General features: G+C 66.0%; 40 protein-coding genes and 1 tRNA gene. 30 read left to right on the plus strand and 11 right to left on the minus strand.

Annotation, left to right across the window (positions count from 1 at the left end; genetic code table 11):
- Positions 1-17 precede the first annotated feature (17 nt).
- From ABWP09_RS03255 to folP, 4 genes are all read left to right on the plus strand, one after another.
- Positions 18-1,211 (plus strand): bifunctional hydroxymethylpyrimidine kinase/phosphomethylpyrimidine kinase, encoded by a 1,194-nt coding sequence (locus ABWP09_RS03255; protein ID WP_502959749.1) that lies wholly within the window; start codon positions 18-20, stop codon positions 1,209-1,211.
- Entirely contained in the window at positions 1,204-1,839 is a 636-nt protein-coding gene (gene rnhB / locus ABWP09_RS03260; protein ID WP_353203732.1) for a ribonuclease HII, read from the plus strand. The genes ABWP09_RS03255 and rnhB overlap by 8 nt, the downstream gene beginning before the upstream one ends.
- Positions 1,840-2,007: 168 nt before the next feature.
- On the plus strand, positions 2,008-3,150 hold the full coding sequence (locus ABWP09_RS03265) for a site-specific DNA-methyltransferase (protein WP_353203733.1): 1,143 nt from the start codon (positions 2,008-2,010) through the stop codon (positions 3,148-3,150).
- Between the two features lie 145 nt (positions 3,151-3,295).
- Positions 3,296-4,354 carry a dihydropteroate synthase gene (gene folP, locus ABWP09_RS03270; protein ID WP_353203734.1) on the plus strand — a complete coding sequence of 353 codons (1,059 nt, stop codon included), beginning with the start codon at positions 3,296-3,298 and terminating at the stop codon, positions 4,352-4,354.
- A gap of 4 nt (positions 4,355-4,358) precedes the next feature.
- On the opposite strand, the gene ABWP09_RS03275 is transcribed toward folP, so the two are convergent.
- Positions 4,359-4,913: a hypothetical protein gene (locus ABWP09_RS03275; protein ID WP_353203735.1), complete on the minus strand. Its 555-nt coding sequence runs from the start codon at positions 4,911-4,913 to the stop codon at positions 4,359-4,361.
- 59 nt (positions 4,914-4,972) lie between these two features.
- Positions 4,973-6,397 (minus strand): sigma-54-dependent transcriptional regulator, encoded by a 1,425-nt coding sequence (locus ABWP09_RS03280; RefSeq protein ID WP_353203736.1) that lies wholly within the window; start codon positions 6,395-6,397, stop codon positions 4,973-4,975.
- 200 nt (positions 6,398-6,597) lie between these two features.
- Between ABWP09_RS03280 and ABWP09_RS03285 the strand changes: the two genes are divergently transcribed.
- The 11 genes from ABWP09_RS03285 to ABWP09_RS03335 all read left to right on the plus strand — a co-directional run bounded on the left by ABWP09_RS03285 (position 6,598) and on the right by ABWP09_RS03335 (position 14,846).
- On the plus strand, positions 6,598-6,726 hold the full coding sequence (locus ABWP09_RS03285) for an aa3-type cytochrome c oxidase subunit IV (RefSeq protein WP_353203737.1): 129 nt from the start codon (positions 6,598-6,600) through the stop codon (positions 6,724-6,726).
- Between the two features lies 1 nt (position 6,727).
- A complete protein-coding gene (locus ABWP09_RS03290; protein WP_353203738.1) occupies positions 6,728-7,849 on the plus strand; it encodes an NAD(P) transhydrogenase subunit alpha in 1,122 nt (373 codons plus the stop codon).
- A 3-nt stretch (positions 7,850-7,852) separates the two neighbouring features.
- The gene (locus ABWP09_RS03295) at positions 7,853-8,101 is read left to right on the plus strand and encodes a type II toxin-antitoxin system HicA family toxin (protein ID WP_353203739.1); all 249 of its coding nucleotides are present in this window, start codon (positions 7,853-7,855) and stop codon (positions 8,099-8,101) included.
- Positions 8,098-8,313 (plus strand): type II toxin-antitoxin system HicB family antitoxin, encoded by a 216-nt coding sequence (locus ABWP09_RS03300; protein ID WP_353203740.1) that lies wholly within the window; start codon positions 8,098-8,100, stop codon positions 8,311-8,313. Before ABWP09_RS03295 ends, ABWP09_RS03300 begins: the two co-directional genes overlap by 4 nt.
- Before the next feature lie 11 nt (positions 8,314-8,324).
- On the plus strand, positions 8,325-8,633 hold the full coding sequence (locus tag ABWP09_RS03305) for a proton-translocating transhydrogenase family protein (RefSeq protein ID WP_188448678.1): 309 nt from the start codon (positions 8,325-8,327) through the stop codon (positions 8,631-8,633).
- Positions 8,634-8,735: 102 nt separating this feature from the next.
- Positions 8,736-10,196, plus strand: coding sequence for an NAD(P)(+) transhydrogenase (Re/Si-specific) subunit beta (locus ABWP09_RS03310; protein WP_353203741.1), 1,461 nt, complete (start codon positions 8,736-8,738; stop codon positions 10,194-10,196).
- Between the two features lie 190 nt (positions 10,197-10,386).
- On the plus strand, positions 10,387-11,361 hold the full coding sequence (locus ABWP09_RS03315; RefSeq protein WP_353203742.1) for a hypothetical protein: 975 nt from the start codon (positions 10,387-10,389) through the stop codon (positions 11,359-11,361).
- Positions 11,362-11,440: 79 nt separating this feature from the next.
- Positions 11,441-11,516: transfer RNA gene (locus tag ABWP09_RS03320), tRNA-Val, on the plus strand.
- A 311-nt stretch (positions 11,517-11,827) separates the two neighbouring features.
- Positions 11,828-12,949 (plus strand): 8-amino-7-oxononanoate synthase, encoded by a 1,122-nt coding sequence (locus ABWP09_RS03325; RefSeq protein WP_353203743.1) that lies wholly within the window; start codon positions 11,828-11,830, stop codon positions 12,947-12,949.
- Positions 12,949-13,575, plus strand: a complete 627-nt coding sequence (gene bioD / locus ABWP09_RS03330; protein WP_353203744.1) for a dethiobiotin synthase — start codon at positions 12,949-12,951, stop codon at positions 13,573-13,575. Before ABWP09_RS03325 ends, bioD begins: the two co-directional genes overlap by 1 nt.
- Positions 13,575-14,846 (plus strand): adenosylmethionine--8-amino-7-oxononanoate transaminase, encoded by a 1,272-nt coding sequence (locus ABWP09_RS03335; protein WP_353203745.1) that lies wholly within the window; start codon positions 13,575-13,577, stop codon positions 14,844-14,846. Before bioD ends, ABWP09_RS03335 begins: the two co-directional genes overlap by 1 nt.
- A gap of 96 nt (positions 14,847-14,942) precedes the next feature.
- Here the strand turns inward: ABWP09_RS03335 and rsgA are convergent, their stop codons facing one another.
- On the minus strand, positions 14,943-15,938 hold the full coding sequence (gene rsgA, locus ABWP09_RS03340; RefSeq protein WP_353203746.1) for a ribosome small subunit-dependent GTPase A: 996 nt from the start codon (positions 15,936-15,938) through the stop codon (positions 14,943-14,945).
- A 157-nt stretch (positions 15,939-16,095) separates the two neighbouring features.
- On the opposite strand from rsgA, the gene dinB reads away from it, so the two are divergent.
- Positions 16,096-17,187: a DNA polymerase IV gene (gene dinB / locus ABWP09_RS03345; RefSeq protein WP_353203747.1), complete on the plus strand. Its 1,092-nt coding sequence runs from the start codon at positions 16,096-16,098 to the stop codon at positions 17,185-17,187.
- A gap of 181 nt (positions 17,188-17,368) precedes the next feature.
- Here the strand turns inward: dinB and ABWP09_RS03350 are convergent, their stop codons facing one another.
- Positions 17,369-17,629, minus strand: a complete 261-nt coding sequence (locus tag ABWP09_RS03350; protein ID WP_353203748.1) for a hypothetical protein — start codon at positions 17,627-17,629, stop codon at positions 17,369-17,371.
- 3 nt (positions 17,630-17,632) lie between these two features.
- Positions 17,633-18,298: an arylesterase gene (locus tag ABWP09_RS03355; RefSeq protein WP_353203749.1), complete on the minus strand. Its 666-nt coding sequence runs from the start codon at positions 18,296-18,298 to the stop codon at positions 17,633-17,635.
- Between ABWP09_RS03355 and ABWP09_RS03360 the strand changes: the two genes are divergently transcribed.
- From ABWP09_RS03360 to mobA, 5 genes are all read left to right on the plus strand, one after another.
- The gene (locus tag ABWP09_RS03360; protein WP_353203750.1) at positions 18,286-18,990 is read left to right on the plus strand and encodes an ABC transporter ATP-binding protein; all 705 of its coding nucleotides are present in this window, start codon (positions 18,286-18,288) and stop codon (positions 18,988-18,990) included. The two genes, ABWP09_RS03355 and ABWP09_RS03360, sit on opposite strands and share 13 nt — an antisense overlap.
- A complete protein-coding gene (locus tag ABWP09_RS03365) occupies positions 18,987-21,476 on the plus strand; it encodes an ABC transporter permease (protein WP_353203751.1) in 2,490 nt (829 codons plus the stop codon). Before ABWP09_RS03360 ends, ABWP09_RS03365 begins: the two co-directional genes overlap by 4 nt.
- Positions 21,477-21,546: 70 nt before the next feature.
- Entirely contained in the window at positions 21,547-23,838 is a 2,292-nt protein-coding gene (locus ABWP09_RS03370; RefSeq protein WP_353203752.1) for an FdhF/YdeP family oxidoreductase, read from the plus strand.
- A gap of 8 nt (positions 23,839-23,846) precedes the next feature.
- Positions 23,847-24,626, plus strand: coding sequence for a formate dehydrogenase accessory sulfurtransferase FdhD (gene fdhD, locus ABWP09_RS03375; protein WP_353203753.1), 780 nt, complete (start codon positions 23,847-23,849; stop codon positions 24,624-24,626).
- Positions 24,623-25,165, plus strand: coding sequence for a molybdenum cofactor guanylyltransferase (gene mobA / locus ABWP09_RS03380; protein ID WP_353203754.1), 543 nt, complete (start codon positions 24,623-24,625; stop codon positions 25,163-25,165). The genes fdhD and mobA overlap by 4 nt, the downstream gene beginning before the upstream one ends.
- A 4-nt stretch (positions 25,166-25,169) precedes the next feature.
- Here mobA and ABWP09_RS03385 read toward each other — a convergent pair whose 3' ends face one another.
- The gene (locus ABWP09_RS03385; RefSeq protein ID WP_353203755.1) at positions 25,170-27,077 is read right to left on the minus strand and encodes a CocE/NonD family hydrolase; all 1,908 of its coding nucleotides are present in this window, start codon (positions 27,075-27,077) and stop codon (positions 25,170-25,172) included.
- A 102-nt stretch (positions 27,078-27,179) separates the two neighbouring features.
- Here ABWP09_RS03385 and ABWP09_RS03390 point away from each other — a divergent pair, with 102 nt between their 5' ends.
- Complete coding sequence (locus ABWP09_RS03390; protein WP_353203756.1) at positions 27,180-28,829, plus strand: M20/M25/M40 family metallo-hydrolase; 1,650 nt, start codon at positions 27,180-27,182, stop codon at positions 28,827-28,829.
- 16 nt (positions 28,830-28,845) lie between these two features.
- On the opposite strand, the gene ABWP09_RS03395 is transcribed toward ABWP09_RS03390, so the two are convergent.
- Positions 28,846-29,232 (minus strand): hypothetical protein, encoded by a 387-nt coding sequence (locus ABWP09_RS03395; protein ID WP_353203757.1) that lies wholly within the window; start codon positions 29,230-29,232, stop codon positions 28,846-28,848.
- On the opposite strand from ABWP09_RS03395, the gene ABWP09_RS03400 reads away from it, so the two are divergent.
- From ABWP09_RS03400 to ABWP09_RS03415, 4 genes are all read left to right on the plus strand, one after another.
- Positions 29,215-30,303 (plus strand): serine hydrolase domain-containing protein, encoded by a 1,089-nt coding sequence (locus ABWP09_RS03400; protein ID WP_353203758.1) that lies wholly within the window; start codon positions 29,215-29,217, stop codon positions 30,301-30,303. The two genes, ABWP09_RS03395 and ABWP09_RS03400, sit on opposite strands and share 18 nt — an antisense overlap.
- Before the next feature lie 74 nt (positions 30,304-30,377).
- Positions 30,378-31,181 carry a class I SAM-dependent methyltransferase gene (locus ABWP09_RS03405; RefSeq protein WP_353203759.1) on the plus strand — a complete coding sequence of 268 codons (804 nt, stop codon included), beginning with the start codon at positions 30,378-30,380 and terminating at the stop codon, positions 31,179-31,181.
- A gap of 122 nt (positions 31,182-31,303) precedes the next feature.
- Positions 31,304-33,703, plus strand: coding sequence for a phosphoketolase family protein (locus ABWP09_RS03410; RefSeq protein ID WP_353203760.1), 2,400 nt, complete (start codon positions 31,304-31,306; stop codon positions 33,701-33,703).
- Complete coding sequence (locus tag ABWP09_RS03415; protein WP_353203761.1) at positions 33,703-34,734, plus strand: acetate/propionate family kinase; 1,032 nt, start codon at positions 33,703-33,705, stop codon at positions 34,732-34,734. Before ABWP09_RS03410 ends, ABWP09_RS03415 begins: the two co-directional genes overlap by 1 nt.
- Here the strand turns inward: ABWP09_RS03415 and ABWP09_RS03420 are convergent.
- Positions 34,688-35,239 (minus strand): GNAT family N-acetyltransferase, encoded by a 552-nt coding sequence (locus ABWP09_RS03420; RefSeq protein ID WP_353203762.1) that lies wholly within the window; start codon positions 35,237-35,239, stop codon positions 34,688-34,690. The two genes, ABWP09_RS03415 and ABWP09_RS03420, sit on opposite strands and share 47 nt — an antisense overlap.
- A 126-nt stretch (positions 35,240-35,365) precedes the next feature.
- Between ABWP09_RS03420 and ABWP09_RS03425 the strand changes: the two genes are divergently transcribed.
- Both ABWP09_RS03425 and ABWP09_RS03430 read left to right on the plus strand, forming a co-directional pair.
- Positions 35,366-36,832, plus strand: coding sequence for a helicase HerA domain-containing protein (locus ABWP09_RS03425; RefSeq protein ID WP_353203767.1), 1,467 nt, complete (start codon positions 35,366-35,368; stop codon positions 36,830-36,832).
- A 123-nt stretch (positions 36,833-36,955) separates the two neighbouring features.
- Complete coding sequence (locus tag ABWP09_RS03430; RefSeq protein WP_353203763.1) at positions 36,956-37,690, plus strand: hypothetical protein; 735 nt, start codon at positions 36,956-36,958, stop codon at positions 37,688-37,690.
- Positions 37,691-37,800: 110 nt separating this feature from the next.
- Here the strand turns inward: ABWP09_RS03430 and ABWP09_RS03435 are convergent, their stop codons facing one another.
- Positions 37,801-38,127: a hypothetical protein gene (locus ABWP09_RS03435; RefSeq protein WP_353203764.1), complete on the minus strand. Its 327-nt coding sequence runs from the start codon at positions 38,125-38,127 to the stop codon at positions 37,801-37,803.
- Between the two features lie 221 nt (positions 38,128-38,348).
- Here ABWP09_RS03435 and ABWP09_RS03440 point away from each other — a divergent pair, with 221 nt between their 5' ends.
- Positions 38,349-38,777 carry a type II toxin-antitoxin system RelE/ParE family toxin gene (locus ABWP09_RS03440; protein WP_353203765.1) on the plus strand — a complete coding sequence of 143 codons (429 nt, stop codon included), beginning with the start codon at positions 38,349-38,351 and terminating at the stop codon, positions 38,775-38,777.
- A 21-nt stretch (positions 38,778-38,798) separates the two neighbouring features.
- Entirely contained in the window at positions 38,799-39,086 is a 288-nt protein-coding gene (locus ABWP09_RS03445; protein ID WP_188448190.1) for a helix-turn-helix domain-containing protein, read from the plus strand.
- A 309-nt stretch (positions 39,087-39,395) separates the two neighbouring features.
- Here ABWP09_RS03445 and ABWP09_RS03450 read toward each other — a convergent pair whose 3' ends face one another.
- Both ABWP09_RS03450 and ABWP09_RS03455 read right to left on the minus strand, forming a co-directional pair.
- Complete coding sequence (locus tag ABWP09_RS03450) at positions 39,396-39,824, minus strand: acyl-CoA thioesterase (protein WP_353203766.1); 429 nt, start codon at positions 39,822-39,824, stop codon at positions 39,396-39,398.
- Complete coding sequence (locus tag ABWP09_RS03455) at positions 39,824-40,606, minus strand: sulfite exporter TauE/SafE family protein (RefSeq protein WP_353203768.1); 783 nt, start codon at positions 40,604-40,606, stop codon at positions 39,824-39,826. Before ABWP09_RS03455 ends, ABWP09_RS03450 begins: the two co-directional genes overlap by 1 nt.
- Positions 40,607-40,664: the final 58 nt, after the last annotated feature.

Below are 40,664 nucleotides of genomic sequence, written 5' to 3' on the forward strand. Positions count from 1 at the left end.
TCGGCGTGCAAGCGGTGATGCCCGTGCCGACCGAGATGGTGATCGCGCAGATCGAATCGTGCGTGTCCGATATCGGCGTCGATGCGGTGAAGATCGGGATGCTTGGGTCGGCCGCGACAGCCCATGCGGTGGCAGATTGGCTGGAGGCTCGTCTCTCCACCGCGACCTTCCCCGGCGAAGGCCGGGGCCCAGTCGCGCCGGGCGAGGTAACGAAGCGCAGCGATCAACTTGCCACTGGCTTGCCACACGGCGCCGGCCTTCGCCGGGGAAGCGAAGCGGGGAAGGTCCCGATCGTCTTCGATCCGGTCATGGTTGCGACCAGCGGTGACGTGCTCGCGGACGCCGACACGATCGCGGCATTCGGACGTTTGATGCGGATCGCGACCGTCGTGACGCCGAATCTGCCGGAACTGGCCGCGCTCCTCTCCCCCGTTCGCCCTGAGCCTGTCGAAGGGCAGGATGCCACGAGCGTGGCGTTTGCGGGCGGTGCTTCGACCGGCTCAGCACGAGCGGGGGAGGGGACAGCGCATCTCGCCCAAGCCCTCGGCACGACCGTTCTGGTGAAGGGCGGCCATGGCGACGGCGACACCCTCACCGATCGACTGATCGGCCCCGATGGCGAAATCGCGCACTGGTCGTCGGCGCGGATCGCCACGACCTCTACCCACGGCACCGGCTGTACGCTCGCCTCCGCCATCGCGACCTTCCTCGCCGAGGGCCGATCGCTACAGGAATCTGTCACCCGCGCGCGGCAATTCGTCCGCCTCGCGCTCCATGGTGCCCCCGGCTTCGGCGGCGGGCATGGCCCGATGGGGCATCAATCGGTGCGGCTCGATCTCGGGCCGGGAGTGCGGCTCAATCAGGTGACGGTGGGGTGCGCGGACTATGCGGCATCGCGCGATTTCTACCGCATGCTCGGGCTGAAACAGATCGTCGACAGCCCCGATCATTATGCGCGCTTCGAGGCTCCGGGCGGGGCGACGCTGTCGATCGAGCACGGCGCGGCGGCGACGGTGTTCTTCGAATGTGCTGACCTCGACGCCGAAGTCGCACGGTTGCAGGCGGCGGGGCTGGTGTTCGATCACTTGCCCGTCGCGCAAGAATGGCTGTGGCGCGAGGCGCGGCTTACCGATCCGGCGGGGAACACGATCTGCCTGTATCAGGCGGGCGAGAACCGCCGCTACCCGCCGTGGCGCATACCTGATGCCTAACCTCAAACACGAGAAACGCTGTCTCGCCCCTGTGGCCGGCGTCGATGAAGCCGGGCGCGGTCCGCTCGCCGGGCCGGTGGTGGCGGCCGCCGTGATCCTCCCGCCCAAAGGGATCCCGCGCGGCCTCAACGATTCGAAGAAACTGCCCGCCGCCGAACGCGCGCGGCTGTGCGGCCTGCTCCACCAACGCGCCTGCCTCGGGATCGGCGTGGTCGAGGCCGACGAGATCGATACGCTCAACATTTATTGGGCGACGATGAAGGCGATGACGCTGGCGGTCGAGGCGCTCGAACGCTGCCTCGGTGGGCGCGTCGGGCATGTGCTGGTCGACGGTAACCGCTTGCCCAAATGGAGTTTTGCGGCGACGGCGATCATCGGTGGCGACGCAATCAGCCTGTCGATCGCCGCCGCCTCGATCGTCGCCAAACACACGCGTGACACGATCATGGCCGCGCATGCCGAGGCACATCCGCAGTATGGGTGGCACAGCAATAAGGGGTATGGCTCGCCCGATCATCTTCGTGCGTTGCGGGAACATGGGCCGACCCCGCTCCACCGGCGCAGTTTCCGGCCCGTTGCCGAAGCTTTCGCAGCAACCGAGTCTTTTGCGCCACACACCATCGGTTGAGCCTGTGGATAAGTCCCGACTCAACATCTGGTTTACTTCCCGAAATGTTCCGCTTGGTTAACCACTTGGCAGGGTTTTTCGTTAACCAATGTTTGCTTGACGTAGAGTCCGACATTCGCAGGGATGCGCGCCACGAAGAGATAGCTGACAGGTTTGGGGACGGTGACGATGGGCGTTTTGGAAAAGATCAGGCCGGCGAGGGCCGAAACGGTCGCCCCATCGGTCGTGGTGCCGGTCGTCTTGCCGCTCGATCAGATCCTGCGCGGCGACTGCATCGCGACGATGCGCGCGCTTCCCGCCAAATCGGTCGATCTGATCTTCGCCGATCCGCCCTATAACCTCCAGCTCGGCGGCGATCTCGCGCGCCCCGATGGCAGCCATGTCGATGCCGTCACCGATGAATGGGACAAGTTCGCCAGCCTCGAAATCTATGATCGCTTCACCCGCGAATGGCTGTTCGAGGCCAAGCGCATCTTGAAGGACAATGGCGCGATCTGGGTGATCGGCAGCTATCACAACATCTTCAAGGTCGGCTCGGCGATCCAGGATCTCGGCTATTGGATCCTCAACGACATTGTCTGGCGCAAATCGAACCCTATGCCCAATTTCAAGGGCACGCGCTTCACCAATGCGCATGAAACGCTGATCTGGGCATCGATGGGCGAGAAGGCGAAATACACTTTCAACTATCGCAGCATGAAGACGCTGAACGACGAATTGCAGATGCGCAGCGACTGGGAATTCCCGGTCTGCGGCGGACCCGAGCGGTTGAAGAAGGACGGGGTCAAGGTCCACCCGACGCAAAAGCCCGAAGCGTTGATCTATCGCATCCTGCTCGCCTGCACCAAGCCCGGCGACGTGGTGCTCGATCCGTTCTTCGGCACCGGAACGACCGGCGCGGTGGCCAAGCGGCTCGGGCGGCGCTGGATCGGGATCGAGCGCGAGGCGGATTATATCGCAGCCGCCAAAGAGCGAATCGCCGCCGCCCTGCCGCTCGACGAATCGGCGCTGAAGACGATGCAAAGCCCCAAGGCCGCACCGAAAGTCGCGTTCGGAGTGCTGGTCGAGAACGGCTATCTGACCGCAGGCCGCGTGCTGTGCGATGCCAAGCGCAAGCATCGTGCGCTGGTCCGCGCCGATGGCAGTCTGGAGAGTGTCTGCGGGCAAATAGGGTCGATCCACAAGCTCGGATCGGTCCTCCAGAATGCCCCTGCCTGCAACGGCTGGACCTTTTGGCATCATGAGACCGCCGATGGGCTGAAGCCGATCGATACACTGCGCCAGACCTATTTGCTGGCGACGCAAATCTGAGGCAAATCTCCTCTCCCGACGGGAGAGGAAGGGGCCCGCTCGGCGCAGCCGAGTGGGAAGGTGAGGGCAGCATGCGAAACAAAGACCGCCCTCACCCTTCCGCCGCCCCCGGCGGCTCCCTCCCTCTCCCTCCGGGAGAGGGAAGGTGACCCTCCACCTCCGCCCGATCCAGTTCGTCGATACCCCCGTCGAGCGCGATGGCGCGGTCGCGCGGTTGGCCGGCGGGATGCTGTGGTTTTCGGCCTATGAGGTGATCGAAGACGATCGCCGGCGGACCGTCGCCATCGCCGATCTCGACACACTGCTGACCGACAAACGCGCGGCCAAGCTCCACGCCGCGATCACCGCGCCGCGCGCGCCGCTGGTGCTGGGCGAGCGCACGCTGCGCTTCGATCAGCCGAGCGTCGCGGGGATTTTAAACGTAACGCCCGACAGCTTCTCCGACGGTGGCACGCTGCACGAGGATCCGGCGGCAGCGGCGAGTGCCGGGGTCGCGCTCGCGGCGGCCGGGGCTGCGCTGATCGATGTCGGCGGCGAATCGACCAGGCCGGGTGCCGCGACGGTGTGGGAAGGCGATGAGATCGCCCGCGTCGTGCCGGTGATCGAACGGCTCGCGCGCAGCGGAACGCTCGTCTCGATCGACACGCGCAAGGCGAGCGTGATGGAAGCGGCGCTGGGCGCGGGCGCGGCGATCGTCAACGATGTTTCGGCCTTGCTGTGGGATGATCGCGCGCTCGATGTCGTCGCAAAGGCGGGTTGCCCGGTGGTGCTGATGCACTCGCCCGAACCGAGCAAGGGGCCGCATGGCGGGGCGGGTTATCAGGATGTCGTGGTCGAGGTGTTCGACTGGCTCGCGGACCGGATCGCGGCGGTGGTCGCGGGCGGGGTCGATCGTGCGCGGATCATCGTCGATCCCGGCATCGGCTTTGGCAAATCGCTGTCGGATAATCTCGCGCTCATCAACGGCCTGGCGCTGTTCCACGGGCTCGGCTGCCCGATCCTGCTTGGCGCGAGCCGCAAGCGGATGATCGGCGCGCTGTCGAACGAAGCTCCGGTCGGCGAACGCCTCGGCGGCTCGCTCGCGCTGGCAATGGCGGGCCTTGCAGCGGGGGCGCAACTGCTCCGCGTGCACGATGTCGCGGAAACGGTGCAGGCAGTACGCGTGTGGCGGGGCTTGCGTGACCGCGCGTTGGTCGGGCGCTGACGGCTCAGCCGGGCAGGCGATAATCCTGCGGCACGACATAGCCGAACGACAGCATCACGCGCGCACGCTCGCCCGCGCACGGCTCCGACCAATGCTTGCGCTCGCTCGGGTAGAAAGCGAGCAGCATCCGCTCGCGCACGTCGATCGGCACGCCGTCGATGACCGGGCGCCCGCCCGCTTCGGGCAGTTGCAGGAACAGGTTGCAGCGCAGATGACGCATTCCCGCCGGTGCCGAATCGATGTGCGGATGGACCATGCCGCCCGCCTTGATAATGCTCACCAGCCAGCCATGGTCGGGTTCTGTTGTGCTCTCGTCAGCCAAGCCCATGTGCCGCTGAATCGCCAGACGAACGGCGTGGTAGCGCGCATCGACAGTGGGGATGAACTCGGTCTTCTTGCATAGCCGCGCCGGACCGTTCTGACGCAGATACGGCTCGGTCGATATGGCCCAGTCGAGCAAATGCGATCGGTCGGCTTCGGAAATGAAATCGGGCAGCAGGATACGCTCGTCCGGGCAAACCAGGCGCTGCGCTGCCTTCAACAAAACCGCGCGGTCCATACCGCCTCCTTGCCGACGAACCTTTCCGTCGGCGGCGCGCGCGTGTCAATCAGCCGCGCTCACGCCGCCGCGTTGTCGATCCCCAGCTCGCCGAGCTTGCGATACAGCGTCGAGCGCCCGATCCCGAGCCGCCGCGCGACCTCGGTCATGCGGCCGCGATAATGGCCGATCGCGAGGCGAATGACATCGGCCTCGATTTCCTCCAGCGCGCGCAAATTGCCGTCGGCGTGGAACAGCGTCACCCCGCCGCTGGTCGCCATCGGCATGGGCGTCGGCGTGGTATGGCGCTGCCCGCCAAGCGCTGCGATCTGCGGGAAATCGGCGCGGGTCAGCGCTGCACCATCGCACAGCACGGCGGCGCGGAAGAGCGCGTTCTGCAACTGGCGGACGTTACCTGGCCAATCGTAACGGCCGAGCAAAGCGAGCGCATCGTCGGTAATGCCGAGCGGCCTCAGCCCTGGCTGCTGCGCGATCCGCGCCAGCAGATGCCGCGCAAGCGCGGGGATATCGCCGGTGCGTTCGCGCAAAGGGGGGATCGTCACCTGAACGACGTTGAGCCGGTAATAGAGATCCTCGCGGAAGCGCCCGGCATCGACCTCTTCGATCAGCCGTTTGTTGGTCGCGGCGATCACGCGGACATCGACTTCGCGCGTGTGGCGTGCGCCGATCGGCTGGATTTCGCCCGATTGCAGCACGCGCAGCAATTTGACTTGCGCGTCGAGCGGCATTTCACCGATTTCGTCGAGGAACAACGTCCCGCCATCGGCTTCCTGAAAGCGCCCGATCTTGCGTTCGAACGCGCCGGTGAACGCGCCTTTCTCATGCCCGAACAGTTCGGATTCGACGAGGTTGGGCGGCAGCGCGCCGCAATTGACCGCGACCATCGCCTTCTTGCCGCGCGGCGAGGCGGCGTGGATCGCCTCGGCGACGACTTCTTTGCCGACACCGCTTTCGCCTTCGAGCAGCACGGGTACGCGCGCGCGCGCCGCCTTGGCGGCGATCGCGAGCGCCGAGCGGAAATCGGGTGCCGAGCCGACGATCTCGTCAAACGCGAGCAAGGCCGGGATCTTTTCGGTCAGCGGACGCAATTCGCCCGCCGATTTGCCCGCGACTGCGGCATCGAGCGCGCTGAGCAGCCGCTCGGGCGCGAGCGGCTTGACCAGGAAATCGGTTGCCCCGCTGCGCATTGCGGAGACGGCCTGCGCAACCGAGCCGTTGGCGGTGAGCAGCAACAGCGGCAGCGCCGGGCGACGGCTGCGCAATTCGGCGATCAGCACGGTCGGATCGGCGTCGGGCGCCCATTGGTCGAGCAGGACGGCGTCGAGCTGCATCCCGTCCTGCGTACCGAGCATCGCAATCGCCATTTCGCCATCCGCGGCGAAGATCGCGCGCCAGCCGCGCCGCGCCGCGATCGCCGCGACAAGGCGGCGTTGCGCGGGTTCGTCGTCGATCAGCATCAACAGGCGCTGTCCGTTGCGCGTCATGCGTTACCCCATTTCGTCCCAGGTTCAGCCGCTAACCATAGGCATAAGGTATGAAAACGGCCTTAAACGCCCCGCAAAGAGACAGGTGGGACGTGACTCCGTGATGACTCCCCGATAATCGCTACGCGAACTACGGGGGTTGAGGGGTGCGCGCGTCGCCGCTAAGCAAGCCTCGCGAAACGGATTCGAAGGACGAAACGATGGCTGCCGAAAACGACATGCAGGTCCACCAGGCAACCTATCACAAGGTGATCGGCTGGATGAAATACGGCGCGGTTATCGTGGCGGTTATCGCCGCAGCGGTGATCTTCGTGATCACGCGGAAGTAGGATGAAGATCGCCGTCCTGCGCGAAACCGCCGAGGGCGAGCGCCGCGTCGCCGCTACACCCGAAACGGCAAAGAAGTTCATTACGCTGGGCGCGAGCGTTGCGGTCGAGGCAGGCGCGGGCAACACCGCATCGATCGCCGATGCCGATTATGCCGCTGCTGGCGCGAGCGTGGCGGATCGCGCGGCGACGCTGGCGGGCGCGGACATCGTGCTGGGCGTGCAGGGGCCGGATGCGGCGGCGTTGGCCGGTGTCGCGCCGGGTGCGTGGCTGGTGGCGTCGCTCAATCCGTTTGCCGATCGTGCGCGGATCGACGGCTATGCCGCCGCAGGTCTTGAGGCGCTGGCGATGGAATTCATGCCGCGCATCACGCGCGCGCAGTCGATGGATATCCTGTCGTCGCAGTCGAATTTGTCGGGCTACAAGGCCGTGCTCGATGCCGCGGCGACCTATGGCCGCGCCTTTCCGATGATGATGACGGCGGCGGGCACGGTTTCGGCCGCGCGCGTGTTCGTGATGGGCGTGGGCGTTGCCGGGCTGCAGGCGATCGCCACCGCACGGCGGCTGGGCGCGCAGGTCTCGGCGACCGATGTGCGGAGCGCGACCAAGGAACAGATTCAGTCGCTCGGCGCGAAGCCGATCTTCGTCGAGAACGTGGCTGGCATCGAAGGCGAAGGCTCGGGCGGCTATGCCGGCGAGATGAGCCCCGAATATCAGGCGGCGCAGGCCGAATTGGTCTCGGGCCATATCGCCAAGCAGGACATCGTGATCACGACCGCGCTGATCCCCGGCCGCCCCGCCCCGCGCCTCATTTCGGCGGCGCAAGTCGCCAGTATGCGCCCCGGTTCGGTGATCGTCGATCTCGCGGTCGAGGCGGGCGGCAATGTCGAAGGCGCGGTTGCGGGCGAAATCGTCGTGGTGAATGGCGTGTCGATCGTGGGGCACCGCAACGTGCCGTCGCGGCTCGCGGCGGATGCCTCGGCATTGTTCTCGCGGAACTTGTTCAATTTTCTCAGCGCCTTCTGGGACAAGGAAGCAGGCAAACCGGTGCTCGACGCCGAAATCGGCGATGCGATCCGGCTGACACAGGGTGGCAAGGTCGTGAACGCGCGGTTGCTGGGTTGACGCTTGGCCGCAGCCGACAAGCTGCTCGATCGCATGCGATCGAGCCCGCACGATTGGCGGATCGAGGACGTGATCGCCGTTTGTGCTGGCTGCGGGATCGCTTGCACGCCGCCGCGCAAGGGGTCACATTACAAGGTAAAGCATGTCGATATGGCCGAAATCCTGACCATCCCTGCGCACCGATCGATCAAGCCGGTCTATATTCGCGCGTTGGTCACGTTTATCGATGCCGTCCGAGGGGTGAAGCGATGAGTCCGTTCGATTACGAGGTCGATATTCTCCCGCTCTCGGCTGCCGACGGTGGCGGGTTCACCGCAATTGCACCGGAACTGCCCGGTTGCCGCTCCGATGGCGATACGCCGCAAGAGGCACTCGACAATATCTATGACGCGATCGGTTGCTGGATCGAGGCGGCGCAGGAAATGGGCCGCGCCGTCCCGCAACCGCGCCGCGCCGCGGCGTAAAGGGGAAGACCATGGACTTCATCTCGATCCTTTCCATCTTCGTGATGGCCTGCTTCGTCGGCTACTACGTCGTCTGGTCGGTCACGCCCGCGCTGCACACGCCGTTGATGGCGGTGACCAATGCGATTTCGAGCGTGATCATCGTCGGCGCGCTGATTGCCAGCGCTGCGGTCGCGCTCGGCAGCGGGGGTGCCGTGTCGAAATGGCTCGGGCTGCTCGCGGTGGTGCTGGCGAGTATCAATATCTTCGGCGGCTTTGCGGTGACGGCGCGGATGCTGGCGATGTATAAGAAGAAGGAAAAGCCCGCAGCGGCGAAGTAGCGAGCGTCACCCCGGCCTTGAGCCGGGGTCTCGCTTTTTCGAGCGTGGGCGACAGCGGGACCCCGGATCAAGTCCGGGGTGACGACGATTAGGGGAAGACAAGTGGAACATTTAACGGTCAATCCCTGGGCATCGCTCGCCTATCTCGTTGCGGGGGTGTGTTTCATCCTCGCGTTGCGCGGCCTCTCCAGCCCGGCGACGAGCCAGCGGGGCAACCGCATGGGCATCATCGGCATGACCATCGCGGTGGTGACGACGCTGGTGACGCATGTGCCGACGCTCGATGCGGGCGCGCTCGATACCGTCACGGTCGTCGAAATCCTCGCCGCGATCGGCATCGGTGCGGCGATCGGTATCGTTACCGCGCGGCGTATCGCGATGACCGACATGCCGCAGCTGGTCGCGGCGTTCCACTCGCTCGTCGGCATGGCCGCGGTCCTCGTCGCGGCGGCAGCGTTTCTCAACCCGGAGGCGTTCGGCATTGCGCAGATACTAACGTCCGATACTGGGGCTCCCGTCGCATTGATCTACACCCAGTCCCGCATCGAAATGGGCCTCGGCATCGCGATCGGCGCGATCACCTTCAGCGGATCGGTCATCGCCTTCCTGAAACTCAACGGCAATATGGGCGGCAAGCCGATCATGCTGCCGGGGCGCCACGTCATCAACCTTGGCGTGCTGGCGGGTATCCTCGGGCTGATCGCGTATTTCACGCAGGACCAGAGCCCGTGGATTTTCTGGACGATCACCGTGCTCAGCTTCGCGATCGGCTTCCTGCTGATCATCCCGATCGGCGGAGCCGACATGCCGGTCGTGGTGTCGATGCTCAATTCTTATTCGGGCTGGGCGGCGGCGGCGATGGGCTTCACGCTGCACAACACTGCGATGATCATCACCGGCGCATTGGTAGGGTCGTCGGGCGCGATCCTCAGCTACATCATGTGCAAGGCGATGAACCGCAGCTTCATCTCGGTCATCGCCGGCGGCTTCGGCGGCGACAGCGCAGCGGCGAGCGGCGAGGCCAAGGAACAGCGCCCGTGGAAGCGCGGCAGCGCCGAGGACGCCGCGTTCCTGCTGGGGCAAGCCGAGCAAGTCATCATCGTCCCCGGCTACGGCATGGCGGTTTCGCAAGCCCAACACACGCTGCGCGAAATGGGCGACAAGCTGAAGGAACATGGCGTCCGCGTGAAATACGCGATCCACCCGGTCGCCGGGCGCATGCCGGGGCATATGAACGTGCTGCTCGCCGAAGCGAACGTGCCGTATGACGACGTGTTCGAGCTCGAGGACATTAACAGCGAATTCGCCCAGACCGATATCGCCTTTGTGATCGGCGCGAACGACGTGACCAACCCCGCGGCCAAGACCGACAAGACTTCGCCGATCTACGGCATGCCCGTGCTCGACGTCGAAAAGGCCAAGACCGTGCTGTTCATCAAGCGCTCGATGGGCGGCGTCGGTTATGCCGGCGTCGACAATGACGTGTTCTACATGGACAACACGATGATGCTGCTGGGGGACGCCAAAAAGATGGTCGAGGAGATCGTGAAGTCGCTCGACTGACGCGCCGCGCGCGCATGGTACGAATGATACGCACGGCAATTATCTCCGTTTCGGACGACACTACGAAAAAGTCCGGAACGGGGCGGCAGATTGCCACCGAAGCGGCGGCAGTTTGACTACCCCGATTTGGTGCAATGCGTAATTTCCATGTTCGCGCCGGGCCATTGGCGGGCCGGCCGGAGGGGATGCCATGATGGACAGCGGTATCGGCGAGGCAATGCAAGGCTGGGAAAGCGCACCATCGGACCCGACGCCAGCAACGCTCGTCATCGCCGAAGCCGAAGCGGGGCGTTCCCCGGAGCACGCCGTGACGGCAGCGGGCGGTCATGTACAGGGTCGGGTAAGCTGGCACGAAGCGAGGGAACGCTTGGAACGGCAAGGCCCGGTGGCAGTGGTGCTCGCTGAAGCGCGCGGGGCCAGCGACGCCGCGCTCACGCCAGTGCTGCCGCTGCTCGATGCGATCGGGCGGCGCGGCGGCGCACGGATCGTCGTCACGCTTGATGTCGAACAGATCGATGTGCTTGCTGCGAGCTTGTGCGGGCCTGGAATCGAATTGCTGTGCGCACCGAGCGAGGTCGAACGCGTCGCGGCTTTGTGCATTGCCGGGATGCGCAGCGGCGACCGCGTGCACGATGTCAGCCGCAATGCCGAGGCGGTGCGCTTGCAGCGGCTCAACCAGGAGGTCGCGCGGATCGCCGAGACATTGGCGCGGCTCACGCGCGGCGAGGGCGATGCGCGCCACACCGACCGCCGCAGCGGCGGGGTCGGCGAGCCGACCCCGGGCTATCGCGCGCCGCCGCCCGTCTCGGAGATGCCGGAGGTGACCGCGCGCGACATTCGCGAGACGATCCGCGCGCGGCGGTTGCGCGACCAATATTTCGGGAGCGGCCTGTTCGAGGATCCTGCCTGGGATATGATGCTTGATCTGTTCGCGGCCGAGCTGGAGCGCGCGCAAGTCTCGGTTTCGAGCCTGTGCATCGCCGCTGCGGTCGCGCCGACCACGGCGCTGCGCTGGATCGCACGGATGACCGAGGCCGGGCTGTTCGAACGTCAGCCCGACCCGTTCGATCGCCGCCGCGCGTTCCTCGGCCTGTCCGACCGGGCGAGTCTCGGCATGCGCAATTACGTCGCCGCCGTGGGGCGAAGCGGGCTGGCGATAGCGTAGCCAAAGGGCGGTCGCCGCGGGGTGATGCGCAGGGTTGCCCGATTTGAAAAGCACGCTAAGACGCGGTTTCCCGAAAGTGGGGCGATTAGCTCAGTTGGTAGAGCGTCTCGTTTACACCGAGAATGTCGGCGGTTCGAGCCCGTCATCGCCCACCATTTCCGCTTTCAGGCGGGGCCAACGGGTTTTGCATCCTCGCAAAGTAATGTGTCGCTAACCAGCAATCGCATGCGCGATCACCTGCCGGCTGGTGCCATGGACGTAGCCGGGGTCATCCGCCAAAAGGGTTTGGCGAATGCGCCGACCAGCGAATTTTGCAGCCCATTGTTGCGGAAAACTACCCGCCCGCTGACTGCGCCAACGCATCACTCCACATCGAGCTTCCTCCCTTTCGCGTGGATCAAGCGCCTGCAAAGTGACGACGACATCGCTGGTGTCATTGCCGCCCGGCGTGGTTATACCGCGCCGCATGATGACATTGCGCGCCCAAAGCGAAGATTTGACGGACTTGCGCGCACGTGGGCGATTGCGTGCTCTGCAGCCCCGCATTGGGCGCGATTTCGCTTCCAATGATTATCTCGGTCTCGCCAAGTCGGCGCGACTGCGCACCGCGGTTCAGGAAGCGCTGTCGCGCGGTGTGGCGCTCGGCTCCGGCGGGTCGCGGCTGTTGCGCGGCAACGATCCCGAGCATGACGCGCTGGAAGCCGAGGCGGCGGCGTTTTTCGGTAGCGAGGCGGCGCTGTTTTTCTCGAGCGGATATGCTGCCAATAGCGCGCTGTTTTCGACGCTGCCGCAGCGCGGCGACCTCGTGGTCTACGACGCGTTGATCCATGCCAGCGCGCATGAGGGCATGCGGCTTGGTCGCGCGAGGTGCACCGCCGCCGCCCATAACGACGTTGGCGCCATCGACGCGACGATCGCAGCGTGGCGATCGGGCGGGGCAACGGGTCGCGCATGGATCGCGGTCGAAAGCCTCTATAGCATGGACGGCGATCGCGCGCCGCTCGCCGCTGTGATGGCGGTGGCGCGCCGTCATGACGCGATCGTGCTGGTCGATGAGGCCCATGCGACGGGCGTGTTCGGGGAGCAGGGACGCGGGCTGGCGGCCGACCTTGAAGATCGTGAGAATGTCATCACGCTGCACACATGCGGCAAGGCCCTGGGCTGCGAAGGCGCGTTGCTGTGCGGCCCGCGCGTCGTGCGCGATGTCCTCGTGAACCGGGCGCGCGGTTTCATCTTTTCGACAGCACCCTCGCCGCTGATCGCGAGCGCGGTCCGCGAGAGCCTGCGCATGCTTGCCGACGAACCCGCGCGGCGTTTGCGACTGATGGCGTTGATCGCCTTTGCCGAACAGTCGCTCGCGCCGTGCGGGGTCGTTCCGACCGGGTCGCAGATCCTGCCGCTGCTGATCGGCGACGATGTCGCGACGATGCGGCTGGCCAAAGCGTTGCAGGAGGCCAGTTTCGACGTACGCGGCATCCGTCCGCCCACCGTTCCGGTGGGGACGGCGCGGTTGCGCATCTCGCTCACGCTGAACGTCACCGAGGCGGACATCGCGGCCCTCGCCACGACGATGAGGGCCTTGGTCTGATGCGCGGGCCAACGTTCGTCGTCACCGGGACCGACACCGATGTCGGGAAAACCGTCTTCGCCGCCGCCCTCGCCGGGGCGCTCGGTGCGCAATATTGGAAGCCGGTGCAGGCCGGGCTGGATCCACGCAGCGACGCACAAACCGTGGCGACGCTCTCCGGCCTTTCGCCCGAGAAGATCGTGCCCGAAGCGTATCGCCTGACCACGCCGTGCTCCCCGCACCGTGCCGCCGCAATCGACGGGGTGACGATCGAGCTCGATCGTCTGCTGCTGCCGCACCATGATGGGCCGCTGGTGGTCGAAGGTGCCGGCGGCGTGCTGGTGCCGATAACGCATAATCTGCTGTTCGCCGATCTGTTCGCGCGGTGGGCCGTTCCTGTGGTGCTGGTCGCGCGCACGACGCTGGGCACGATCAACCACAGCCTTTTGTCGATCGAGGCGCTGCGACAGCGCGCGGTGCCCATTCTCGGCGTCGCGTTCGTCGGGGAAGCGCAGGCTGACAGCGAAGCGACGATCGCCCGGATCGGCGGGGTCAGACGCCTCGGTCGGCTGCCGCTGGTCGATCCGCTCGATGCGCCCACGCTTGCTGCGATGTTCGCAGCGCAGTTCGATCTGGACGATTTCTGATGACGCAATCGCCCATCTGGCATCCCTTCACCCAGCACGGCCTCGGCGAACCGATTCCGCTCGTTACCCATGCCGAAGGCGCGGCGCTCTTCACGGGTGACGGCAGGCGCATCGTTGACGGGATCTCGTCCTGGTGGGTCACGACGCATGGCCATTGTCACCCGCGGATTATGGCCGCGATTGCCGCGCAGACCGCCAAGCTCGACCAGATCATCTTCGCAGGATGGACGCACGAGCCGGCCGAAACACTGGCGCGCGGCCTCGTCGCGATCATGCCGTCGGCGCTTTCCCGCGTGTTCTTTTCCGATTCGGGTTCGACCAGCGTCGAGGTCGCGCTCAAGATGGCGCTCGGTTATTGGAGCAATCGCGGGACGCCCCGCCATCGCATCCTGGTGCTGCAGCACAGCTATCATGGCGATACTATCGGCGCGATGTCGGTGGGCGCGCGCGGCGTGTTCAATCAGGCCTATGCGCCGTTGCTGTTCGATGTCGGCACCGTGCCGTTCCCGTCAGCGGGTGACGAACAGCGGACGCTCGATGCCCTGGAGATTGCCTGCCGCGACGCGCCCGCCGCGTTGATCGTCGAGCCCTTGATCCTGGGGGCCGGCGGCATGTTGATCTACCCGCCATGGGTCCTCGCCGAAATGCGCGCGATTTGTGCGCGTCACGGCGTGCTGTTCATTGCGGACGAAGTGATGACCGGCTGGGGCCGCACCGGTACGTTGCTGGCCTGCGCGCAAGCCGGCGTGGTGCCGGACATCCTCTGCCTGTCAAAGGGCCTGACGGGCGGTGCCGTGCCGCTCGCCGTGACGATGGCGACGGAGGAAATTTATGCAGCGCATCTGTCAGATGACCGCGCGCGCATGTTTTATCATTCGTCGAGCTACACCGCTAACCCGATCGCGTGCGCCGCTGCCAACGCCAATCTCGCCATCTGGCGCGAAGAACCCGTGCTCGAGCGGATCGCCGATCTTGCGGCGCGTCAGCGGCAAAAACTGGCCTCGCTCGCCGAACTGCCCTGCATCACGAACGCGCGACAGCTTGGCACGATCGCGGCGGTCGACCTGCCGGATCCATCGCGCAGCGGCTACCTCTCGCAGCTCGCGCCCCGGCTGCTTGCCCACTTTTGCGACCGCGATCTGTTGCTTCGGCCGCTCGGCACGACGATCTACGTCATGCCACCCTATTGCATTCAGGACGCCGACCTCGACCGTTTGTACGACGGCATCGCCGAATGCGGTGCCGTGCTCGGTCGCGACCACCGGCCATAGGCGCAGCGCGCCATCGCGCGGAGGGTCTCTGGTTTGCGCCGGCTTCCGCCGAAAGCGAGCGGTGTCGCCCACGGCGTTGCACCGCGTTCGGTCCGGTTACCGGCGGCGCTTGCCGGGATAGGCGGGGGCGGGGCTGTCCTCTGCCGCCAGTCGCTGCCAGCGATCGAATCGCTCGACCGGCAGAACGCCCGCGTCGATCGCGGCGCGTATCGCGCAGCCGGGTTCGCCGCCATGCGCACAGTCCGAGAACCGGCAGCGTTGCGCGACTTCGACAAAATCATCGAAAACCTCCGCGATCCCGGCGGTTGCATCTGACAGTTGCAGTTCGCGCATGCCCGGCGTGTCGAGCAGCCAGCCGCCGCCGGCGAGCCGATGCATGGCGCGCACCGTGGTGGTGTGGCGCCCGGTATCGTCGCTTTCGCGGATCGCCTGGGTCGGGATGCTGTCTGACCCACGCAGCGTGTTGACCAAAGTCGACTTGCCGACGCCCGAGGAGCCCAGCAGCGCGACGGTCTGGCCCGTGCCGCAATAGGCCGCGAGGCCGGCTGCGCTGGCGGGATCGCGGCCATCGATCAGTTCGACGCGCAAGCCGGGCTCGATCGCGCGCACTGCGGCGGCGAAATCCTGCGGGGTGTCGGTCAAATCGGTCTTGGTCAGGACCACGACAGGGGCCACCCCGACTTCGCGCGCCAGCACCAGATAGCGTTCCAGCCGGGCGACGCTGAAATCCTGATTGCACGAGGCGACGATGAAGAGCGTGTCGATATTCGCCGCGATCATTTGCTCGCGGCGCGGATCGCCCGGAGCCCGCCGCTTGAACAGATTGCGCCGACGCAACACGCGCGTCGGTTGCTGCGTGGCGGCGTCGACCAGCAGCCAGTCGCCGACGGTCGGATGGTCGTCGGTGGGCGTAGCGCCGGGGATGTAAGGCGAAACCGAGAAGGTCGCACCGGCGCTGGCGACGGTGATCTGGCCGCGATGGACGGTCATCACGCGAACCGGGGTGCAGCACTCCGCTTCTTCGCGCGACAGCTGGTCGCTGAAAAAGGCGGTCCAGCCCAATTCCGGCAATGTTTCATCCGTGGATGGCATAGCGCAGCAGCAGCGCCTTTCGTTCGAGCCGACATGCGGCGTTCGCGCGGCACCAATGCCGGACGCGCGGCGCTACCATGATCGACCGCGTGATCCTACCCACGATGCGGCCGCGATCTTTGTTCTTACTATGTTCGAGTTGTGCTAGGACTCCCCCATGCTTGCCGAGTCCGCCGTCAGGAAGGTCCTTCACGTCGACATGGACGCGTTCTTCGCGTCGGTGGAGCAGCGCGACGACCCGTCGTTGCGCGGGAGGCCCGTTGCGGTCGGGCATGGGGCCGCGCGCGGCGTGGTCGCGGCGGCGAGCTATGAGGCGCGCATCTTCGGGGTCAAATCCGCACTCCCGTCGGTCACCGCGCTCAGGCGCTGTCCCGATCTGGTGTTCGTGCCGCCGCGCTTCGAGGTATATCGCGCCGTCTCGCAGCAAATCCACGCGATTTTCGCTGATTATAGCGATCTTATCCAGCCGCTGTCGCTCGACGAGGCCTATCTGGATGTGACCGCGAACCGGCGCGGGATCGCGACGGCTTGGCTGACTGCCAAGGAAATCCGCGCGCGCATTCTGGCGGAAACCGGGCTCACTGCCTCGGCTGGAATATCGTACAACAAATTCCTGGCGAAGCTCGCATCGGACCATCGCAAGCCCAACGGTCAATTCGCGGTGACGCCCGACATGGGCGAAGCGTGGGTCGAGACGTTGCCGGTCTCGCGCTTCCACGGCGTCGGGCCGGTGACCGCGCAGAAGATGAAGCGGCTCGGCATCGAAACGGGGGGCGATCTCCGCGCCAAGCCGCTCGATTTCCTGCAACGCCATTTCGGCAGTTCGGCGGAATGGTATCATGCGATCGCGCGGGGGATCGATCACCGCCCGGTCAACCCCGATCGGGTGCGCAAATCGTCGGGATCGGAGACGACTTTTCGCGAGGATCTGACGGAGAATGCGGCGATCGAGGCGGGCGTGCTGCGGATGGTCGATGACGTGTGGGGCTGGTGCGAGACGCGGCAGGCCTTTGGCCGGACCGCGACGGTGAAGGTGAAATATGCCGATTTCCGCCAAATCACGCGCAGCCGCAGCAGGGCCGTTCCGATCGCAACCTATGCCGAGCTGCGCGATGTCAGCCTTGAGTTGATCCGCTCGGTGCTGCCGACCGAAAAGGCGATCCGGCTGGTTGGGGTGACGGTGTCGAATTTCGACCAAGCCGCAGCGGCGGTGGAAGAGCCGCAATTGTTCGAGGTGATATCTGTCTAGCGCATCGCGCTCTACGTTCGACTCCCCCCAACCCGTTCGGCCCCGGACTTGATCCGGGGCTGTCGAAGCCCTGCCTGCCATAAACGGCGTCGGACGTGTGGCACGCTGCCCTTCGACAAGCTCAGGGCGAACGGGTTCTGGTTTAGTCCTCATTGATAGCGAAATTTAACGCCGGGTGCGCTCAGTCCTCGTCGATCCGCTCGGTCATTTCCATGAAGCGGCGGGCAGCGTCGCGATCTTCTGGCGCGGCGAAGGCGATATCGAGGTCGGGTGCGACGCCGAGCATGTGCATCAGCGTCCATAACGCAAAGCGGCGGTTGCGATCCTTTTCCAGCCCGAACGCGACGCGCATATGCTCGGTCCCTGCCGCCAGCGCGGCCGGGGTCAGCGTGGCGAGGTCGCTCGTGCCGAAATAGCGGCGGAACTGGTCGTCGAGTTCCACGCGCTATCGGCCCTTCAACGCTTGCCGCACGCGCGGCAGCAGCCGCGCGACGATGATATCGACCCCGCGCGCATTGGGATGCAAGCCATCGGCCTGGAGCAAGCGCCGGTTCCCGGCGACGCCATCGAGGAAGAACGGGTAGCGTGGCACTTGGTGCTTTGCGGCGAGCGCCGGATACATGCCGTCAAATGCGCGTACATAGTCGGGTCCGAGATTGGGCGCGGCGCGCATCCCTGCCAGCAGCACCGGGATACGGCGGTTGTGCAATTCGGTCAGGATCGCATCGAGATTGGCCTTGGCCTGGGGTACGGGCAGCCCGCGCAGCATGTCGTTCGCGCCGAGTTCGACGATCACCAGATCGGGCGACGCGCCCAGTCCGCGCAACCCCCAGCGCAGCCGCGCGCGCGCCTGTGCGGCCGTGTCGCCCGAGACCCCGCCATTGCGCACCGTCGCGGCGACACCTGCTTTTCGCAGCGCCACCTGCAACCGCGCGGTGAAGCCGGCAGCGGGCGGCAAGCCATAGCCCGCGCTGAGGCTGTCGCCGAACGCCCAGATCAACGGCGCGCGCGGCGATGCGTCGGCGGTGGGGGCAATTGCGACAAAGAACAGCAGCGCGAGATGGACAATTCGCCGCGACCATCCATATCGCTTGAGACGTGACGATAGCATACCCCCCAGATAGCGCGCTGATCTCCGCGCGCAATGTCTCCCTCGCGCTCGGCCGGGCGCCGGCGCGCGTCGAAATCCTGCGCGGGATCGACTTGAGCGTCGCCGCCGGGGAGAGCGTTGCGCTGCTCGGTCCCTCGGGATCGGGCAAATCGTCGCTGATGGCGGTGCTGTCGGGGCTGGAACAGCCGAGCGGCGGGACGATCGAGGTCGCCGGGCTGGATTTCACCGCGCTCGACGAAGACGCGCTGGCGATTGCGCGGCGCGGGCGGATCGGGATCGTGCTGCAGGCCTTTCATTTGCTGCCCACAATGACCGCGCTCGAAAATGTCGCGGTACCGCTCGAGCTGGCGGGCGAGCGCGACGCCTTTGCGCGGGCCGCGACCGAACTGGCCGCCGTCGGCCTCGGCCACCGCACCGGCCATTATCCCGCGCAATTGTCGGGCGGCGAGCAGCAGCGCGTCGCGATCGCCCGCGCGCTGGTGGCGCAGCCCGCCTTGATCTTTGCCGATGAACCGACCGGCAATCTCGATACTGCAACGGGCGTGGCGATCATGGATTTGCTCTTCGCACGCCACGCGGCAAGCGGCACGACGCTGTTCGTCATCACGCACGACGCCGCGCTGGCGGCACGGTGTGCGCGTGTGATTGATCTGGCGGATGGCCGGATCGTCGCGGATCGGCTTACCGCTTGAGCATTGCCTGGCGGCTTGCGGTGCGGGATTTGCGGCGGGGCGGTCGCGGGTTGCTGCTGCTCGCGGCGTGCCTGTTCCTGGGGACGGCGGCGCTAGCCGGGATCGGGAGTCTTGCCGCGAGCATGATTGCCGCGCTTGATGCCAATGGGCGGCAAATTTTGGGGGGCGACGTCGAATTCAGCGTGTCGCAACGCCGCGCGACGGTCGAGGAGCTTGCGCTGTTCGCGCAAGCCGGGCGCGTCGCGGAGACGGTGTCGATGCGCGGGATGGCGGATGCTGGCGGGCCTGCGACCTTGGTCGATTTGCGCGGGACCGACGCGGCGTGGCCGCTGGTCGGACGCTTCCGGCTCGCGCCGGGCGCGCTGGCGGATCGACCCCACGGCCGCGAGATCGCGGTCGCCCCCGCGCTTGCCGAACGGCTGCGCGTGAAACCCGGCGACACGCTGCGGCTGGGCATGGCGCGGTTGCGCGTGATCGGCATCATCGCCGAGGAACCCGATCGCCTCGGGGCTGGCTTTACCTTGGGGCCGCCAGTGCTGGTCGATTTGGCCGGGCTGGACGCGACCGCTTTGGTGCAGCCCGGTAGCTTGTATGAGAGCCATTATCGCATCGTGCTGCCGCGTGCCGAGCGCGCGCAGGCGGTGCGTGAGCGCTTGCTCGCGCGGCTCGGTGGTGCTGGGTGGACCGCCAAGACGAGTGACCGCGCGGCGGGGGGGCTGCGGACCGGAATCGATCAGTTCGGCCAGTTCCTGTTGCTGGTCGGGCTTGCCGCGCTGGCGATTGCCGGGGTGGGCGTTGGCAGCGGGGTCGCGGCCTACCTTGCAGGCAAGGCGAAGATCATCGCGACGCTGAAAGTGCTGGGCGCAACCGCGCGGACGATCGCCGCGATCTTCCTCGCGCAATTGGGGCTTGTTGCGGCGGGCGGGATCGCTGCCGGGCTCCTGATCGGCGCGGCGGTGCCGTGGATCGTGACCGGGCTCGTCGGGGCGGCGCTGCCGGTGCCGCCACGGCTCGCGCTCTACCCGGTGCCGCTGGCGACCGCCGCGCTGCTCGCCTTGCTCGTCGCCTTGTTGTTCGCGATTCCCGCGCTGGCACGGGCGCGCGATGTGCCTGCTGCGACCTTGCTGCGCGATGCGCTCGCACCACGCCGCTGGCCCGCACCGGGCGTGCTGGCGGTGATGGCGCTGCTGGTCGCGGCGCTCGTCGCGCTTGCGGTGCTGACGGCGTCGAACCAGTTGCTTGCGCTCGGCTTTGTCGGCGCGGTATCGGCGGTGATCGCTGTGTTGTGGCTGATCGGCATCGCCATCCGGCTCGTCGCCGCGCGCTTGCCGCGTGCGCGCACGCCGCTCTTGCGGCTCGCGATCGCCAACCTGCACCGGCCCGGCGCGCAGACCGATCGGCTGGTGGTGGCGCTTGGCCTCGGTTTCTCTCTGTTCGTCGCGTTGTCGGTGATCGATTCGAGTCTTTCGTCGGAATTGCGCAATGCCGCCCCGACCAAGGCCCCGCGTTTCTTCGCGATCGACCTTCAGCCGGGAGATGCGGCGACCTTCGCCAGCGCGGTGCGGGGGGCCGCCCCCGACGCGCGACTCGAATCACTGCCATCGCTGCGCGGTGCGATCGTCGCGCTGCGCGGGCAGCGCGTCGCCGACATGAAGACCTTACCCGAAGGCGCGTGGGTGCTGCGCGGGGACCGGACGATCACCTATTCGGCGCAGCTCCCGCCGCGTAATGTCGTGGCGGCGGGCAAATGGTGGCCGACTGACTATCGCGGACCCCCGCTCGTTTCGCTGGAGGACAAAGCGGCGGCCGTGCTCGGCCTCAAGGTCGGCGACAGCATCACCGTGTCGGTACTCGGGGTCGAGGTACCCGCGCGGATCGCGGCGCTCAGGACGATCGACTGGGGCGGGCTCGGCCTCAACTTCGCGATCGTCTTTTCGCCCGGCTATATCGAGGAAGCGCCGCATGGGCTGCTCGCCAGCGTCTATGCCGCGCCCGAGCGTGACGGTGCAATTGCCCGACAGGTCGCCGAGGCGCTCCCGTCGGTGACGCTGATCCGCGTCGGCGACGTCATCGGGCAAGTCGGCGCGGTACTCGCGCAGGTTGCGCTCGCGATCCGCGCCGCGGCGGCGGTGACGGTGGCGGCGGGGATTGCGGTACTGATCGGTGCGGTGTCGGCATCGGGCCGTGCGCGCCGCTACGATGCCGTGATCCTGAAGTTGCTGGGCGGGAGCAGCCGGCAAGTGCTGGGCGCACAGGGACTCGAATATGCGATCCTGTCGGCGATTCTCGCGGTCGTCGCGCTGACGATCGGCGCGGGGGCAGGGTGGTTCGTCGTGCGCCAGGTGTTCGACATCGCCTGGGCACCGCGCTGGGACGTGGTCGCAGCGACGCTGGCGAGTGCCGCGGTGATGACGCTCGGCGCCGGTGTGGCGGGGAGCTTGCCCGCGTTGCGCGCGCGCCCGGCCGAGGCGCTGCGCGACCTGTGAGCCGCATAAGCACCCTTCCGCAGACCTAGACGTTATGGCTAGGGTGCGAGTGTCCAAGCGAAAGAAGAGCATGACCGATCAGCGTGATTTGCCGCATTCACCCGGACCCGCCGGGGGCTGGGGATCGCTCAAGGGCATCGCCCGGATCTTCGGCGAAAGCTGGGCGTCTCCGGCGTCGCTTGCCACGCTCGGCCAGCTCAACAAGCCCAAGGGTGTGATGTGCGTTTCCTGCGCCTGGCCCAAACCGGCAAATTATGCCGCGTTCGAATTTTGCGAGAATGGCGCGAAGGCGACGTTGTGGGAATTGACCAGCGCGCGCTGCACGCCGGCGTTCTGGGCGGAGAAGGGCCATACCGTCAGCGCGTTGCGCGACTGGACCGATCACGATCTGGAAAAGACCGGACGGCTGACCCATCCGCTGCGTTATGACGCAACGAGCGATCGCTATGTCGAAGTCAGCTGGGACGCGGCCTTTGCCGGGATCGGCGCGGCACTTAAGCCGCTCGAGCCGAACCACGCCGTGTTCTACGCGTCGGGCCATGCCGGGCTCGAGGCGTCATACCTCTATGCGTTGCTGGCGCGCGCGTTTGGCACCAACAATCTGCCGCAAAGCTCGAACATGTGCCACGAGACGACCTCGGTCGGGCTGACCAAGGTGATCGGCTCACCGGTCGGGACGATCGTGTGGGACGATCTCGCCAAGGCCGATGCGTTTTTCTTCTTCGGGCAGAATCCCGGCACCAATAGCCCGCGCTTCCTCCACCCGCTGAAGGACGCCAAGGAGCGCGGCGCGAAGATCGTCACCTTCAACCCGATCATCGAACAGGGTTTGGTGTCGTTCGTTGACCCGCAAAGCCCGGCGGCGATGCTGACCGGCAAGGCGACCAAGATCTCCGACCAATATCACCAGTTGAAGGCGGGCGGCGACATCGCGGTGTTGCTCGGCATGTGCAAATGCGTGGTCGAGGCCGATGATGCGGCGTCCGCCGCAGGCGAGGCGGCGGTGATCGACCACGCCTTTGTCGCTGAGCATACCACCGGGTTCGACGCGTTCATCGCGACGTGCCGCGCTGCCGACTGGGCCGAGATCACGCACGAGAGCGGACTGACCGAAGCGGCGATCCGCGATGCGGCGCAGGTGTACATCAAGGCCGAACGCGTGATCGGCGTGTACGGCATGGGCCTGACGCAGCATGCGCATGGTTCGCTCAACGTGGCGATGCTGGTCAATCTGTTGCTGCTGCGCGGCAATATCGGCAGGCCCGGCGCGGGCTGCTGTCCGGTGCGCGGGCATAGCAATGTGCAGGGTCAGCGTACCGTCGGGATCGCGGAAAAGGCGCATCTCGTGCCACTCGATACGATCGACGCTTTGTTCGACATCACCTCGCCGCGCGACGATGGCATGAACATCGTCGAAGCGACGGAGGCGCTGTTTGCGGGCAAGGTCCGCGCCTTCGTCTGCCTCGGCGGGAATTTGCTGCGTGCGGTGCCTGATCAGCAGCGGCTGGAGCAAGCGTGGGGCGCGCAGGACCTGACCGTCATGGTCTCGACCAAGCTTAATCGCAGCCACCTGTTCCCGGGCAAGCAGGCCTATATTCTGCCCTGCCTTGGCCGCTACGAGATCGACGCGCAGGCGGGCGGCAATCAGGTGGTCACGACCGAAGACAGTTTCTCGATGATCAACGGATCGGTGGGCAAGCGCGCGCCGGTTTCGGATAGCGTGAAAAGCGAATTGGCGATCGTGACCGGCATTGCCAAGGCGGCGGTCGCGCCGAACGACAAGCTGTGCTGGGATGACTGGACCGCCAATTACGGCCTTGTCCGCGACTTGATCGAACGGACCTATCCGGAGGATTTCCGCGACTATAATGCTCGCATGTTCGAACCCGGCGGTTTCTACCGCGGCAATGGCGCGCACCAGCGGATCTGGAAGACCGAAAGCGGCAAGGCGGTGTTCACCACGCCGGGCGCGCTTAATGCGGTCGGTTTTCAGGATGCGCCGGGACGCTATCGCTTGATGACGATCCGCTCGAACGATCAGTTCAACACGACGATCTATGGCTATTCCGATCGCTTCCACGGGATCGAGGGCACGCGTGACGTTGTGCTGATGAACCCCGACGACATCACCGATGCGGGATTGCGCGACGGGCAGATGGTGCGAATGATCACCGATAGCGATGACGGGATCGACCGGCAGCTCGGTGGGTTGAAACTGACGGCGTATCGCCTGCCACGCGGGACGGTCGCGTCTTATTATCCCGAGTGCAATGTGCTGGTTCCGATTGGGCTGCATGACGATCTGTCGAAGACGCCCGCGTCGAAATCGGTGCCGGTGCGGATCGTCGCGGACTCGGTTTGAGCCGGGGCGTGAACGGGGAGGCGAGCGTCGCTTTCGTCCGAACCGCGCGCGACGGGTCGGCCGAGCCGATCGCGCGCAGCGTTCCGCTCGAACGGCCAATCGCGCTGGAGTTCAACGGCATCGGTTATGCCGTGATGATGGCGACGCCGTGCGACTTGCACGATTTCGCGGTCGGTTTCGCGCTGAGCGAACGGCTGGTGTCGCACCGCGACGAGATCGTCGATGTGGAGTGCCACACGACCGAACAGGGGGAGATCGTGCGCGTGACGCTGTCCGCGGACCGCGCGCCCGCTTTGTTTGAGCGCGTGCGGCACCGTACCTCGGATTCGTCGTGCGGGCTGTGCGGGATCGAAAATCTCGAACAGGCGCTGCGGCCGCTACCGCCGGTGCCCGCGCAGCCGCCGATTCCCGCCGAGGCGATCTTCCGCGCGCTGGCCGAACTGCGCGACCATCAGCCGCTCAATCGCAGCACCGGGGCCGTCCACGCCGCCGCGCGCTGTTCGCAGGACGGGCAGATTCTTGCCGTGCGCGAAGATGTCGGGCGGCACAACGCCTTCGACAAAGTGATTGGCGCGATGGCCCGCGCGGGCGCGGCGTGGGACGGCGGCTTCGCCTTGCTGTCGTCGCGCTGCAGCTATGAGCTGGTCGAGAAAGCCGCACTGTCGGGCTGTGCCACACTGGTGACGATCTCGGCGGCGACTGACCTTGCCATCGCCCGCGCGAACGAATGCGGGCTGACGTTGGTGGTGCTGGCGCGGCCCGACGCGATCCTGACGGTTTCTGTGTGAAAATCCTCGGCGCGATCCTGGCTGGCGGGCAATCGCGCCGCTTCGGCAGCGACAAGGCGCTCGCCGATCTGGGCGGGCGACCAATGATTACGCGCGTGGCCGATGCGCTCGCGCCGTTCGTGGAGGGGCTGGTCGTGTGCGGGCACCCGGCACCGCCGCCGGGGATGGAAGCCGTCGCCGATGTGCCGCATCCCGACCTCGGCCCGCTCGGCGGACTCGCGGGGGCGCTGCGATATGCGCAGCGGTACGGTTATGCCGGGGTGCTGTCGGTCGGTTGCGACACGCCGATCCTTGATCCCGATCTGCTATCCCGCTTGGGCAAGTCGGAACGCGCGACGTTCGTGACCGACGCGCCGATCATTGGCTATTGGCCTGCTAACCTGTTCGATGCGCTGATCGCGCATATCGACACTGACCCGCGCCGATCGATGCGCGGCTGGATCGCGGCGATCGATGCCGATCCGATCGCTCTCCTGCGGCCCATTCCGAACGTTAACACACCGGCTGATCTTGAACGCCTTTTGCTGGCACCAAGCTAAGCGCTCACTTCCCCGCTGGCACCAGCGGCAGCCAGACCGCACTCGCGCTCGCGCCGCCGCGTTCGATCGTGACCGTCGCCTTCTGGTAATCCGCCTTCTTTGCCAGGAAAATATTGGGCACGAAGGTCTGCGGGTTGCGATCGTAGAGCGGGAACAGGCTCGACTGGACTTGCACCATCACGCGGTGGCCGGGCTGGAAGACGTGGTTCACCCTCGGCAGGCGGAAGCGATAGCGCTGCGTCTTGCCCGCCGGGATCGCGGCCGGCTTTTCGAAACTGTCGCGGTAACGGCCGCGGAAGATGTCGAGGCTGATCGGGAGCTGATACCCGCCCATCTTGGCATCGCTCGCCACTTCATCGGGGAAGACGTCGATCAGCTTGACCACGAAATCGCCGTCGCTGCCGGTGGTCTTGGCGTAGATGTCGGCGATCGGCGCACCCGACAGCCGCATCGGCGCGCTCAGCACATCGGTGACATAGGTTTCGACGTCGGGGCGGCCATCGGCATGGCGCTGATCGCTGACCAACCAATCACCCCAGCGCCCGTCGCCGAAGTTCACCGGACGCGGCAAATGCGGCACTGGCTTGGCGGGATCGGAGACGTAAGAATCGCCGCCCGGCGCGCCTTTGTCGAAGCCCAGACCGCCATCGGCCTGAAGGAACAGGCGCTTGAGCGGCGCGGCGCAGCCATGTTCGCAGGCGAGCGGCCAAGTGGCGAAGCGGTCCCACTTATTCTCGCCGGTATTGTAGATCGTCGCGGCGGGCAGATTGGCGGGTGGCCCGTCCTTCAAATATTGGTCGAACAGCGGCAGCACCATTTTCTCGCGGAACTGCGCAGCGGTATCGCCATCCCATTGGAACGGCCCGAGCGAGCGCCCTTCGCGATTGACCTGGCTGTGCCGCCACGGCCCCATCACCAGGAAATTGTTGCCGATCTTGCCCTTGGCCTTGAGCGCCTCCCACGCAGTGATCGCGCCGTACATATCCTCCTGATCCCACAGCCCCTGCTCCCACAGCGTCGGCACGTTGGAGGGATTGGCGGCGAGCAATGTGTCGAGCGCCTGGCCTTGCCAGAACCCGTCATAAGCGGGGTGTGCGACCATCTTCTGCCAGGCGGGCAATTGATCGAAGCCGGATTTCTTCGCCCATTCATTCGCCCCGCCCAGACGGCGGAATTCCTCATAATTGTCGTAAATGCCGGTGGCTGGTTCGCTGCCCTCGCCCTTATATCCGGTCTGCGATCCGACCCAGCCGATATTGGCGAGGCGGAACGCGCCGTAATGGAACCAGTCGTCGCCCATCCAGCCGTCGATCATCGGGCTTTCGGGCACCGCGACCTTCAGCGCGGGATGCGGCGCGAGCAGCGCCATCACGACAGTGAAGCCTTCGTAGGACGATCCGATCATCCCGACCCGGCCGTTCGATTCGGGCAGGTTCGCCTTGTTCACCAGCCAGTCGATCGTGTCATAGGCGTCGGTGACATGATCGGTCGTGGTCGGGTTGAGCGGCCCGCGGACCGGGCGGGTGACGATGTAGTCGCCCTCCGATCCATGCTTGCCGCGAATGTCCTGATAGACGCGGATATAGCCGCCCTTGACGAAGATTTCGTCGGCGAGCGGCAGGGTGGAAAGGATCGACGGGCTGTCCATCCGCTTGGCGCGGCCCTTGGCGTTATAGGGTGTTCGCGTCAGCACGATCGGCGCGTTGCTCAGCCCCTTGGGAAAGACGATGACGGTGTAGAGCTTGGTCCCGTCGCGCATTGGGATCATCACTTCGCGCTTCACATAATCGCGCGCCTCGATCGGCGTGGCGAAGCTCTTCGGAATGTCGCTCGGCGGAAACGGCGTTTGCTGCGCGGCGATTGGCGCGGCGAGCAGCGCCATAGAGGCGGCGAGCAGCAAAGGATATTTCATCGGGCAGGCTCCGGGCGTGAGATCGGCGTGAATTGACCATAGGGCAGAACGGCACGCGATCAACGGCTTGTCGGCTGACCCTGCGACGCTAGAGTGGCGGCCATGCTGAAACACATGATCCCGCTCGCTTTGCTCGCCGTCGCGACCCCTGCCTTCGCCCAGGGCGTCGATACTGCCGCAATCACCAAGACGGTGCAGGACATCTCGTCCGACACCTTTCATGGCCGCGCGCCGGGCGGGCCCGGGGAAGCCGTGACGATCGACTATCTCACCAAGCGCTTCGCGGCGCTCGGCCTGCAGCCGGGTGGGCCGGACGGGACATGGACGCAGACGGTGCCGCTGCTCCACACCAAACTCGGGCAGCCCGAGACGTTCGGCGTGTCGGTCAAGGGCGCGTGGCAGGCCTGGACGCGCGGCGTGCAAGCCTATGCCTGGTCGCTCCAGCCCAACGACAAGGCCGTGATCGCGAACGCGCCGCTCGTCTTTGTCGGCTATGGTGTCACCGCGCCCGAACGCGGCTGGGACGATTTCAAGGATGTCGATCTGCACGGCAAGGTCGCGGTCATTCTCGTCAACGATCCCGATTTCGAAGCGGTGCAAGGCGATGCCGCCTTCGGCAAGTTCGGCGGCCGGACGATGACCTATTATGGCCGCTGGACCTATAAATTCGAAGAAATGGCGCGGCGCGGCGCGATCGGCGCGCTGATCGTCCATGATAGCCCGGGTGCCGGCTATGGCTGGAACGTCGTGGTTTCGGGGCAGGGCGAAGCCTATGACATCGTGCGCCCGGCCGCGCAGATTACCAGCCTGCGCTTGCAAGGCTGGCTGAACGGCGATGCCGCGACCGCGTTGTTCAAGGGCGCGGGGCTCGATTTCGCCACGCTGCGCACTGCCGCGCGGCAAAGCGGCTTCAAGCCGGTGCTGCTCAAGGGCGCGACCTTCTCCGCCGCGATCCCGGTCAGCCATGAAGTGGTTGAGAGCCACAACGTCCTCGCCAAGATTCCTGGCGTCGTTGCGCCCGCCGAGACCGTGATGCTCGGCGCGCATTGGGACGCGTATGGCGTTGGCCCGGCCGATAAGGACGGCAAGACGATCCGCCCCGGTGCGAATGACGACGGGCTGGGGGTGGCCGCCTTGCTCGACATTGCGCGCATCCTGAAGGCGGAGCCAGCACCGCGCCGCACGATTGCATTTGCGGTGTGGACCGCCGAGGAGCGCGGGCTGCTTGGCTCCGAATATTATGCGACGCACCCGGTCTATCCGCTCGAGACGACCGCGGCGAACCTCACGATCGATATCCTGCAAACCGCCGGGCGCGCGAAGGACGTGATCCTCGTTGGCGTCGGGCAAGACAGTCTGCAGGACGATATGGCGCGGATCGCGGCGACGCAGGGCCGGCGGGTCACGCCCGAGGGCTTGCCCGAGCGCGGGCTGTTCTACCGCGCCGACCATTTCAGCCTGGCCAAGCGCGGCGTGCCCGTCCTGCTGCAAATGGGGATCGCGGGTGCGTCCGATCTGGAGACCGGCGGCGTGGCGGCCGGGCAGGCGTGGATCGATGCTTATACCGGTAAATGCTACCACCAGACCTGCGATGCCTGGTCGCCCGACTGGAATCTGGCCGGGGCCAAGCAGGATATCGACGTGATGCTGACGATCGGCCGCGAGGTGGCGAATTCCGCGGCGTGGCCGAGCTGGAAACCGACCTCGGAATTCAAGGCGATCCGCGACAAAAGCGCGGCGTTGCGCCGTTAAGCGGTGCGGCGGATCGTCAGTGTTTGACGATCAGCGCGGTTCCGCCGAACGGCTCGGGCTGGCAGCCGAGTACGGGATCGTAGCGCACGCTGCGACGCGCGATCAGCGGGACCGATGCCGTAACGACCTTGGTCGCGGGGTTTTCCGAGAGCCGGATCGGCTCCATGCCCGGTTCGAAATCCTTGTGGCAATCGCCCAGCGACCGTCCATCGACATAACGGCACCCGCACGCCACCCGCGCGGCATAGCCCACGCCGAGTTCCAGTTGCGCGCGGTGCGCGGCAACCCACGCAAAGCCTGCGCCGCCCGCGATCAGCGCCGCGCCGATCATCGCGGGAAAGAGGGTGCGTCTTGCATTCATCACCACCGAGCCTAGGCTTGGCATATGCAAAAGAACAGCCATTGGATGATGCTCGCCGCCATACTTGTTGCGGGCAGCGCACCCGCTGCCACCAGCCCTACGCCGCTGGATTCGCTCTTCTCCGCTGGCGTGGGCGAGACGCGGGCCGCGCTGATGATCCGCGACGGGCGGGTGGTCGCGAAAGTGTACGAACCCGGCTATTCGGATGCGAACCGCTTCGTCAGCTGGTCGATGGCCAAGACGGTGACCGCGATTCTCGTCGGCGAACTGGTGGCCGATGGAAAGCTCGCGCTTGATGCGCCCGCGCCCGTCGCGGAATGGCACGGGGCGAACGATCCGCGCCGCGCGATCACGCTCAGGATGCTGCTCAACATGTCATCGGGCTTGCGGCATACCGAAGTCGGCAACCCGGTCGAGGCGTCCGACACCAATCAGGTCCTGTTCGTCAGCGGCACGCAGGCGATGGCGCAGCGCGCGATCGGCGTTCCGCTCGAGGCGCAACCGGGCAAGACGTTCGAATATAGCTCGCTGACCACGCTCATTTTGAGCGAAATCATCACCCGGACGCTGACCGCGAGCGCTGACCCCAAGGAGCGCGCACGGATCTATCGCGCCTTCGCGCAGCGCCGCTTGTTCGGTCCGGCCGGCATCACGAGCGCGATGCTGGATTTCGACGGGAGCGGGACGCAGATCGGCGGGTCGCTGATCTATATGACGCTCGATGATTATGGACGTTTGGGGCAAGTGCTGCTCGATGGTCAGGGTCGCGACGGGCAACGCATCGTCGATCCCGACTGGCTTGCCTTCATGAAGACGCCGTCCCCCACCAATCGCGAATATGGCGGTCAGCTATGGCTCAATCGTGCGGGCGGGGCCGATCGGGTGCCGGCGCTGTTTCCCGGGCACGGACCCGATACGCTCGTCTCGTGCCTCGGGCATCTCGGGCAATTCGTAATCGCCTCGCCCGACCAGGGGCTGGTGCTGGTGCGGTTGGGCAAGACGCAGGACGATACGCCGGCGTTTGCGGCGCTGCGGTCAACGCTCGCCCGGATCGTCGATCGCGTGCCGACTGATCGATCGGTGCGGCCCAGTCCCGCGAGCGTTCGACGATGACCGCAACCGGCTTGCATCGGACGCCATTGCCTCGCACTGTTCGGCCCTAGATTTCCAGGAGAAATGCCGTGCGTATGAGGATGATCAAGCTCGCTGTCGGTGCGGTTGCCATCGCCGTCTCCGGCGTCGCGGTTGGCCAGGTGGCGGGGGTGCGCGAGGAGCTCGCCAAGGCGGTTGCGGTGCCCTCGCGCACGCCCGCCAATGTCGCGCGCGATTCCGCCCGCCATCCGGCGCAGACGCTGGCCTTTTTCGGGGTGAAGCCGACCGATACCGTGGTCGAACTGATCCCTGGCGGCGGGTGGTATACGGAAATCCTCGCCCCGTATCTGAACACGCGCGGCACTTATTATGCCGCGGGCGGCTGGGCCAAGGGGCTCGACGGCGTCAAGCGGCTGCAAGCGGCCAACCCGGCGGTTTACGGCAAGGTCAAGCTTGCCGCCTTTCCGGCGGCGGCCGGCGAACCCGTCGTGCCGACGGGCAGCGCCGATGTCGTGCTGACCTTCCGCAATATCCATAATCTGCGCTTTGCCGGGGTCGACCGGACCCAGGCCGCCTTCGCCGAAATGTATCGCATGCTCAAGCCCGGCGGGACGCTCGGCATCGTCGAGCATCGCTTGCCCGAAGCGCGCGATGCCGCAGCCGAGGAGAAGAGCGGGTATATGAAGGTGTCGAGCGTGATCGGCTTCGCCAAGCGGGCCGGCTTTCAGGTCGCGGCCTTGTCGGAAATCAACGCCAATCCCAAGGATAAAGCGGATTATCCCGACGGTGTGTGGACCTTGCCGCCGACCTATCAATTGGGCGCTGTCGATCGCGCCAAATATGCCGCGATCGGCGAGAGCGACCGCATGACGATTCGGTTCCTCAAGCCGAAGCGCTGAACCGACGGTTGCGTGCTGCGCGCGCTGCTAACCGGCCTCTGCGGCGTGCGTAGTTTCCGATGCTCCCGCGCGCCGGCGTTCGCGGGCATGAGTTAGGCTCGCCCGCGGTCACAGGAATTCCCATGCCCGAACCGATTGCTTCCGCCCTGCCAGCGGACGCTCCGCTCCCGCCGGAAACGCTGTCGCCCGATATGCTGCGCCGGATGCACGGCTATTGGCGCGCGGCGAATTATCTGTCGGTCGGGCAAATCTATCTGCGGTCCAATCCCTTGCTCGATCGACCGCTGACGCTGGCCGACGTCAAGACCCGTTTGCTCGGGCATTGGGGCACGACGCCGGGGCTGAACTTGCTCTACGTCCACCTCAACCGGCTGATCGTGCAGCATGATCTCAACATGATCGCGGTGATCGGGCCGGGGCATGGCGGGCCAGGGATCGTCGCCAACACCTATCTCGAAGGCTCCTATACCGAGCGTTACCCCGCGATCGAGCGCAGCACCGGCGGGATGGACCGGCTGTTCCGGCAATTTTCCTGGCCCGGCGGCATCCCGAGCCATGTCGCGCCCGAAACGCCGGGCTCGATCCATGAGGGCGGCGAACTCGGCTATGCGCTGGCGCATGCCTATGGCGCGGTGTTCGACAATCCCGATCTGATCGTCGCCTGCGTCGTCGGCGATGGCGAGGCCGAAACCGGCGCGCTCGCGACAAGCTGGCACAGCAACAAATTCCTCAACCCCGCGCGCGATGGCGCGGTGTTGCCGATTCTGCACCTCAACGGCTTCAAGATCGCCAATCCGACCGTACTCGCGCGGATCGGGCGCGAAGAGTTGACCGATCTGCTGCGTGGTTACGGCCATGAACCGCATTTCGTGGTCGGCGACGAACCAGCGGCAGTGCACCAAGCGCTCGCCGCGACGATGGACCGCGTGCTGGCGGAGATCCAGGCGATCCAGGCCGAGGCGAGGAGTGGCGCGCCTAATCCGCCGCGGCGGCGCTGGCCGATGATCGTGCTGCAGACGCCCAAGGGCTGGACCGGCCCGAAGAGCGTCGACGGCAAGCCCGTCGAGGGGACGTGGCGCGCGCATCAAGTGCCGATCGCCGACTTCACGGACCCCGAGCATCTCGTCCAGCTTGAGGCGTGGCTCAAAAGCTATGACGCGCACGACCTGTTCGACGAGACCGGCAAATTCCGCGAAGACTATGCGTCGCTCAGCCCGACTGGCCACCGCCGCATGGGCGCCAATCCGCACGCCAATGGCGGGGAATTACTCAAGCCGCTCGTCCTGCCCGATTTTCGCGATCACGCCATCGCCGTTCCCGATCCCGGCGCGGTCAAGGCGGCGGCGACCGCGACGCTTGGCAAATATTTGCGCGACGTGATGGCGCTCAACATGGCGAGCGCCAATTTCCGCTTGTTCGGCCCCGACGAGACCGCCTCGAACCGCTTGCAGGCGGTCTATGACGTGACGGGCAAGGCGTGGGTGGGGGAGACCGAGCCCGTCGACGAGCATCTCGACCGCGATGGCCGCGTGATGGAAGTGCTGAGCGAGCATCTCTGCCAGGGCTGGCTCGAAGGGTATTTGCTGACCGGGCGGCACGGGCTGTTCAGCTGCTACGAAGCGTTCGTCCACATCGTCGATTCGATGGTCAATCAGCATGCCAAATGGCTCAAGGTGACGCGCGGCATCCCGTGGCGGCGACCGATCGCCTCGCTCAACTATCTGCTGACCAGCCACGTCTGGCGGCAGGACCATAATGGCCTGTCGCATCAGGATCCGGGCTTCCTCGATCACGTCGCCAACAAGAAAGCGGAGGTTGCGCGGATTTATTTGCCGGCCGACGCGAATTGCCTGTTGTCAGTGGCCGACCATTGCCTGCGCAGCCGCGGCTATGTGAACGTCATCGTCGCGGGCAAGCAGCCCGAATGGCAATGGCTCGGGATCGACGATGCCGTGCGGCATTGCACGACCGGGGCAGGCGTGTGGGAATGGGCGAGTGATGCGGGCGAGCCCGATGTCGTGATGGCGTGCGCGGGCGACGTGCCCACGCTGGAGACGATGGCGGCGGTGACGCTGCTGCGACAGCACGTGCCCGACATCCGCATCCGCGTGGTCAACGTCGTCGATCTGATGGTGCTGCAGCCGCAGACCGAGCATCCGCACGGCCTCGACGATCGCGCCTTCACCGCGCTGTTCACCGCCGACAAACCCGTTGTGTTCGCGTTCCACGGCTATCCGACGCTGGTCCACCGGCTGACGTACCGACGGCCCAACCACGACCATTTCCACGTGCGCGGTTATAAAGAGGAGGGCACGACGACCACGCCGTTCGACATGGTCGTGCTCAACGATCTCGATCGCTACCGCCTGACGCTCGACGCAATTGAACGCATCCCCCGGCTCGCGCACATGGTCGCCAAGGCCCGCGCAGTCTATTGGACCGCGATCGAGCGCCACAAACTCTATATCGCCGAGCATGGCGAGGATTTGCCCGAGATACGCGACTGGCACTGGACGCGGTGATGCGCGTGCTGACGCTGAATGGCGGGTCGTCGTCGGTGAAATTCGGGGTGTATGAGACGCGCGAGCGGGTGGTCGAGGTGTCCGCAGGCGAGGTGCCGCAGGCCGAGGCCGACACGGATCTGTTCGCGTCCATCGGCGACGCGCGCCCCGACGCGGTCGGGCACCGCATCGTACATGGCGGCGTCGATTTGCACGCACCCGTGCTGATCGATCCGGCGGTGCTTGCCCGACTAGAGCGGGCGAGCGCCTTTGCGCCGCTGCACGGGCCGGCTGCGCTGGCGATGATCGCGCAGGCGCAGGCGCGCTATCCCGGCGTGCCGCAAATCGCCTGCTTCGACACCGGCTTCCATGCTGATCTGCCTGATGTCGCGGCGGTGTTGCCGCTGCCTGCGGCGCTGCGCTGCGACGGCATCCGTCGATACGGTTTTCACGGCCTGTCGTGCGAATCGATCCTGGCGCAGCTCGGTGGAGCGGTCCCCGAGCGGTTGATCATCGCGCATCTCGGCAGTGGCGCGAGCGTGACGGCGGTGCGCGGCGGGCGTTCGGTCGACACGAGCATGGGGATGACCCCGTCGGGCGGGGTGGTGATGGGCACGCGCACCGGCGATATCGATCCCGGCGTGCTGCTCTATCTGTTGCGCGAGCGCGGCATGGACGCGGTCGCGCTTGAGGGCGTCATCGACCGGCAATCCGGGCTGCTCGGCCTGTCGGGGCGATCGGCGGATGTGCGGGCGCTGCATGTCGCCGGGGATGCCGCCGCCGACCTCGCCATCCGCATCTTCTGCCGCTCCGTCGCCAAGGCGATTGCCGGGATGCTGGCGACGCTGGGGGGTGCCGATCTGATCGTCTTTACCGGCGGCATTGGCGAGCATGACGCGGTTGTGCGTGCCGCGATTTGCGCGGACTTGGGTTTCGCCGGTGCCATCCCCTCGCGCACCATGCCGTCCCAGGAGGGCCAGCAGATCGCGCGGCATGTCGCGGCACTTACAGCGCGCGCGGGGTCGCTCCCGGCGGCAAGCCATCGGCCATGAGCTTGCGGCTGACCAGCAGCAGTGTCGGGTCGCCGGGATAAGGTTCGACCGTGAAGCCCATGTCGCGTTCCAGCTCGATCGCGGCGTGATTCTCGCGTGCCTCGATCGCTTCGAGCACGCGCACGCCCTTTGTCTCGGCAAAACGTGCGACATGCGCCAGCAATTCCCAGCCGATGCCGTGGCGCTTATAATCCTTCGACAGCGCGATCGCGACCTCGCCATGGTCGAACGTCGCATCGCAGGCGAGCATCGCAGTCGCGATCATCGTCGATCCGTCGGCGGTAAAGGCGAGGAAATTTTCCGACCAGCGATGATCGACATGCGTCAGCGCGACGATCTGGTCGTGCCCGACCTCGGACAGACCGCTCAGGAAGCGGAAGCGCAGATCCTCGCGCGTGACGTGGGTGAAGAACTCCGCGACGGTCGCCTCATCCTCGGGCCGGGCCGGGCGGACATGAAACGCGAACCCGGTGCGGGTGGTGAGATGATGGCTTGGCGCATGCATAGCTGGCAAAATACCACGCGCCCCCGGCACGCGGGAGCACCGGAATCTACCTAGCCGCGCCGATGCTAGGCCGCCGGATATCGTTATCCCTTGCCCCTGCCCCCCGGCATCGTTCATGCGCTTCGGATGACGTTTCAGGTCGACATGGGGCTCGACGGCGCGGGCCAGTCCGTGCCGATCGATCTGGCGGAATTGCTCGCGACGCGGTTGCTCGTCCAGGGCAATTCGGGTTCGGGAAAATCGCACCTTCTCAGGCGCTTGCTCGAACGCAGCGCCGGGCAAGTGCAGCAAATCATCATCGATCCAGAGGGCGATTTCGTGACGCTGGGCGACGCCTATGGCCACATCGCGATTTCGGCAATGGAGTATTCGATCGCCGAAGTTGCAAAATTCGGTGCCAGAATCCGCGAACATCGCACCTCCGTCGTGCTCGATTTGGAGGGCCTCGAAATGGAGGGGCAAATGCGCTGCGCCGCCGCGTTCCTGTCGGCATTGTTCGATGCCCCGCGCGAACATTGGTATCCCGCGCTGGTCGTGGTCGACGAGGCGCAAATCTTCGCGCCGTCGATGGGCGCGGAAGTGACCGAGGAGGTGCGGCGCGCGTCGCTGGGCGCGATGACCAACCTGATGTGCCGCGGGCGCAAGCGCGGTCTGGCCGGGATCATCGCGACGCAGCGGCTCGCCAAACTCGCCAAGAATGTCGCGGCCGAAGCCTCCAATTTCCTGATGGGGCGCACCTTTCTCGACATCGACATGGCGCGCGCGGCCGATCTGCTCGGGATGGAGCGGCGGCAGGCCGAACAGATTCGCGATCTCGCCCGCGGCACCTTCCTCGCGCTCGGGCCGGCGGTGTCGCGGCGGCCGGTGGCGATCCGGATCGGGCCGGTCGAGACGGGTTCGCGCGGCGGCGGGCCGACGCTGACGCCGCTGCCGCAGCAGGAAGCGGGCGAAATGCGGCAATTCCTGTTCGCCGAAATGGAGGAGCCGGTGCGACCCGCCCCGCCGCCGCCGCCGCCGCCGCCGCCGCGTCCTCCGCTGGCCGAGCACCTGCTCGACCGGATCGAAACCGTGGCAGCGCCCGATCGCGCAGCCCCGGAGCCCCGCTATGATGCCGCGCAACTGGCGCAGGTGATTGGCGATGTGCTCCACGCGATCGTCGCCGATCCCGATGCGGCGTCGCGCCCGGCAGCGGTGCTGTATCAGGACTTTCAGGTGCGCTGCCGGATGGTCGGGGTGCATCCCGCGCCGCTCGATCCGTCGGCTTTCTCGCGCCGGCTGGCGGCGGCGCGCGCGGGGATTTTCGATGGGCTCGACACCGATTGGGCCGAAGTGATCGCAGCGGCGCAGGATTTGCCCGACGAAATGCTCGGCTGCTTCCTGCTGGTGGCGCGTGCCGCGCGCGAGGGCGCGCCGTGCCCGAGCGATGCCGAACTCGCGCGGACCTATGGCACGTCGTCGATCGGCCGCGCGCGGCGCGTGCTCGGCTATATTGAGGGGCGCGGGCTGCTCGTCACGCGGATCGATCTGGCGGGCAAGCGCTCGGTCACCGTCCCGGCGCTGGGCTGGACGACGGCTTCGGCCGATATCGCGTGACGTCCCCCCTCCCCTAAGGGGAGGGGCTCTTTTGCGAACGTGGTATGACGTGAACAAAAGGTCACGATTGCGTCACGCCGTCTCTGTTGCAGCGCGGCACGGCGCGCCCTAGGCAAGCCGGCGATGAGCGCCGATTCCTATAGTCCCGCATCGGACCGGCCGCGTTGGCGCGGGATCGTGCTTGCGCTGATCGTCGAAGGCCTGATTTTGCTGCTGTTGACGACGCTGGGCAGCGGGATGTTCACAAAGATCGAGAAGCAGCCGCGGCTGAGCACCTTCGATGTCCGCCCGGTCGGCCCGCCGATCGCCAAGGAAGCGCAAAAGACCAAGGTCGCGAGCAAGCGCAACCCGGTCAAGACCGCGTCCGCCGCGCCGCCGCCGCCGGTCGCGCCGCCGGTAGCGGCGGTCAAGGCACCGCCGACCAAGCTGATCCAGCTCAGCCCGCAGGACTTTGCCGCGTCCGACATCGGCAAGATCCCGTCGGCGCAGGGCGCGGGCGACGGCGAGAGCAGCGGCCGCGACAGCGTTGCGGCGTACGGGCCGGGGCAGGGGCCGGGCGGCGGCGCGCTGTACAATGCCGAATGGTATCGCGAGCCGCGCGACGCCGAACTGGCCCCGTATTTGAAGGATTATGCCAAGGGGACGGGCTGGGCGTTGATCGCGTGCCGCACCGCGCCCGATTTTCGGGTGGAGAATTGCCGCTCGATCGACGAATCGCCGCCGGGGGGCGGCCTGTCGCGAGCGCTAAGGCTGGCGGCGTGGCAATTCCGCGTGCGCCCGCCACGGATCGGGGGGAAGCCGATGATCGGGGCGTGGGTGAAGATCCGGTTCGATTTGACGGTTGGGTTTACGAAGTAGGTTTGTCGCGCGGTGACCCGGACGTTTGCCTCCTCCTCTTCAGGGGAGGCCGACCAGCAGCTAATCGTGGGGAAAGCGGACAGGCAGAAAGCCCCCCCACAAGCGGACACTCAGGGGGCAGGCGTCGGCCAGCACATGAAGCGGGCGTTCTCGCCCGAGTTCATCCCCCGCACCTCAAAACCGGAGAGTTGTCGCAACCGTTCGAGCGCCGCGTCTTCACCGGTCGCCAGTTGCGGGAACGCCACCCGTGTCTGTCCGGTGTCGTCGTTTAGAAGCCACCAAACGTCTGCTCCCCAAGGGCCGCTGTCGTTTGTCTCGATATAAACCGAAGCAATGTCAGCAATCCTGATACGCTGATCCGCCTGCTTGGGTGCTCGGCAGGTAATCTCATCATTTGCCGTGACCTCGACGACGAACTGCGCTTCCGGGTGCTTCATACTGCGATGCTGCCCCGTATGTAGTTCTGGCGCAATGTCCGCTTGCCACCACCGATCGCCATTCCGCCGTCGCCAGCGCGTGCATCGTGCCCGAGGGCCGACCGGCCGCTATCAGGCGGGAAAGCGGACGGGCGGTAAACGCCCAATGGCACCCAGTGTTATGCATAGGCGATGGCTGGGTCGCCAACATCGACTGGCGATAGGGTTCCTCGTTTCGTCGGGTGTTTGAAACGGTGCGAGCCAAGAGTGGGGCGAATGTACGGCATTGCCGCATGATTTCGCTTGCAATCTATACGGCAATGCCGCATATAAGGGGCGTGCAGTCGATTATCGAGACCCACACTTATCTCGCCGATGCCAAGGCCGCTGGCATGTCGGAAGAAGAGTGCGACGATGTGAAAACTGCGATCGCCACGAACCCGTTACGCGGGACACCGATCGCGGGCGGGGCGCGTAAGGTTCGGGTTGCCGGTCGCGGCAAGGGTAAGTCGGGCGGTTATCGCGTCGTCTATTTCTTTGGCGGCGGCGATATCCCGGTCTTCCTGCTCACCGTGTTTGGCAAAGGAGAGAAGGACAATCTGACCAAGGCAGAACAGAACGCGCTCGCGGGTGTTGGAGACCGGCTGCGCGCATCATTGACCAAGACGTGAAAGCCACGGAGGGCGAGATATATGAAGAGCGCATTCGACAAGATCATGGGCGGGCTGGATGATGCCGTTGCCTATGCCGAAGGGGACCATAGTCGCGGGCGCGTGGCCACCGTGGATGTAAAGGCAGTTCGTGCCGCGACCAAACTCAGCCAGAGCAAGTTTGCCGACACGTATCGCCTAAGTGTCGCGACCGTTCAGGACTGGGAGCAGGGACGACGCGCCCCGGATCGCAGCTCGGTCACGCTATTGCGGATGATCGAGGCGGATCCCGCTGGTGTGCAGCAGATCATGGCGAAGATACCAGCGTGAGCCTTTTATAATTTGGAGCGCCTTTCTCTGAAGTGCGATCACCCCGATCCGTCCGGCCCGGACTTGATCCGAGGCTGTTGAAGCCCTGCTCACCGCACGCCGGCGGTGCGCGTATCAAGATGCCCTTCGACAGGCTCAGGGCGAACGGTGTGGTGGACCAACCTCGGTGCAAATCACTCTAGGGGATGTTCGGAACATCCGGCGAAGCACATCGCTCGGGGAATTTGGGCTCGCCTGTCTGAAACGCCAAGGCCGTGCATCTATTGCGCGCAGCGACGCAGCCTGTCGCCCCTTTGACCGGTGCACAGTTTAGCCCTCCGGCAACGCCTCCAGAAACGCCCGCACCTCGGGCGCGATCGGCAAGGACTTCCCCGTCGGTAAATGGACGTTGACGATGACCATCTCGATCTTGGTATGCACCGCGCCCGTCTCCGCGTGGCACAGCTCGAAGCTTTGCGTCAGGCTCGACGTGCCGATCCGGCCGATCCGCACGAACGCCGCGACCGTGTCGCCGAGCACGAAGGGCCGCAAATAGTCGATCTCGGTATGGCGGACGTGGAATTCGGTGCGTTCCCACGCCGCGCCCAGCGCCGCCGCGATGCCGGTCCACTCCCAGAATTCGGTGACCGCGACATCGGCATATTCGAGGTAGCGCGAGTTGAAGACGACCTTTTGCCCGTCAATCTCGGCATAACGCACTTTGAACTGGCAGGAAAAAGCAAAACCGGGACGCGCCATCACAACAAACCCAATAATTTCACGCCGACCAGCGCCAGCACCACGGCCAGGATCGGCCCCAAAATCCGGTCCGATACGCGGCTTGCGATCACACTGCCAACCACGATTCCCGGAATCGATCCGACCAATAGCGACACCAGCAGAAACCCGTCGACCGAGCCGAGCAGCCAATGCCCGATCCCGCCGAGCAAGGTGAGCGGCACGGCATGCGCGATGTCCGAGCCGACCAGCCGGTTGAGCGGCATGTCGGGGTAGAGGATCAGCAGCGCGGTCATGCCCAGCGCGCCCGCCCCGACCGAGGTGAGCGAGACCAAAACGCCGAGCACCACGCCGAGCAGCACAGTCAGCCCGGCGAGCCGTGCCTTGCCGATCCTGCCCAGCGCGCGCGTCAAGGCGCGGACGATATGCGCGCGAAACAGCGTGGCGAGGCCCGAGAGGATCAGCGTGACGCCGAGCGCGAGCGAAATCGCGCGACCCGTATCCTTGGTTTGCTCGCCGGCATAATGCAGCACCGTCAGCGTCAGCAGCGCGGCGGGCACGCTGCCCAGCGCGAGCCGCCCGACCACACCCCAATCGACCGTGCCGCGCCAGCCATGCACGCTGGTGCCGACGGTCTTGGTCGCGGCGGCATAGAGCAAATCGGTGCCGACCGCGGTTGCGGGGTGGAAACCGAAGGCGAGCACCAAGAGCGGCGTCATCAACGATCCGCCGCCGACTCCGGTCAACCCGACGATTAGCCCGACGAGCACGCCGGCCAGCGAGTATAGTGGGTTAATTAGCATTGGGGGTTGATCAGCACTGGCGCGGCTCAGCCGGCCTTTGTGCTGGGCACGTTGACGC

It is taken from the genome of Sphingomonas sp. (genome assembly GCF_040398505.1).
In the GTDB taxonomy this organism is placed as follows: domain Bacteria; phylum Pseudomonadota; class Alphaproteobacteria; order Sphingomonadales; family Sphingomonadaceae; genus Sphingomonas.

Bases quoted from the DNA above. Each gene is read 5' to 3' on its own strand.
- ABWP09_RS03255 (WP_502959749.1), top strand. From the start codon at position 18: ATGCCCGTGCCGACCGAGATGGTGATCGCGCAGATCGAATCGTGCGTG.
- rnhB (WP_353203732.1), top strand. From the start codon at position 1,204: ATGCCTAACCTCAAACACGAGAAACGCTGTCTCGCCCCTGTGGCCGGC.
- ABWP09_RS03265 (WP_353203733.1), top strand. From the start codon at position 2,008: ATGGGCGTTTTGGAAAAGATCAGGCCGGCGAGGGCCGAAACGGTCGCC.
- ABWP09_RS03275 (WP_353203735.1), bottom strand. From the start codon at position 4,913: ATGGACCGCGCGGTTTTGTTGAAGGCAGCGCAGCGCCTGGTTTGCCCG.
- ABWP09_RS03280 (WP_353203736.1), bottom strand. From the start codon at position 6,397: ATGACGCGCAACGGACAGCGCCTGTTGATGCTGATCGACGACGAACCC.
- ABWP09_RS03285 (WP_353203737.1), top strand. From the start codon at position 6,598: ATGGCTGCCGAAAACGACATGCAGGTCCACCAGGCAACCTATCACAAG.
- ABWP09_RS03290 (WP_353203738.1), top strand. From the start codon at position 6,728: ATGAAGATCGCCGTCCTGCGCGAAACCGCCGAGGGCGAGCGCCGCGTC.
- ABWP09_RS03300 (WP_353203740.1), top strand. From the start codon at position 8,098: ATGAGTCCGTTCGATTACGAGGTCGATATTCTCCCGCTCTCGGCTGCC.
- ABWP09_RS03305 (WP_188448678.1), top strand. From the start codon at position 8,325: ATGGACTTCATCTCGATCCTTTCCATCTTCGTGATGGCCTGCTTCGTC.
- ABWP09_RS03315 (WP_353203742.1), top strand. From the start codon at position 10,387: ATGATGGACAGCGGTATCGGCGAGGCAATGCAAGGCTGGGAAAGCGCA.
- ABWP09_RS03325 (WP_353203743.1), top strand. From the start codon at position 11,828: ATGATGACATTGCGCGCCCAAAGCGAAGATTTGACGGACTTGCGCGCA.
- bioD (WP_353203744.1), top strand. From the start codon at position 12,949: ATGCGCGGGCCAACGTTCGTCGTCACCGGGACCGACACCGATGTCGGG.
- ABWP09_RS03335 (WP_353203745.1), top strand. From the start codon at position 13,575: ATGACGCAATCGCCCATCTGGCATCCCTTCACCCAGCACGGCCTCGGC.
- rsgA (WP_353203746.1), bottom strand. From the start codon at position 15,938: ATGCCATCCACGGATGAAACATTGCCGGAATTGGGCTGGACCGCCTTT.
- dinB (WP_353203747.1), top strand. From the start codon at position 16,096: ATGCTTGCCGAGTCCGCCGTCAGGAAGGTCCTTCACGTCGACATGGAC.
- ABWP09_RS03355 (WP_353203749.1), bottom strand. From the start codon at position 18,298: ATGCTATCGTCACGTCTCAAGCGATATGGATGGTCGCGGCGAATTGTC.
- ABWP09_RS03370 (WP_353203752.1), top strand. From the start codon at position 21,547: ATGACCGATCAGCGTGATTTGCCGCATTCACCCGGACCCGCCGGGGGC.
- ABWP09_RS03385 (WP_353203755.1), bottom strand. From the start codon at position 27,077: ATGAAATATCCTTTGCTGCTCGCCGCCTCTATGGCGCTGCTCGCCGCG.
- ABWP09_RS03390 (WP_353203756.1), top strand. From the start codon at position 27,180: ATGCTGAAACACATGATCCCGCTCGCTTTGCTCGCCGTCGCGACCCCT.
- ABWP09_RS03400 (WP_353203758.1), top strand. From the start codon at position 29,215: ATGCAAAAGAACAGCCATTGGATGATGCTCGCCGCCATACTTGTTGCG.
- ABWP09_RS03395 (WP_353203757.1), bottom strand. From the start codon at position 29,232: ATGGCTGTTCTTTTGCATATGCCAAGCCTAGGCTCGGTGGTGATGAAT.
- ABWP09_RS03405 (WP_353203759.1), top strand. From the start codon at position 30,378: ATGAGGATGATCAAGCTCGCTGTCGGTGCGGTTGCCATCGCCGTCTCC.
- ABWP09_RS03410 (WP_353203760.1), top strand. From the start codon at position 31,304: ATGCCCGAACCGATTGCTTCCGCCCTGCCAGCGGACGCTCCGCTCCCG.
- ABWP09_RS03415 (WP_353203761.1), top strand. From the start codon at position 33,703: ATGCGCGTGCTGACGCTGAATGGCGGGTCGTCGTCGGTGAAATTCGGG.
- ABWP09_RS03420 (WP_353203762.1), bottom strand. From the start codon at position 35,239: ATGCATGCGCCAAGCCATCATCTCACCACCCGCACCGGGTTCGCGTTT.
- ABWP09_RS03425 (WP_353203767.1), top strand. From the start codon at position 35,366: ATGACGTTTCAGGTCGACATGGGGCTCGACGGCGCGGGCCAGTCCGTG.
- ABWP09_RS03430 (WP_353203763.1), top strand. From the start codon at position 36,956: ATGAGCGCCGATTCCTATAGTCCCGCATCGGACCGGCCGCGTTGGCGC.
- ABWP09_RS03435 (WP_353203764.1), bottom strand. From the start codon at position 38,127: ATGAAGCACCCGGAAGCGCAGTTCGTCGTCGAGGTCACGGCAAATGAT.
- ABWP09_RS03445 (WP_188448190.1), top strand. From the start codon at position 38,799: ATGAAGAGCGCATTCGACAAGATCATGGGCGGGCTGGATGATGCCGTT.
- ABWP09_RS03450 (WP_353203766.1), bottom strand. From the start codon at position 39,824: ATGGCGCGTCCCGGTTTTGCTTTTTCCTGCCAGTTCAAAGTGCGTTAT.
- ABWP09_RS03455 (WP_353203768.1), bottom strand. From the start codon at position 40,606: ATGCTAATTAACCCACTATACTCGCTGGCCGGCGTGCTCGTCGGGCTA.